At 63.4% G+C, this 57,671-nt stretch carries 47 protein-coding genes (2 of these 47 only partly in view); 34 read left to right on the top strand and 13 right to left on the bottom strand.

The genetic code is table 11. The features are described from left to right. On the bottom strand, window positions 1-10,383 hold the 5' portion of the coding sequence (locus ACK3BK_RS12015) for an amino acid adenylation domain-containing protein (protein ID WP_411384375.1). Its footprint begins 2,520 nt before the window's first position; only the first 10,383 of its 12,903 coding nucleotides appear in the window; it begins with the start codon at window positions 10,381-10,383; the stop codon falls past the left edge of the window. A gap of 351 nt (window positions 10,384-10,734) precedes the next feature. Between ACK3BK_RS12015 and msuE the strand changes: the two genes are divergently transcribed. The 13 genes from msuE to ACK3BK_RS11950 all read left to right on the top strand — a co-directional run bounded on the left by msuE (window position 10,735) and on the right by ACK3BK_RS11950 (window position 26,214). Beyond that, the gene (gene msuE, locus ACK3BK_RS12010; protein WP_054890659.1) at window positions 10,735-11,295 is read left to right on the top strand and encodes an FMN reductase; all 561 of its coding nucleotides are present in this window, start codon (window positions 10,735-10,737) and stop codon (window positions 11,293-11,295) included. 9 nt (window positions 11,296-11,304) lie between these two features. After that, the gene (locus ACK3BK_RS12005; protein WP_186708137.1) at window positions 11,305-12,492 is read left to right on the top strand and encodes an acyl-CoA dehydrogenase family protein; all 1,188 of its coding nucleotides are present in this window, start codon (window positions 11,305-11,307) and stop codon (window positions 12,490-12,492) included. Between the two features lie 10 nt (window positions 12,493-12,502). Next, complete coding sequence (locus tag ACK3BK_RS12000; RefSeq protein ID WP_186708139.1) at window positions 12,503-13,618, top strand: sigma-54 interaction domain-containing protein; 1,116 nt, start codon at window positions 12,503-12,505, stop codon at window positions 13,616-13,618. A 194-nt stretch (window positions 13,619-13,812) separates the two neighbouring features. Then, window positions 13,813-15,165: a pyoverdine-tailoring dipeptidase-like protein PvdM gene (gene pvdM / locus ACK3BK_RS11995; RefSeq protein WP_186708141.1), complete on the top strand. Its 1,353-nt coding sequence runs from the start codon at window positions 13,813-13,815 to the stop codon at window positions 15,163-15,165. Window positions 15,166-15,180: 15 nt separating this feature from the next. Further along, on the top strand, window positions 15,181-16,458 hold the full coding sequence (locus ACK3BK_RS11990) for an aminotransferase class V-fold PLP-dependent enzyme (protein WP_411384374.1): 1,278 nt from the start codon (window positions 15,181-15,183) through the stop codon (window positions 16,456-16,458). A 14-nt stretch (window positions 16,459-16,472) separates the two neighbouring features. Then, window positions 16,473-17,333 (top strand): formylglycine-generating enzyme family protein, encoded by an 861-nt coding sequence (locus ACK3BK_RS11985; protein ID WP_411384373.1) that lies wholly within the window; start codon window positions 16,473-16,475, stop codon window positions 17,331-17,333. Between the two features lie 115 nt (window positions 17,334-17,448). Next, window positions 17,449-18,783, top strand: coding sequence for a lysine N(6)-hydroxylase/L-ornithine N(5)-oxygenase family protein (locus ACK3BK_RS11980; RefSeq protein WP_186664914.1), 1,335 nt, complete (start codon window positions 17,449-17,451; stop codon window positions 18,781-18,783). 16 nt (window positions 18,784-18,799) lie between these two features. Beyond that, window positions 18,800-20,449 carry a cyclic peptide export ABC transporter gene (locus ACK3BK_RS11975; RefSeq protein ID WP_411384372.1) on the top strand — a complete coding sequence of 550 codons (1,650 nt, stop codon included), beginning with the start codon at window positions 18,800-18,802 and terminating at the stop codon, window positions 20,447-20,449. Window positions 20,450-20,615: 166 nt separating this feature from the next. Further along, window positions 20,616-22,973 carry a TonB-dependent siderophore receptor gene (locus ACK3BK_RS11970; protein WP_411384371.1) on the top strand — a complete coding sequence of 786 codons (2,358 nt, stop codon included), beginning with the start codon at window positions 20,616-20,618 and terminating at the stop codon, window positions 22,971-22,973. Window positions 22,974-23,208: 235 nt separating this feature from the next. Next, window positions 23,209-24,012 carry a 2,5-didehydrogluconate reductase DkgB gene (dkgB, locus tag ACK3BK_RS11965; RefSeq protein ID WP_186719280.1) on the top strand — a complete coding sequence of 268 codons (804 nt, stop codon included), beginning with the start codon at window positions 23,209-23,211 and terminating at the stop codon, window positions 24,010-24,012. 79 nt (window positions 24,013-24,091) lie between these two features. Then, complete coding sequence (locus tag ACK3BK_RS11960) at window positions 24,092-25,273, top strand: MFS transporter (RefSeq protein WP_186664917.1); 1,182 nt, start codon at window positions 24,092-24,094, stop codon at window positions 25,271-25,273. Window positions 25,274-25,386: 113 nt separating this feature from the next. Beyond that, complete coding sequence (locus ACK3BK_RS11955; RefSeq protein ID WP_411384370.1) at window positions 25,387-25,620, top strand: hypothetical protein; 234 nt, start codon at window positions 25,387-25,389, stop codon at window positions 25,618-25,620. Window positions 25,621-25,749: 129 nt separating this feature from the next. Next, window positions 25,750-26,214: a DUF1348 family protein gene (locus ACK3BK_RS11950; protein WP_063544979.1), complete on the top strand. Its 465-nt coding sequence runs from the start codon at window positions 25,750-25,752 to the stop codon at window positions 26,212-26,214. Window positions 26,215-26,276: 62 nt separating this feature from the next. Here the strand turns inward: ACK3BK_RS11950 and ACK3BK_RS11945 are convergent, their stop codons facing one another. Next, window positions 26,277-27,197: a LysR substrate-binding domain-containing protein gene (locus ACK3BK_RS11945; protein WP_186708153.1), complete on the bottom strand. Its 921-nt coding sequence runs from the start codon at window positions 27,195-27,197 to the stop codon at window positions 26,277-26,279. Between the two features lie 163 nt (window positions 27,198-27,360). Between ACK3BK_RS11945 and ACK3BK_RS11940 the strand changes: the two genes are divergently transcribed. The 10 genes from ACK3BK_RS11940 to ACK3BK_RS11895 all read left to right on the top strand — a co-directional run bounded on the left by ACK3BK_RS11940 (window position 27,361) and on the right by ACK3BK_RS11895 (window position 35,636). Beyond that, complete coding sequence (locus ACK3BK_RS11940; protein ID WP_411384369.1) at window positions 27,361-28,137, top strand: YqcI/YcgG family protein; 777 nt, start codon at window positions 27,361-27,363, stop codon at window positions 28,135-28,137. 2 nt (window positions 28,138-28,139) lie between these two features. Further along, window positions 28,140-28,778 carry a LysE family translocator gene (locus ACK3BK_RS11935; protein ID WP_411384368.1) on the top strand — a complete coding sequence of 213 codons (639 nt, stop codon included), beginning with the start codon at window positions 28,140-28,142 and terminating at the stop codon, window positions 28,776-28,778. Between the two features lie 25 nt (window positions 28,779-28,803). Then, the gene (locus tag ACK3BK_RS11930) at window positions 28,804-29,898 is read left to right on the top strand and encodes a hypothetical protein (protein WP_411384367.1); all 1,095 of its coding nucleotides are present in this window, start codon (window positions 28,804-28,806) and stop codon (window positions 29,896-29,898) included. 158 nt (window positions 29,899-30,056) lie between these two features. Beyond that, the gene (locus ACK3BK_RS11925) at window positions 30,057-30,752 is read left to right on the top strand and encodes a sel1 repeat family protein (protein ID WP_186664928.1); all 696 of its coding nucleotides are present in this window, start codon (window positions 30,057-30,059) and stop codon (window positions 30,750-30,752) included. A 159-nt stretch (window positions 30,753-30,911) separates the two neighbouring features. Next, window positions 30,912-31,748: a bifunctional allantoicase/(S)-ureidoglycine aminohydrolase gene (locus tag ACK3BK_RS11920; RefSeq protein ID WP_054890674.1), complete on the top strand. Its 837-nt coding sequence runs from the start codon at window positions 30,912-30,914 to the stop codon at window positions 31,746-31,748. A gap of 121 nt (window positions 31,749-31,869) precedes the next feature. After that, window positions 31,870-32,487 carry an START domain-containing protein gene (locus ACK3BK_RS11915; RefSeq protein ID WP_186664932.1) on the top strand — a complete coding sequence of 206 codons (618 nt, stop codon included), beginning with the start codon at window positions 31,870-31,872 and terminating at the stop codon, window positions 32,485-32,487. 114 nt (window positions 32,488-32,601) lie between these two features. Further along, window positions 32,602-33,612, top strand: coding sequence for an ABC transporter substrate-binding protein (locus ACK3BK_RS11910; RefSeq protein ID WP_411384366.1), 1,011 nt, complete (start codon window positions 32,602-32,604; stop codon window positions 33,610-33,612). Beyond that, window positions 33,609-34,394, top strand: a complete 786-nt coding sequence (locus tag ACK3BK_RS11905; protein WP_411384365.1) for an ABC transporter ATP-binding protein — start codon at window positions 33,609-33,611, stop codon at window positions 34,392-34,394. Before ACK3BK_RS11910 ends, ACK3BK_RS11905 begins: the two co-directional genes overlap by 4 nt. Before the next feature lies 1 nt (window position 34,395). Next, the gene (locus ACK3BK_RS11900; protein ID WP_186664937.1) at window positions 34,396-35,232 is read left to right on the top strand and encodes an ABC transporter permease; all 837 of its coding nucleotides are present in this window, start codon (window positions 34,396-34,398) and stop codon (window positions 35,230-35,232) included. 116 nt (window positions 35,233-35,348) lie between these two features. After that, complete coding sequence (locus ACK3BK_RS11895; protein ID WP_186664939.1) at window positions 35,349-35,636, top strand: hypothetical protein; 288 nt, start codon at window positions 35,349-35,351, stop codon at window positions 35,634-35,636. A 23-nt stretch (window positions 35,637-35,659) separates the two neighbouring features. On the opposite strand, the gene ACK3BK_RS11890 is transcribed toward ACK3BK_RS11895, so the two are convergent. After that, window positions 35,660-35,938 carry a DUF1652 domain-containing protein gene (locus tag ACK3BK_RS11890; RefSeq protein WP_186664940.1) on the bottom strand — a complete coding sequence of 93 codons (279 nt, stop codon included), beginning with the start codon at window positions 35,936-35,938 and terminating at the stop codon, window positions 35,660-35,662. Between the two features lie 236 nt (window positions 35,939-36,174). On the opposite strand from ACK3BK_RS11890, the gene ACK3BK_RS11885 reads away from it, so the two are divergent. After that, complete coding sequence (locus ACK3BK_RS11885) at window positions 36,175-36,402, top strand: DUF6555 family protein (protein WP_186665429.1); 228 nt, start codon at window positions 36,175-36,177, stop codon at window positions 36,400-36,402. 29 nt (window positions 36,403-36,431) lie between these two features. On the opposite strand, the gene ACK3BK_RS11880 is transcribed toward ACK3BK_RS11885, so the two are convergent. Then, entirely contained in the window at window positions 36,432-37,301 is an 870-nt protein-coding gene (locus ACK3BK_RS11880; RefSeq protein ID WP_411384364.1) for a pirin family protein, read from the bottom strand. 196 nt (window positions 37,302-37,497) lie between these two features. Here ACK3BK_RS11880 and ACK3BK_RS11875 point away from each other — a divergent pair, with 196 nt between their 5' ends. Both ACK3BK_RS11875 and ACK3BK_RS11870 read left to right on the top strand, forming a co-directional pair. Further along, window positions 37,498-38,553 carry a tetratricopeptide repeat protein gene (locus tag ACK3BK_RS11875; protein ID WP_186708165.1) on the top strand — a complete coding sequence of 352 codons (1,056 nt, stop codon included), beginning with the start codon at window positions 37,498-37,500 and terminating at the stop codon, window positions 38,551-38,553. Between the two features lie 100 nt (window positions 38,554-38,653). Then, window positions 38,654-40,246 (top strand): response regulator, encoded by a 1,593-nt coding sequence (locus ACK3BK_RS11870; RefSeq protein WP_411384363.1) that lies wholly within the window; start codon window positions 38,654-38,656, stop codon window positions 40,244-40,246. Between the two features lie 6 nt (window positions 40,247-40,252). Here ACK3BK_RS11870 and ACK3BK_RS11865 read toward each other — a convergent pair whose 3' ends face one another. Beyond that, complete coding sequence (locus ACK3BK_RS11865) at window positions 40,253-42,322, bottom strand: PAS domain-containing sensor histidine kinase (protein WP_186664944.1); 2,070 nt, start codon at window positions 42,320-42,322, stop codon at window positions 40,253-40,255. A 314-nt stretch (window positions 42,323-42,636) separates the two neighbouring features. Between ACK3BK_RS11865 and ACK3BK_RS11860 the strand changes: the two genes are divergently transcribed. Continuing rightward, complete coding sequence (locus tag ACK3BK_RS11860) at window positions 42,637-43,419, top strand: CSS-motif domain-containing protein (protein ID WP_186664945.1); 783 nt, start codon at window positions 42,637-42,639, stop codon at window positions 43,417-43,419. 42 nt (window positions 43,420-43,461) lie between these two features. On the opposite strand, the gene hppD is transcribed toward ACK3BK_RS11860, so the two are convergent. Continuing rightward, window positions 43,462-44,538 (bottom strand): 4-hydroxyphenylpyruvate dioxygenase, encoded by a 1,077-nt coding sequence (gene hppD, locus ACK3BK_RS11855; protein ID WP_186664947.1) that lies wholly within the window; start codon window positions 44,536-44,538, stop codon window positions 43,462-43,464. Between the two features lie 308 nt (window positions 44,539-44,846). Here hppD and ACK3BK_RS11850 point away from each other — a divergent pair, with 308 nt between their 5' ends. Together ACK3BK_RS11850 and rarD are read left to right on the top strand one after the other, a co-directional pair. After that, a complete protein-coding gene (locus tag ACK3BK_RS11850) occupies window positions 44,847-46,433 on the top strand; it encodes an EAL domain-containing protein (RefSeq protein ID WP_411384362.1) in 1,587 nt (528 codons plus the stop codon). Between the two features lie 33 nt (window positions 46,434-46,466). Continuing rightward, window positions 46,467-47,354, top strand: coding sequence for an EamA family transporter RarD (rarD, locus tag ACK3BK_RS11845; RefSeq protein ID WP_288376684.1), 888 nt, complete (start codon window positions 46,467-46,469; stop codon window positions 47,352-47,354). Here the strand turns inward: rarD and ACK3BK_RS11840 are convergent. After that, on the bottom strand, window positions 47,317-48,888 hold the full coding sequence (locus ACK3BK_RS11840) for a TerC family protein (RefSeq protein WP_186664950.1): 1,572 nt from the start codon (window positions 48,886-48,888) through the stop codon (window positions 47,317-47,319). The genes rarD and ACK3BK_RS11840 overlap by 38 nt on opposite strands. Before the next feature lie 261 nt (window positions 48,889-49,149). Here ACK3BK_RS11840 and ACK3BK_RS11835 point away from each other — a divergent pair, with 261 nt between their 5' ends. Then, window positions 49,150-49,734: a LysE family translocator gene (locus ACK3BK_RS11835; RefSeq protein ID WP_186664951.1), complete on the top strand. Its 585-nt coding sequence runs from the start codon at window positions 49,150-49,152 to the stop codon at window positions 49,732-49,734. Here ACK3BK_RS11835 and ACK3BK_RS11830 read toward each other — a convergent pair. After that, window positions 49,731-50,519 (bottom strand): AraC family transcriptional regulator, encoded by a 789-nt coding sequence (locus ACK3BK_RS11830; RefSeq protein ID WP_186719261.1) that lies wholly within the window; start codon window positions 50,517-50,519, stop codon window positions 49,731-49,733. The genes ACK3BK_RS11835 and ACK3BK_RS11830 overlap by 4 nt on opposite strands. 10 nt (window positions 50,520-50,529) lie before the next feature. Further along, window positions 50,530-51,072: a helix-turn-helix domain-containing protein gene (locus ACK3BK_RS11825; protein WP_288376686.1), complete on the bottom strand. Its 543-nt coding sequence runs from the start codon at window positions 51,070-51,072 to the stop codon at window positions 50,530-50,532. A gap of 150 nt (window positions 51,073-51,222) precedes the next feature. Between ACK3BK_RS11825 and ACK3BK_RS11820 the strand changes: the two genes are divergently transcribed. Then, a complete protein-coding gene (locus tag ACK3BK_RS11820; RefSeq protein ID WP_186664954.1) occupies window positions 51,223-52,005 on the top strand; it encodes an aldolase in 783 nt (260 codons plus the stop codon). Window positions 52,006-52,038: 33 nt separating this feature from the next. After that, entirely contained in the window at window positions 52,039-52,929 is an 891-nt protein-coding gene (locus tag ACK3BK_RS11815) for a dihydrodipicolinate synthase family protein (RefSeq protein ID WP_186708179.1), read from the top strand. Window positions 52,930-53,002: 73 nt separating this feature from the next. On the opposite strand, the gene ACK3BK_RS11810 is transcribed toward ACK3BK_RS11815, so the two are convergent. Genes ACK3BK_RS11810 through ACK3BK_RS11795 form a run of 4 tightly spaced genes read right to left on the bottom strand, consistent with a single transcriptional unit; the run spans window position 53,003 to window position 55,845 of the window. Then, window positions 53,003-53,737, bottom strand: a complete 735-nt coding sequence (locus tag ACK3BK_RS11810; protein ID WP_186664957.1) for an amino acid ABC transporter ATP-binding protein — start codon at window positions 53,735-53,737, stop codon at window positions 53,003-53,005. Then, window positions 53,724-54,371: an amino acid ABC transporter permease gene (locus tag ACK3BK_RS11805; RefSeq protein WP_411384361.1), complete on the bottom strand. Its 648-nt coding sequence runs from the start codon at window positions 54,369-54,371 to the stop codon at window positions 53,724-53,726. Before ACK3BK_RS11805 ends, ACK3BK_RS11810 begins: the two co-directional genes overlap by 14 nt. Then, entirely contained in the window at window positions 54,372-55,037 is a 666-nt protein-coding gene (locus ACK3BK_RS11800) for an amino acid ABC transporter permease (RefSeq protein ID WP_411384360.1), read from the bottom strand. It abuts the gene before it with no gap. Window positions 55,038-55,059: 22 nt separating this feature from the next. After that, entirely contained in the window at window positions 55,060-55,845 is a 786-nt protein-coding gene (locus ACK3BK_RS11795; protein WP_186664961.1) for a transporter substrate-binding domain-containing protein, read from the bottom strand. Window positions 55,846-56,123: 278 nt separating this feature from the next. Between ACK3BK_RS11795 and ACK3BK_RS11790 the strand changes: the two genes are divergently transcribed. Continuing rightward, entirely contained in the window at window positions 56,124-56,807 is a 684-nt protein-coding gene (locus tag ACK3BK_RS11790; RefSeq protein ID WP_186719256.1) for a FadR/GntR family transcriptional regulator, read from the top strand. A gap of 177 nt (window positions 56,808-56,984) precedes the next feature. Beyond that, window positions 56,985-57,671 carry the 5' portion of an MFS transporter gene (locus ACK3BK_RS11785; protein ID WP_186664965.1) on the top strand. The gene runs 636 nt beyond the window's last position, so the window shows 687 of its 1,323 coding nt (coding positions 1-687); the start codon lies at window positions 56,985-56,987; its stop codon lies beyond the right edge, outside the window.

The raw sequence follows: 57,671 nt of genomic DNA, 5'->3' as shown, positions 1-57,671 counted from the left end.
TTGTTCACGGAAGAACGCCTCGTGCTCGGCCTCGCTGACGCCGAGGCGCGCCTGGGCCACGTAGTTGCGGTACGGCACGGCCGGCTCGCTCGGCGCGGGCAGCCCGTGCAGGTAACCGAGCATCTCTGCGCGCACCACCTCAAGCGCCGTGTGGTCGAGCACCAGGTGATGGAACTGCAAAGTCGCCTCGATGCGCTCCCCTGCACGGCGATAGAGCAGGCGCACCAGCGGCGCCTGGTTCAGCGCCAGGGTGTCGAAACGCTGCGCAGACTCGCAGGCGGTGTCGATCATCGGCAGGTCGGCCTGGCGCCAGACCACCTGCAACGGCTGCGCCAGCCCTTCCCACAGCACGGCGGTGCGCAGGATATCGTGACGGGCAATGACGCTTTGCAGCGCGCCGGCAAACGCCTGCAGCCGCGCCGGGCTGTCGAATACCAGCTGCGATTGCAGCAGGTACGGGTCGGCACCGGCGGCGCTCAGATGATGATAGAGAATGCCTTCCTGCAGCGGTGCGAGTGGGTAGATGTCCTGCACATTGGCCGCACCGCCGGGCACGCTCGCCACCACACGGTCGATGGCGGCCTGGTCCAGTTCGATCAGGTTGAGCATGTCGGGTGTGATACGGGTACAGCCGGGTGCAATGCGGTTGGCCGGCACCTGTACCTGGCGGCCCTGGCCAAGCGCTGCGGTCAGCGTCGCCACGCTCGGCTGGCTGAACAGCAAGCGCACATCAGCCTCCAGGCCCAGCTGGCGCAGGCGCTCGATCAGGCTGACAGCGAGCAGCGAATGCCCACCCAGTTCAAAGAAGTTGTCATGCCGCCCTACCCGCTCCAGGCCCAGCAGCTCGGCCCAGACCTGCGCCATGACCTGCTCGGTCTCGCCCTGCGGGGCTACATAGGCCGCCACCGGCAGATCGGCCGGATCCGGATCTGGCAGCGCCCTGCGGTCGAGCTTGCCGTGGCTGGTCAACGGCAAGGCCTGCAGGCGGATGAACGCCAACGGCACCAGATGGCCCGGCAGACTGGCCTGCAAGGCCTGGCGCAAGCCCTCGACCGGTGCGTCCTCGGTGTACCAGGCCAGTAAGCGCTCGCCGCGTACCAGTACCACGGCGTCACGTACGCCAGGCTGGGCGGCCACGGCCGCTTCGATCTCGCCAAGCTCGACGCGCACACCACGGATCTTTACCTGGTCGTCGTTACGTCCGAGGTAGTCGAGCGTGCCGTCGGCGTTCCAGCGCACCAGGTCGCCACTGCGGTACATCCGCGCTCCAGCCCGCGAGCTGAACGGATCGGCGACGAAACGCTGCTCGGTCAGTTCGGGCCGGTTCAGGTAGCCGCGGGCAACCCCGTCGCCACCGATGTACAGCTCGCCCGCCGCGCCTACCGGCACCGGCTGGCGGCGCTCGTCGAGCACATAGACCTGGGTATTGGCGATGGCGGTGCCGATGTGCAACGCACCACCGACCTGCACCTGCCCCGAGGTGGCAACCACGGTGGTTTCGGTCGGGCCGTAGTTATTGATCACGGCAAAGCCCGGATCACGCTCGAACTGACGCAGGCGGTCACCACCGATCAGCAACGTACGCAGGCTGGCGTGCTGACGCTCGCGGCGCAGGGCCTGCTCGGCTACCGGGGTTGGCAGGAAGCTGACCTGCAGCGGCTGCTCCAGCCACCAGTCGAGCAAGGCATCGACCTGTTCGTTGGCAAGCGTAGCAGGCGGCAGGTGCACCACGGCGCCTGCGCACAGGGCCGGCCAGACTTCCCAGGCCATGGCGTCGAAACCGAAGCCGGCCACACTGGAGGTGTGGCTGCCGGCGCCTACGGCAAAGGCTTCACAGTGCCAGTGCACCAGGTTGGCCAGGGTGCGATGCTCGACCATCACGCCCTTGGGCTGGCCGGTGGAACCGGAGGTGTAGACCACATAGGCAAGCGCATCGGCCTCCAGGCCCGGCACCTGCGGATCATGCTCGGCAGCGGACTGCCAGTCGCCGCGGTCCAGGTCCAGGCGTGCGATGTGCTGCGCCAGGCTGTGCTGGCGTGTGTCGGCAAGCACCAGTGCCGGGGCGCTGTCCTCGAGCAGATAGGCAATACGCTCGGCCGGGTAACCGGGGTCGACCGGCACGTAGGCGGCGCCCGCCTTGAGCACCGCCAGCAATGCCACCAGGCGCTGCGGCGTGCGCGGCAGGCACAACGCAACCCGGGCCCCGGGCCGCACGCCCAGGCCGATCAGGTGGTGGGCCAGGCGGTTGGCGGCACGATTGAGCTCGCCATAGCTGAGCACTTCGTCACCCTGCACTACCGCTTGAGCTTCTGGTGAGCGGGCCGCGCAGGCTTCGACCAGCGCATGCACGGTCTGGCCCTGCGGATAGCCACGGGCACTGGTGTTGAAATCGACCAGCAGGCGGCGACGTTCATCGGCACCCAGCACCGACAGGTCATCCAGCCGCGTGCCCGGCGCTCGTTCCAGGGCCGCGACCAGTTGCGCGATGCTGTTGGTCATCCACTGCGCAACACGTTCAGCGCCGATGTCGGCGACGGCCAGCACGCTCAGCGTGAACCCCTCGCCCAGGTCGTCGACACTCAAGGTCAGCGGGTAGTTGCTGCGCTCTTCGCCGCCCAGAAGACGCACACCCTGCCAGATACCCTCGCCATCGCGTGGCGCATCGGCAGCGCTGTGGCGGTAGTTGAGCAAGGCGCTGAACAGCGGTTGCCCGGCAGGTACGCCACTGCAACGCTGGGCCATGGCCAACGACGCGTGCTCATGGCCGAGCAGTGCCGACAGCCGGGCATGGGTGGCACGCACTGCTTCGGCCACCGCCACCTGGGTGTCGACCCGCAGCGGCAAGGTGTTGATGAACACGCCCAGTGCCCGGTCGGCACCCTCACCACCTTGCAGGCGGCCCATCAGCACCGTGCCGAACACCACCTCGCTGCGGTTGGCCAGCACACCGAGCAGGCGCGCCCAGGCCAGATGCATCAGGCTCGCGGCGCTTACGCCCAGGGTACGCGCCTGTTCGCGCAGGCGTCGGGCCAGCGTGCCATCGAGGGCCTGGTGCGCCTCGGCGATGCCGTGGCCTTCGCCCTGAACATCCTGTTGGGCAAATGGCAGGGTCGGTTCGTCTATATCACCGAGCATGTCGCGGAAGAACGCCTCGGCGCCCGCCGCATCGCTGCCCAGACGCGCCTGGGCCACGTAGTTGCGGTACGGCACCGGCGCGCTCAGGTTGGCCACGTCGCCGAACAGCAGGGTGTGCATTTCGGCGCCGACCACGTCCATCGCGGTGTGGTCGAGGGCCAGGTGGTGGAACAACAGGATTGCCACGACCTGGCCGTTGCGCGGATCCTGGCTGTAGACCAGGCGCATCAGGGGTGCCTGGGACAGGTCGAGCCGGTGCTGGCGGGCGTCGAAGCGCGCTTGCAATTGGTCGATGACCTCGCCTTCGCCCTCCAGCTCGACCGGCATCACGGCCAGCTTCGCCTGGCGCCACACCACCTGCACCGGCTGCGCCAGGCCTTCCCACACCAGCGAGGTGCGCAGGATGTCGTGCCGATCGATGACCTGCTGCAGGGCATCAGCCCAGGTCTGCAGGCGTTCGAGGGTGTCGAAGGCCAGGCGCGACTGCAGCAGGTAGGGGTCACCCTGTCCGGCACTCAGGTGGTGGTACAGGATGCCCTCCTGCAGTGGGGCCAGGGGGTAGATCTCCTGCACATTGGCTGCCCCGCCGGGCACCGTGGCGACGATGCGCTCGATGGTGGCCTGGTCCAGTTCGACCAGGCTGAGCATGTCGGGGGAGATCTGCTGGGCGCCGGCGGGTACGCGATTGTCCGGCACCCGCACCTCGCGTCCGCTGCCCACCGCAGCGGCCAGCGCGGCCAGCGTCGGCTGGGCGAACAGCACGCGCACATCGGCGGCAAGGCCGGCCTTGCGCATGCGCTCGATCAGGCTGACCGCCAGCAGCGAATGGCCACCCAGCTCGAAGAAGTGATCGTGTCGGCCGACACGATCGACCTTGAGCACTTCGGCCCAGATCGCCGCCAGCGCGATCTCCACCTCGCCCTCAGGCGCGGCGAAGGCACGACTCACCACCGCGGCCTGGCCCGGTTGCGGCAACGCCTGGCGATCCAGCTTGCCGTTGGCGGTCAACGGCCACTGGCCGACATGGACATAGGCCGACGGCAGCATGTAGTCGGGTAACTGGCCTTGCAATTGCGCATGCAGCTCGGTGATCGGCGGGACGCGGTCTTCGGTGCTGAACCAGGCCACCAGGCGCTTGTCGCCCGGGCCCTCTTCGCGCACCAGCACCACGGCTTCCTGCACCCCGGCGCACGCCGCAAGGCGCGCTTGGATTTCACCCAGCTCGATACGGAAGCCGCGCAGCTTGACCTGTTGGTCGTTGCGGCCCAGGTAACGCAAGGTGCCGTCAGCCTGCCAACTGACAAGGTCGCCGCTACGGTACAGGCGTGCGCCCGGCGTCTGGCTGAACGGATCCTCGAAGAAGCGCTCGGCGGTCAAGGTCGGCTGATTCAGGTAGCCCAGGGCAACCCCGTCCCCGCCGATGTACAGCTCACCGACGGCGCCGATCGGCACCGGCTGGCGCCAGGCATCGAGCACATAGCAAAGGCTGTTGCCAATCGGCCGGCCAATCGGGATCGCCCCCTCGCCCACTGCGAGGATTTCATGGGTGGTACTGAAGGTCGTGGCTTCGGTCGGGCCATAGCCATTGAGCAGGTGCGCCGGAGCGCCTTCGCCCAGTACACGGGCAATCACCTGGGGGTCGAGCACATCGCCACCGACCATCAGGTAACGCAGCGAACGGAACACCGGCAGCAGGTGCGCGGCGTACTGGTGGAACAACCCGGCGGTCAGCCACAGCACCGTGACTTCATGCTCCAGCAATGCCTGGCCCAGGGCCTCGTGCGACAGCACCTGATGCTGATCGATCACCACCACGCGCCCGCCGTTGAGCAGCGGCGCCCAGACCTCCAGGGTGCTGGCGTCGAACGCGGGGTTGGAGGCAAAGGCCACGCGGTCCTCGCCTTGCAGGTCGGCGAAGCCGTTGTTGATGACCAGCCGCACGATCGAGCGATGGGCCACCAGAACCCCCTTGGGCAGGCCGGTCGAGCCGGAGGTGTACATGATGTAGGCCGCAGCCCGCGCATCCACGGGAATGTCCAGGCCGTGGGCGGGATAGGCCGCCAGATCCAAGGTATCCAGCTCTAGCCTGCGTGTTGCGCCGACCTGCGGCTGATCGGCCTGGGTCAGCAGCAGCGTGGCACGGCTGTCTTGGAGCATGAAGGCCTGACGCTCGACCGGTGCATTGGCATCCAGTGGCACATAGACCGCGCCGCACTTGATCACGGCCAACTGGCTGGCCAGCAGGTCGAAGGAGCGCGGCAGCAGCAGCGCCACACGGTGCCCCGGGCGCACGCCCAGTTCCAGCAGGTGACGAGCCAGCCGGTTGGCGTGCTGATCGAGCTCGCCGTAACGCCACTGGCGCTGACCGTGCACCACGGCAACCGCGTCCGGGGTCTGGGCGGCGTGCACCTCGAACAAGCTCTGCACCGCGTGTTCGCGCGGGTAGGCGCGGCCGGTGGCGTTGAATCCGTGCAGCACCTGCTCGCGCGCCTCGGGCGACAGGCAGGACACCGCATGCAGGGGTGTTTCCGGAACCGTCTCCAGGGCATCGGCCAGGTTCGCCAGGGCGCTGCCCAGCAAGGCGCACACCTGAACGCCATCGACCTGCGGCACAGCCTGCACGGTCAGTTCCAGGCCCCGCCCCAGATCATCGACGTTGACCACCAGCGGATAGTTGCTGCGTTCACGCGAAGCCAACAGTTCGATGCCCGACCAACCCAGGCTATCCCCTGCGCCTTTGGCGCTGCTGTGGCGGAAGTTGAGCAAACTGGTGAACAGCGCCTGGGACGCCGGCACACCGCTGCAACGCTGGGCCTGCGCCAGCGATGCCTGCTCGTGGCCGAGCAGGCGTGCCAGACGCTGATGGGTACGACGCACACCTTCGGCGGCGCCAACGGCATCGACACTGACCCGCAGCGGCAAGGTGTTGATGAACATGCCCAGCGCCCGATCCGCCCCGGCGCCACCCTGCAGGCGGCCCAGCAGCACAGTGCCGAACACCACCTCGCTGCGCCCGCTCAGTTGCGCCAATACCTGCCCCCAGGCCTGGTGCACCAGGCTGGCGACGCTCACCCCCAGCGCGCGGGCCTGCACCCGCAGGCGCCCGGCCAGCGTGCCGTCCAGCGCCTGGCGGCTGTCGATCACCTCCACGCCATTGCCCTGCACATCGCGCAGGCCGAACACCTCGGTCGGCTCGTCGATATCTGCGAGCATCTCGCGGAACATCGCTTCATCGGCCGCAGGATCGGCATCCAGCCGCGCACGCGCCACGTAGTTGCGGTACGGCACGCTGTCGATGTGCAGCGACTGGCCCCGCAGTGCGGCACCCACCTCGGCCACCAGCCGTTCGACGGCGGTATGGTCGAGCAGGATATGGTGCAGCAACAAGGTCGCCTCCAGCCGCTCACCCTGGGCATGACGCACCAGTTGCATCAACGGCGCGCACGTCAGGTCCAGGCGATGCAGGTCGGCCTGCTCGCTGATGCGCAGTTGCGCCTGGCGATGCACCACCTGCACCGCTTCCTGCAGTCCCTCCCAGTGCAGGCTGGTGCGCAGGATATCGTGACGGGCGATCACCAAATCCAGCGCCTTGACGAAGCCTTGCAGCTCCACTTCGCCGGCAAAGGCGAAGCGTGCCCGCAACACGTAGGGGTCGGCGCCGGAACTGGCCAGATGGTGGTAGAGAATGCCCTGCTGCAGCGGTGCCAGGCCGTAGATGTCCTGGACATTGGTCGTACCCCCCGGAATGCCGGCGGTCAATGTGTCGATCTCATCCTGGCTGAGGTCGGCCAGCGGCAGCATGTGCGGTTCGATGCGCAGGCAGTTCGCCGGAATGCGGTTGATCGGCACCTGCGTCGGTAGATCGGCGCTCACCGCAGCCGCCAGCGCCGACAACGTCGGTTGGCCGAACAGCACGCGCACGTCGGCCGCCAGTTCCTGCTGACGCATGCGCTCCACCAGCTTGACCGCCAACAGCGAGTGGCCGCCCAGCTCAAAGAAGTTGTCGTGCCGGCCCACCTGCTCCAGGCCCAGCAATTGCTGCCAGATCGCCGCGATGCGTTGTTCCACTTCCCCGTGCGGCGCTTCGAAGGCGCGACGGGCGAAGGCCTCGCCATCGGGCTCGGGCAAGGCCTTGCGGTCGAGCTTGCCATTGGCGGTCAGCGGGAAGCTTTCCAGGCGCACGAAGGCCGCCGGCACCATGTACTCGGCCAGGTGGCACAGCAGGCTGTCACGCAGCGCGGCAGCATCGGGCTCGGCGCCTGCGGCGGCCAGCCAGTAAGCGACCAGGCGCTGCTCGCCGGCGCTGTCGCGGCGCGCCATGACCACGGCCTCGCGTACCCCCGCACAAGCCGCCAGGCGTGCTTCGATCTCGCCCAGCTCGATGCGGAAGCCACGAATCTTCACCTGATCGTCGTTGCGGCCCAGGTAATCCAGGCTGCCATCGGCGGCCCAGCGCGCCAGGTCGCCAGTCTTGTACAGACGCCCGCCAGGGTTGAACGGGTCGGCGATGAAGCGCTCGGCACTGAGCGCTTCGCGGTTCAGGTAGCCGCGGGCGACACCGGCACCGCCCACGTACAGCTCACCGGTGACACCGGTCGGCACAGGCTGGCGGCGGGCGTCAAGTACATAGAGCTGCAGGTCGGGAATGCGCGAACCGATCGGGCTTACCCCAACCAGTTGCGCGTCGGCGGCCTGCAGCGGTCGGTAGGTGACGTGCACGGTGGTTTCGGTGATGCCGTACATGTTCACCAGACGCGTACCGGCATTGCCGATGCGCGCGTACCAGGGTTTGAGCATCCCGGGCTCCAACGCCTCACCGCCAAAGATCACCTGGCGCAGGGAGTGTTGCAGTTCGCTGCGCTCCTGCGCTGCGATCAGTTGGCGGAAGGCACTGGGCGTCTGGTTGAGAACGCTGACGCCCGTGCGGCAAAGCAAGGCATAGCACTCGTCCGGCGAGCGACTGATGCGTTGCGGCACGATCAGCAACTGGCCTCCGAAGGCCAGCGCGCCCCAGATTTCCCACACCGAGAAGTCGAAGGCGAAGGAGTGGAACAGCGCCCAGGTGTCCTGGCGGTTGAAGGCGAACCAGTCGTGGGTGGCCGAGAACAGGCGCGAGACATTGCCATGCTCGACCATCACGCCCTTGGGCAGCCCGGTGGAGCCGGAGGTGTAGATCACATAGGCCAGGTGCGAAGGCAGCAGCCCGGCGAGCTTCGGATTGCCGGTGGGCTGTAGCTGCAACGACGGGTCGTCCAGGTCGATCACCGGTGCCGTTACCTCGCCCAGCAGCGCCAGGCTGTCGGCCTGGGTGAGGATGGCCCGCGGGGCACTGTCGCTCAAGGTGAAGGCAATGCGCTCGGCAGGATAGGCAGGGTCGATAGGCACATAGCCCGCACCGGCCTTGAGCACGCCCAGTAGGCCGACCAGCATGCCCAGGCCGCGCTCGACGCAGATCGCCACGCGGTCATCCGGGCCGATGCCCAGTTCGATCAGGCGATGAGCGAGCTGGTTGGCCCGCTGGTTGAGTTCGCCGTAGCTCAGACTCTGCTGCTCGAAGATCAGCGCAGTGTCCTGCGGGCGCGCCTGGGCGTGGGCCTCGAAGCGCTGGTGCACCAGCGGCGTCAGGGCGAACTCGAGCAAGGGACGGTTCTGGCCATGGATCAGTTGCTCACGCTCGTCGGCAGGCAGGATATCGATCCTGTTCAGCGGAGCATCCGGGTCATTGTCCAGGGCCTCGACGATCTGCTCGAGTGCCCGCGCCAGGTAACCCGCGATCCGCTGCGCGCCCAGCCCGCCGCCGACCAGGGCGGTGATGCGCAGGTCTTCGCCGAGGTCATCGATGTTGATCGTCAGCGGGTAGTTGGTGCGTTCTTCGGCGCCCAGCACCTGGATGCCAGGGGCGATGTCAATGACTTCGGCGGCGTCGGCGGCATCGCTATGGCGGTAGTTGAGGACGGTGTTGAACAGCGGCGCAGGCGCCGCCACCGCACTGCAGCGCTGGGCCAGCGCCAGCGGCGCCTGTTCATGGCCGAGCACGCCGGTCAAGCGCGTGTGAGTCGCCTGCAGCCCCTGGCGCACGCTTTGCTCGCCGACGTCGATGCGCACCGGCAGGGTATTGATGAACATGCCCAGCGCCTGTTCGCCGCCCTCGCCGGCCTCCATGCGCCCGAGCAGCACGGTGCCGAACACCACCGCCTCGCGCCCCGACAACTGGCCCAGGACCCGGGCCAGGCCCAGGTGAGTGATGGCTGCAGGGCTCACGCCCAGACGGCGTGCCTGGGCGCGCAGGCGCAGGCTCAGCCCACGCTCGAGGGTCAGGCGGGCGTCTTCCACCGACGGGTCCTCGACCTCGGCCACGCCGAAGGCCAGGGTAGGCTCGTCGATATCGGCCAGCATCGCGGAGAAGAACGCTTCATGCGCCGGCACGTCCAGCGCCTGACGCGCCTGCGCCAGGAGGTTGCGAAACGGCACCGCCGGCCCGACCTGTTCGGCATTGCCGGCCAGCCAGGCGCCGATCTCGCGGCGCACGATGTCGAGGGCGGTGTGGTCCATCACCGTGTGGTGGAACAGCAACAGGGCGGCGACCTCCTTGCCCGTACCCTGGGCATGCACCAGGCGCAACAGCGGCGCCTGGCGCAGGTCGAGGCGATAGTGGCGGGAGTCATGCAACCTGCGTAATTGCGCCAGCGGCTCGTCCTGGCCAGGCAGTTGCAGCGCTTCGCGCCCCAGCGGTGCTTCGCGCCAGACCACCTGCACCGGCTCGTCCAGGCGCTCCCAGTACATCGAGGTGCGCAGGATGTCGTGGCGCTGGATCACCCAGTCCAGCGCATCGGCGAAGGCCTCCAGATGCGCCTGGTCGGCAAAGCGCAGCTGGGCCTGCAACAGGTAGGGGTCGCCAGCATCGGCCGACAGGTGGTGGTAGAGCATGCCCTCCTGCAGCGGGGCCAGGGGATAGATGTCCTGCACGTTGGCCGCGCCGCCGGGAATGCTGGCGACAATGCGGTCGATGGCCTGCTGGTCGAGGTCCACCAGCGGCAGCATCTGCGGGGTGATCTTGAACGCCGGGCTCAGCCAGTCGTCGTTCTGTTGGGCGAGCATCTCCAGCAACGCCGGCTTGTGTGCGGCCAATGCATCCCACAGGGCGTCCTCCAGGGCATCGTCGTCACCATGGACGACGAGGTCATGATCGTCACGCTGAAGTCGGATTGCACGGGTGGAGAGCACAGCCATCAGTTCGCTGAAGCGCATGGGTAAGCATCCTGCTTTTGCCAGTCGGAAATGGCGCCACGCTAAAGGATCAGGGGTGCAAGGGGTGACAGGGTAAGGGGGGACAAAGCGCGGACTATAAAAAAACGAATAAGAATATGAATTCTTATTCCTTTTATGCGATTAAAACTTCCTCTATAACGTTCCCAACTGTGCAGCAGCCAACACCGGCCAACTGTTTGCAGCGCAACACCCGATCAACACCCCCGCTGCTCTGGCAACACGGCGGTTGTCGCAGAAAACGCGGCAACGCGTTGATTCAAAAGGCATCGAAACTTCGGCACGACGATTGCTCAAGCAAAGTCCCCCGCTCACCCGAACAGGAGACTCGCCATGAGCACCCCCTTGAACGTCGTTGCCCTCTCCGGTGGTACTTCCCGCCCTTCGCGCACCCTGGCATTGACCGAAGCCATCCTCGCCGAGCTTGGCCAGCATCTGCACATCCGGCCGCACCTCATCGAGCTGGGCGATATTGCCCGCCCACTGGGTGCTGCACTGTGGCGTAGCGAACTGCCCGACACCGTCGAGCAGCAACTGCAGCACATCGAACAGGCCGACCTGCTGGTGGTGACCACGCCGGTCTACCGGGGCAGCTTCCCGGGGCACTTCAAGCACCTGTTCGACCTGATCGGCCAGGACGCCCTGGTCGACACCCCGGTATTGCTGGCCGCAACCGGCGGCAGCGAGCGCCACGCGCTGGTGCTGGATCATCAGTTGCGCCCCCTGTTCAGTTTCCTGCAGGCACTGACCCTGCCCATCGGCGTCTATGCCAGTCAGGCCGAGCTGCAGGACTATCGCGTTTCCAGTGATGCCCTGGCTGCGCGCATCGGCCTGGCCGCCGAACGTGCCGTACCGCTGTTCGCCCCCCACCATCAGCTGCGCAAGAGTGCCTGAGTGACCGCCATGAATGCACCCGTGACCCCCACCACGCGTCCGGCGCTTGCCATTGCCCGCGACCTGGCCGCCCAATTCGCCCTCACGGCTGTCGAACGCGACGAACGCGGCGGCACCCCCAAGGCCGAGCGTGATGCCCTGCGCGACAGCGGCCTGCTGTCACTGGCCATCCCCACGGCCTTCGGTGGCCAGGGCGCGAGTTGGCGCGAAACCTTCGATGTGGTGCGTGAGTTCGCCCGGGTCGACAGTTCCATTGCCCACGTGTTCGGTTTCCACCACCTGATGCTGGCCACCGTGCGCCTGTTCTCCCGCCCTGACCAATGGCAACCCTGGTTCGAGCAGACCGCGCGCAAGCATTGGTTCTGGGGCAATGCCCTCAACCCGCTGGATACGCGAACCCAGGCCAAGCATTTCGAGGGGTGGTGCGAATTCTCCGGCAAGAAGAGCTTCTGCTCCGGCGCCAGCGACTCGGAAATGCTCATCGCCTCGGCGGTGGACGAGCGCGCCGGCGGCAAGTTGCTGATCGCGGCAATCCCCAGTGGCCGTACCGGCATCAGCCTGCACGGTGACTGGGACAACATCGGCCAACGCCAGACCGACAGTGGCAGTGCCACCTTCGAACGGGTGCGGGTCGAGCACAACGAACTGCTGCTCGACCCCGGCCCGCTGAGCACGCCGTTCGCCGCCTTGCGTCCGCTGATCGCGCAACTGCACTTCGCCAACCTGTTCCTGGGTATCGCCGAAGGCGCCTTCGACGAAGCGCGCCAGTACACGCTGAAGGAGAGTCGCCCCTGGTTCCGTTCCAGCGCCAGTGAGAGCCGCGAAGACCCCTATGTGCTGCGCCACTATGGTGAGTTCTGGGTGGGTCTGGAAAGCGTGCGCCTGCTGATCCGCCGCGCCAGCGACCAGCTCGATGCGGCCTGGGCCCTCGAACACAACCTGAGCGCCGAGGCGCGTGGCGACCTGGCCCTGGCCATCGGCACCGCCAAGGTTGCCGCAACGCGCCATGGGCTGGACATCTGCAACCGTCTTTTCGAAGTCACCGGCGCCCGCGCCACCCATGCCTCGCTGCGCTTCGACCGGCACTGGCGCAACCTCAGGACCCAGACCCTGCACGACCCGGTGGACTATCGCATCCATGAACTGGGCGAGTGGGCGCTGAACGACAAACGCCCTGCCCCGTCCTTCTATTCCTAAAGGCACGTCCATGCAATTGCTGACCCTCCCCCCTTCACCGTCATTGGCTACCTCGATCAGGGCGACCGCACAGGTCTTCGAAGACCCCAGGTCGCAGGCGCTGCTCGCCCACCTGCAACAGGTCGCTCCCAGCGAGGCCAGCGTCCTGATCATTGGCGAGACCGGCACGGGCAAGGAGTTGGTCGCACGCCACATCCACAACCTCAGCGCTCGCCGCGACGGCCCGTTCGTTGCGGTCAACTGCGGCGCCTTTTCCGAGTCGCTGGTCGAGGCCGAGCTGTTCGGCCATGAGAAAGGCGCCTTCACCGGCGCCCTGGCGTCCAAGGCCGGCTGGTTCGAGGAGGCGAACGGCGGCACGTTGTTCCTCGATGAAATCGGCGACCTGCCGCTGCCCATCCAGGTCAAGCTGCTGCGCGTACTGCAGGAGCGCGAGGTGGTGCGCCTGGGGTCACGCAAGAGCATTCCGATCAATGTGCGGGTACTGGCCGCCACCAACGTGCAACTTGAAAAGGCGATCAACGCCGGGCACTTTCGCGAAGACCTGTACTACCGCCTGAACGTTGTCACCCTCTCGCTGCACCCGCTGCGTGAGCGGCCGGGCGATATCCTGCCGCTGTCGCGCCACTTCATTCGCAGCTACAGCGAGCGCCTGGGCTACGGCCCGGTGGAGCTGGCAGCCGACGCCCAGGCAAAGCTTGTGGCCTATAGCTGGCCGGGCAACATCCGCGAGCTGGAGAACGTGATTCACCACAGCCTGCTGACCTGCGGCGACGGGTTGATCCATGCCCGCGACTTGCGCCTGTCGAACCTGCGCCTGGAGCGTCAGGACGATCCGCCTTCGACGGCCTCTGCCAGCAGGGGCGGCGGCATCGATGAACTGCTGCAGCAGGCGTTCAGCCGGTTGTACGAGGAACAGCCGGGCGACCTGTACGAGAAGGTAGAGAATGCGTTGCTGCGCTCGGCCTATCACTTCTGCCATTACAACCAGGTGCATACCGCGCAGTTGCTGGGGCTGTCGCGCAACGTCACGCGTACGCGGCTGATCGCCATTGGCGAGCTGGTGGTGAACAAGCGCCGCGCACCGGAGCAGCCGCTGGACAACCGGATGGTGCGCCTGTCGATCTGATCGCGTCATTGCCTGCGCCCATGGCCTTGTGCTGGCGAGGCCTGCGTCACCCGCCGTGGTGCGCTTTTCGCGGGTAAACCCGCTGCTGCACGTAAATCTCTCCCCACGCCATTCGTCCACCTGATACCCGAACCCTGCCCGGCGCCGCCCCTTGCCCGCCAGGCGGTTGCGATCAGCCCTGCAACGAGATGGCAATGACCAAGACCCGCTCCCGCAAAGCCCTGTACATAGGCCTGCCTCTGGCCCTGGTGGCCGCCCTGGGCAGTGCCGCCGGCTACTTCTACTGGCAACGCCAGGATGCCGGCTACCCGCACAAGATCGTCGAACAGGCCAACGCCCTGCATGAACACATGCTCTCGTTCGACAGCCATATCACGGTGCCGCTGGACTTGGGCAGCGCCGGCAACGAGATCGACAAGGATGGCCCGGGGCAGTTCGACCTGGTCAAGGCCAATCGCGGTCGTCTTTCCGGTGCGGCCCTGACCATCTTCGGCTGGCCAGAGATCTGGAACGGCCCCAACGCCCCGCACCGCCCAACCCCGGGCTTCGTCGACGAGGCGCGCCAGCAGCAGGAAGTGCGCTACAAGATCATCAGCGGCATGGTCCGCGACTTCCCCAACCAGGTCGGTATCGCCTATACCCCCGACGACTTCCGGCGCCTGAACGGCGAAGGCAAGTTCGCCATCTTCATCAGCATGCTCAACGCCTACCCGCTGGGCCATGACCTGTCCCAGCTCGATCTGTGGGCTGCACGCGGCATGCGCATGTTCGGCTTCAGCTACACCGGCAACAACGACTGGGCCGACTCCTCGCGCCCACTGCCGTTCTTCAATGACACCGCCGACGCCCTGGGCGGCCTGTCGCCCTTGGGTGAGCAGGCGGTCAAGCGACTCAACGACCTGGGCGTGATCATCGATGTCTCGCAGATGTCGACCCTGGCCCTGGAAGACGTCGTGCGCCTGAGCCGCGCGCCAATCGTGGCCTCGCATTCCGCGCCACGGGCGCTGGTGGACATCCCGCGCAACCTCTCCGACAAGGAAATGCAACTGATCAAGGACAGCGGCGGCGTGATCCAGGTGGTCGGCTTCGGCCAGTACCTCAAGCCGCTGGAAAAGCCGGTGCTGGAAAAACTCGAGGCGCTGCGCGCGCGCTTCGACCTGCAGCCACTGCAGGGCCTGGCCAATGCCTTGATGCCGGGCGATGCGGTGATCGCCATCTGGCCTGAGTCACGTTTCGGCGAGTACGCCAGCAGCCTGTACGGGATTCTTGAAGAAGAACCCAAGGCGACCCTCAAGCAGTACGCGGACGCCATCGACTACACGGTGAAGAAGGTGGGTATCGACCACGTCGGCCTCAGCTCGGACTTCAACGACGGCGGCGGCCTCGATGGCTGGAAGGATGTCAGCGAGATCCGCAATGTCACCGCCGAGCTGCTCAGCCGCGGCTATAGCGAAACCGATATCGCCAAACTCTGGGCGGGCAACTTCCTGCGGGTCTGGGACCAGGTGCAAAAAGCCGGTCAACCTGTCGCCACCACCCAACACTGATCAAGGCCTGCCCGCATGAGCAACCGTCGTACCTTTCTCAAGCAGGCCGGCCTGGTCGCCGCAAGCCTGCCGCTGCTGCCTGGCGCCCTGGCTGCAACCTCGTCGCCAGCAGCGCTCACCGGCACGGACAAATGGCGCAACCTGCGCACGTTGTTCCCGCTGGACCCGGACATCGCCCACTTCGCCAACTTCCTGGTCACCGCCCACCCGCGTCCGGTGCAGGAAGCGATCGACCGCCACCGCGCCGACCTCGACCGCAACCCCGCCGCCCTGATGGACTGGGAAAGCCAGTACGAATGGCAGCGCGAGGACGAAGTGCGTGACTGGGCCGCACGCTACCTGGAAGTCGGCCCGCGGCAGATTGCCCTGACCGGCAGCACCACCGAAGGCCTGGCCATGATCTATGGCGGCCTGCAGGTCGGCGCCAGACAAGAGATCCTCACCACCGAACACGAGCATTACTCCACCCACAAGACCCTGGCTTTCCGTACCCAGCGCCAGGGTACGCAGGTGCGCAAGATCCGCCTGTTCGACAACCCCTGGGAGGTGTCCACCGACCTGGTGCTGACCACCCTGGAGCGCAACATCCGCCCCGAGACCCGCGTGCTGGGCATGACCTGGGTGCACTCGAGCAGCGGCGTCAAGCTGCCGGTCGGCGAGATCGGCGAACTGGTGCGCCGTCACAACCGCGACCGCAGCGAGGCCGAGCGCATCCTCTACGTGGTCGATGGCGTGCATGGCTTCGGCGTGGAAAACCAGCGCTTCGCCGACTTCAACTGCGACTATTTCATCGCCGGCACCCACAAGTGGATGTTCGGCCCGCGCGGCACCGGCATCATCTGCGCAGCCTCGACCAGCATGGATCACCTCACCCCCAGCGTCGCCACCTTCTCCCGCGATGAAGACTTCGCCACCATCATGACCCCCGGCGGCTACCACGCCTTCGAATACCGCTGGTCGCTGGGCGAGGCGTTCAAGCTGCACCTGCAACTGGGCAAGGCCGATGTGCAGGCGCGCATCCACCAGCTCAACGCCCGGCTCAAGGAGCGCCTGCTTGAAGATCGTCGCATCGAGCTGGTGACGCCGCGCAGCGCGCAGTTCTCGGCAGGTTTCACCTTCTTCCGTGTGCCCGGCAAAGACCCTGATGCCTTCGCCGCCAAGCTGATCGCCGGCAAGGTGATGTGCGATGCCGTCGAACGCGACGTTGGCCCTGTCATCCGCCTGGCGCCAGGCCTGCTCAACGACGAGCAGCAGATCGACCGGGTCATGAACCTGATTACCCAGCAACTTTGAACAAGGCATCTCCCATGAGCGCACCTCTGCACCGCCTCACCCTGGCCGCCGTGCTGGCCGCCTGCAGCCTGCCGACCCTGGCCGCGCCGCCGTCGGACCAGCCCGGCACAGTGTTCCGCGACTGCGACAAGACCTGCCCGGAAATGGTCGTGCTGCCTGCCGGCACCTTCACCATGGGCACCCCGCCCGACGAAATGGGCCGCCAGGACGACGAAGGTCCACAGCACCCGGTGACTTTCGCCAAGCCGTTCGCCATCAGTCGCTTCCAGATCACCGCCGGTGAATGGGCCGACTACCAGAAGGCCACTGGCATCGTCATTGCCGACGGCGACGATCGTCCTGGGCGGCGCTGCACCAACAGCAAGCCCAGCTACCCGCAAGGCCCTCGCCAGCCGGCGGTGTGCATGAGCTACGTCGACATCGAGCGCTATGTCGCCTGGCTGTCGAAGAAAACCGGCAAGCACTACGCCATGGTCAGCGAAGCCCAGCGCGAATACGCCGCACGCGGCGGCAGCACCGGCATGTTCCCGTTCGAGCCGGACGCCAACTTCGAGATCAGCAAGAACGCCAACGTCTACGGCCCCAAGGATGGCTACAGCTTCAGCTCGCCGGTCGGCAGCTTCCCGGCCAACGCCTTCGGCGTATACGACATGCACGGCAATGTCTACGAATGGGTCGCCGACTGTTACCACGACAGCTATTTCGGCGCCCCCGCCGACGGCAGCGCGCGCACCGAGGCGGGCTGCAAGCAGATCTCCATCCGTGGCAACGACTGGGGTGAAGCGCCGATCTTCTCGCGTTCAGGCAACCGCAACACCACGGTACGCGAAGACCGTGGCGACTGGCTTGGTTTCCGGGTAGCCCGCGAGCTCTGAGGCGCCACGCGACGGTAAATTCTCCCACCCCCGGCTCGTTCCTATCGGTGTACTTGCGCAGGACTCGGGGCGCCCCACGCGGCGCCCCCACTCGACCATCCAAGGAACCGCAACCATGAGCCAGACCTCTTCGCCCGACAAAATCCACGACCTCATCGGCGTCGGCTTCGGCCCTTCCAACCTGGCACTGGCCATTGCCCTGGAAGAACTCGCCGAAACCAACGGCCACGCCCTCGACGCGCTGTTCATCGACAAGCAGAGCGACTATCGCTGGCACGGCAATACCCTGGCTACCCAGAGCGAGCTGCAGATTTCCTTCCTCAAGGACCTGGTCTCGCTGCGCAATCCCACCAGCCCCTACAGCTTCGTCAATTACCTGCACCAGAAGCAGCGCCTGGCCGACTTCATCAACTTGGGCACCTTCTACCCTTGCCGCCTGGAGTACAACGACTACCTGCGCTGGGCCGCCGAGCATTTCGCCACCCAGGCGGTGTATGGCGAAGAAGTGCTGCGCATCGAGCCGGAACTGCGTGATGGCCGGGTCGATCACCTGCGCCTGGTCTCGCGTGACCAGCACGGCCAGGAGCACCAGCGCCGGGCCCGCTCGGTGGTGGTCGGCAGCGGCGGCACGCCCAAGGTTCCCGATGCCTTCCGCCCGTTCAAGAACGACCCGCGCGTGTTCCACCACTCCCAGTACCTGAGCGCCCTCCAGCAACTCCCGTGCAACAGCGGCAAGCCCATGCGCATCGCCGTGATCGGCTCGGGCCAGAGCGCCGCCGAGGCCTTCATCGACCTCAACGACAGCTACCCGTCGGTCAAGGTCGACATGATCCTGCGCGCCTCGGCACTCAAGCCTGCCGACGACAGCCCCTTCGTCAATGAAATCTTCGCCCCCGAGTACACCGACCTGGTGTTCAACCAGCCGCACGCCGAACGCGAGAAACTGATCGGCGAGTACCACAACACCAACTACTCGGTGGTCGACGTCGACCTGCTCGAGCGCATCTACGGCATCCTGTATCGCCAGAAAGTCGCCCATCAGTATCGCCATGCCGTGCTGTGCCGCCGCACCATCGAAGCAGTGGTAGACACCGCCGAAGGCATCGAGCTGACCCTGCGCGACCTGGCCACCGATGTCCGCCAGACCCACCGCTACGACGCGGTGATCCTCGCCACCGGCTACGAGCGTCGCTCCCACCGCGACCTGCTGGCTCCGCTGCAGCAGCACCTGAAAGACTTCGAGGTCGACCGCGACTACCGCGCCCTGGCGAGCCCCGAGTTCGGTGCCAGCGTCTACCTGCAAGGCTTCTGCGAAGCCTCGCACGGGCTCAGCGACACCCTGCTGTCGGTGCTGCCGGCACGTGCCGCAGAAATCGGTCAGTCGCTGTATCAGCACCTGGGCAAGCACGCCAGCAACGCCCCGGCCGCACTGCGCATGACCAGCGCCTGAAGACAGGAACCTTCCGATGAGCAAACAACCCCGTGGGGCCGTGCGCGAGCTGCTGACGCTGCTGCGGCCCTTCTGGCCGGTGGTCGCCCTGTCGATTGCCCTGGGCATGGTCGGTGGCTTGAGCGTCACCGCCCTGTTGGCCACCATCAACAACGGGCTGCACACCGAAGGCGGGCTGAGCCAGGGGCTGGTGCTGGGCTTCGTCGGGCTGTGCGCCCTGGCGTTGGTCAGCAGCATCCTCTCCGACATCGGCACCAACCAGGTGGGCCAGCGCATCATCGCCAAGCTGCGCAAGGAGCTGGGCGAGAAGGTGCTGGCGGCACCGATCGAACAGATCGAGCGCTTTCGCAGCCACCGCCTGATCCCGGTCCTGACCCACGATGTGGACACCATCAGCGACTTCGCTTTCGCCTTCGCGCCACTGGCGATTTCGCTAACCGTCACCCTGGGCTGCCTGGGCTACCTGGCGATGCTGTCCTGGCCGATGTTCCTGATGATGCTGGCCGCGCTGGCCATCGGCATCGCTATCCAGTCGGTGGCGCAGTCCCGTGGCATTCGCGGGTTCATGGCAGCGCGCGATGCCGAAGACCAGTTGCAGAAGCACTACAGTGCAATCGCCGCCGGTGCCAAGGAGCTGCGTATCCACCGTCCGCGCCGCCAGCGCATGTTCCAGCATGGCATCAGCGATACCGCCGAGCGGATCCGCGATCTGCAGACACGCTCGATCAACACCTTCGTGGTCGCCAAGAGCCTGGGCTCGATGCTGTTCTTCGTGGTCATCGGTCTGGCCCTGGTGCTGCAGTCGCTGTGGCCCAGTGCCGACGCCAGCGTCATGAGCGGTTTCGTGCTGGTGCTGCTGTACATGAAAGGGCCGCTGGAACACCTGATCAGCACCCTGCCGATCATCGGCCGGGCGCGCATCGCCTTCCAGCGCATTGCCGAGCTGTCGGAGCGTTTCGCGACCCCGGAGCCTCACCTGTTGCTGGCCGACTCAGGACAGGCCGCAGCGCAGGTGCACAGCCTGGAGTTGAGCAATGTCGGCTTTGCCTTCCCGCCGGTCGGCGATGCCCGCCCCTTTACCCTCGGGCCGGTCAACCTGAAGATCGCCCAGGGCGACATCGTGTTCATCGTCGGCGAAAACGGCTGCGGCAAGACCACCCTGATCAAGCTGCTGCTCGGGCTGTATGCCCCACAGCAGGGCCAGATCAAGGTCAATGGCAAGGCTGTGGATGCCAAATCGCGGGACGATTACCGCCAACTGTTCACCACGGTCTTCGCCGACTACTACCTGTTCGACGACCTGGTGCAGGGTGACCAGGCGATTCCCGAGGATGCCAACCAGTACCTGGAGCGTCTGGAAATCGCCCACAAGGTCAAGGTCAGCGACGGCCAGTTCAGCACCACCGACCTGTCCACCGGGCAACGCAAGCGTCTGGCGCTGGTCAATGCCTGGATCGAACAACGCCCGGTGCTGGTCTTCGACGAATGGGCCGCCGACCAGGATCCGACCTTCCGCCGCATCTTCTATACCGAGCTGCTCCCGGACCTCAAGCGCCTGGGCAAGACCATCATCGTGATCTCCCACGATGACCGCTACTTCGACATGGCCGACCAGCTCGTGAGGCTGGAGGCCGGCAAGGTCGTCGAGGAGCTAACACACGCCTGAAAAAAATAGAACCGGATTTTTCCGGTTCTGCTGTGTTTGTGCGTCTCACCACATGTAATGCAAATCATTATCCACAACATAATCACAGAGTCTGCCAATGCACGTCTTCCCTACCCTTCGCCCGTTGTCAAAGGCCATGCTTGTCCGACGCCTCATGGCGTCCGGCTTGCCCGCCACCGCTGTCGGCATGATGCTGGCAGCGCCGATGGTTGCCCAGGCCCAGCAAGTGGCCTTCAACATCCCCCAGCAGGCGCTTGGTAGCGCGTTGATTGCGTTTGGGCAGCAAAGCCAGTGGCAACTGCTGTACTCCCCCGACCAGATCAGCGGCCTGCGCAGCACCGCGGTCAAGGGTTCGCTGGAGCCCGATGCCGCCTTGCGCCAATTGCTCGGCGGCACGGGCCTTGGCTACAGCGTCAACGGCACCACAGTGACCATCAGCGGCCGTAGGGAAGGCGGCGCGGTGGAACTGGGGGCGACCAACGTCAACGCCGGCGTACTGGGCGAGACCACCGAAGGCACAGGCTCGTACACCACAGGCTCGATGAGCACGGCGACCAAGTTGCCGACGTCCCTGCGCCACACGCCGCAGTCGGTCACGGTACTGACCCGCCAGCGCATGAACGACCAGAACATGCAGACCCTCGAAGACGTCTCGCTGTATACCCCTGGCCTCACCCTGCGCAAGACCGGCGGTGAACGTCCGACCTTCTATTCGCGCGGCACCTCGGTCGACAACATCATGATCGACGGCTTGCCGGTGGCCTACGACACCGACACCCTCGGCACCTCGATGCTGTCGATGTTCGATCGCGTGGAAGTGGTGCGCGGCGCCTCCGGCCTGATGGTCGGCGCCGGCAACCCGTCGGGTACGCTGAACCTGATCCGCAAGCGGCCGACCGTCGAGCCGCAGATGTCGATCACTACCAGCGCAGGCTCGTGGAACAACTTTCGCACCGAGCTCGACGCCAGCAGCAAGCTGAACGACAGCGGCAGCATACGCGGTCGCGCTGTCGTCGCCCTGCAGGACAAGGACAGCTTCGTCGACGACTACAGCAACAAACGCCAGTTGATGTACGGCATCACCGAATTCGACCTGACCGACGACACCACCCTCACCCTGGGCGGCTACTACAACCGCGAGGACAACCCTGGCGCCGATTGGTCCGGCCTGCCGACCTTCGCCAACGGCAATTTCCTGCCGATCTCCCGCTCGCACCGCATGAGCCCGTCCTGGACCTACTGGGACAAGAAGAACAAAAGCGTCTTCGCCGAGATCGAGCACCGCTTCGACAACGACTGGAAGCTGCGCCTGAACACCACTTGGCTGCGTGGCGAGATGGACATGCTCGGCACCAGCTTCTATCGCCTCGACCAGGCCGCCGACACGCTGCAGCTCAACGTAGGCCGCTACACCTACGAGCACACCCAGAAGAGCGTCGATGGCTATGTCAGCGGCCCATTCAGCCTGTTCGGTCGCACCCATGAACTGGTGCTCGGTGGCAGCTACCGCCACGACCGCACCGACGACGGCCCTGGCGGCGGCCCGCTGGGCACCTTCGATTACCCGGTCGATCCGCTGTCGTTCGACTTCGGCTCGGTGCCCAAGCCCGAGATCGACTTCAACTGGTCGCGCAAGGGCAAGGTCGAGCAGTCCAGCACCTACGCCACCGTTCGCTTCAACATCCAGGACGACCTCAAGCTGACTCTTGGCTCGCGTCTGGACTGGTATGAATACGAACAGCAGACCCAATCCGGCGACTTCGCCTTTGGCGGCAGCTCCAAGGCCACCCGCGAGTTCACGCCCTATGCCGGCGTGGTCTACGACCTGAACGACACCTACTCGGTGTACGCCAGCTGGACGCGCATCTTCAAGCCACAGGAAGCCCGCTCGGCCACCGGCTCCATCCTCGATCCGGTCACCGGCAGCAACTACGAGACCGGCATCAAGGGCGAATACTTCGGCGGCGCGCTGAACGTGAGCCTGGCCTACTTCCAGTTGAACCAGGAAAACCTCGCCAAGGCCCTGCCACAGTCGTCCTGCCCGGACCTCTCCGACGGCTGCTACGAGGCGGCGGGCGAAGTCGAGACCAAGGGCGTCGAGCTGGAAGTGCAAGGCATGCTCGCCGAGGGCTGGCAGGCGTCGGTCGGCTACACCTATGCCGCCGCCAAGTACACCAAGGAAACCGGTACTCAACAGAAGGGCGACCGCTTCGACAGCGACACCCCTTACAACCTGTTCAAGGTCAACACCGTTTACCAGTTGCCGGGTGACCTGAACCAGTGGAGCATCGGTGGCGGCTTCCGTACCCAGAGCCGGGCCTACACCAGCTTCGGTGTGCAGCAGGGCGGCTACAGCGTGACCGACCTGATGACCGCCTACCGGATCAACAAGCACTTCACCGTGCAAGGCAACCTGAACAACGTGTTCGACAAACGTTACTACCAGAACATCAGCAACCCGGCCGGGGCCAACATCTTCGGCGATCCGCGCAACTTCACCGTCACCATGAGGTGGACGCTGTAACCCCTGCTACATCGGGCCTGCCAGCCAGGCCCGATGTGCTCTGAGGCCGTGGAAATGCCCGCTGCGCGAAGCAATCACCGGCTATTCATGATTCCAGGTCAAAAGACCTTGCCCCACGCCCCTCTTAATCAACCCCGCTGCAACCTTCAAACTGCTCCCCACTCGAATGGTCGATGTATCCAGGCGCCAATGCCTCTCGATCGACCCCGAATTCCCCCATAGCAGGAGCAGATCCATGAGCATTCCATCCTTCGGCCTCGGCACTTTCCGTCTCACCGGCCAAGCCGTCATCGACTCGGTCAAGTCCGCACTGGAGCTGGGCTACCGTGTCATCGACACCGCACAGATCTACAAGAACGAAGCCGACGTCGGCCAGGCCATCGCCGAAAGCGGTGTGCCTCGTGACGAGTTGTTCATCACCACCAAGATCTGGACCGACAGCTACGCTGCCGACAAGCTGGTCCCCAGCCTGCGCGAGAGCCTGGCCAAGCTGCGCACCGATTATGTCGACCTGACCCTGATCCATTGGCCAGCCCCAGGCAACGGTGTCGAGCTGCGCGAGTTCATGGGCGCCCTGGCCGAAGCCAAGAAACTTGGCCTGACCCGCCAGATCGGCATCTCGAACTTCAACATCGAGTTGACCCGCCAGGCCATCGAGGTGGTCGGCAAGGGCGAGATCGCCACCAACCAGATCGAGCTCAGCCCGTACCTGCAGAACCGCAAGCTCACGGCTTTCCTCAAGGAACAGGGCATCACCGTCACGTCCTACATGACTCTGGCCTATGGCAAGGTGCTCAAGGACCCGGTACTGGCCAGCATCGCTACCAAGCACAAGGCCACGGTGGCCCAGGTCGCCCTGGCGTGGGCCCTGCAGCTTGGCTATGCCGTCATCCCCTCCTCCACCAAGCGCGAGAACCTGGCCAGCAACCTGCTTGCCCGTGACCTGCGCCTGGACGAAGAAGACATGGCGCAGATCGCAGACCTGGAACGCAACGGCCGCGAGGTCAGCCCGGATGGCCTGGCGCCGGCCTGGGACTGATCCCTCACCGAACTTGGGCGTCGACTGCGGTCGACGCCACACCCGACATTCCTGAATTCGCCATAACCCGGAGTTTCCGATGAGCGCGCTTTCCTCTAAACGGGTCCTGTTTGCCCTGGCCATCGGCGCCTTCGGCATCGGCACCACCGAATTCGCCCCCATGGGCCTGCTGCCGGTCATTGCCGAAGGTGTCAACGCCAGCATCCCTACTGCGGGCATGCTGGTCACCGCCTACGCCATTGGCGTGATGGTCGGCGCACCGATCATGACCCTGCTGTTCAGCCGCTTCGGCAAGCGTGCTGCACTGATGATGCTGATGAGCATCTTCACCGTCGGCAACCTGCTGTCGGCACTGTCGCCGGACTACTACACCTTGCTGGCCTCGCGCCTGATCACCAGCCTCAACCACGGTGCTTTCTTCGGCCTGGGTGCGGTGGTCGCGGCCAGTGTGGTGCCCAAGGACAAGCAGGCCAGTGCCATTGCCACCATGTTCATGGGCCTGACCATCGCCAATATCGGCGGCGTCCCGGCCGCCACCTGGATCGGCCAGCAGATCGGCTGGCGCATGGCTTTCGCCGGCACCGCCGTACTCGGCCTGATCGCCATCAGTGCCTTGTGGTACGCCCTGCCCAAGGGCGAGCGCGGCAGCGTGCCCCACGTGCGCAAGGAACTGGCGGTGATCGCCCGCCCCAGCGTGCTGCTGGCGATGGCCACCACCGTGCTCGGCGCAGGCGCCATGTTCACGCTGTACACCTATGTTGCCCCGGTGCTCGCGGAACTGACCGGCGCCTCCAATGCGTTCGTCACACTCGGCCTGGTATTGATCGGTGTCGGTTTCACCATCGGCAACAACCTCGGCGGTCGTCTGGCCGACTGGTCACTGGACGGCGCGGCACGGATCTTCCTCGGCACCTTGGCGGTGATCATGCTGCTCATGCCGCTGGTGCTGGGTAGCCATGTCGGTGCTGCGCTGGCCCTGCTGGTCTGGGGGGTGTTCACCTTCGCCGTGGTACCGCCGCTGCAGATGCGAGTGATGATCGCGGCTGCCGAGGCCCCAGGCCTGGCTTCTTCGATCAACGTGGGCGCGTTCAACCTAGGCAATGCTGTCGGTGCCGCCCTGGGCGGCGCGGTGATCAGCCTCGACCTGGGCTACGCCGCGGTGCCGATGGCCGGCGGTTTGCTGGCGGCGACCGCGCTGCTGCTGGTGTGGCTGGGTGGACGCAACAAGGTGGCGAACGGCACCATCAGCGAAGCGCTGTAAGCGCCGTCCAGGGTTCTTCGGAGGGGGACTACAGGTAATGGGGAAACGCTGAACCGCGTCTTCTGCCAGTCTCCAATAGGCCCTCCCCAGGACCTTCGCCATGACACCGCCTGATGTTTGCCTGCACCGCCAGCGCTATGATGCCCCTCGAGCAGACAGTACCCGAGCATGCCCGTGAAGCGACACTCAGCGCCTATCAGCGCGCCCTGCAGGTGAGCCAGCAGGGCGTGCTGACCACTGACGACGGCGAGTTGGTCAGGGTCAGCGCGGGTACGCAGTTGCAATATCGCACCGAGGAGATCCCGGACTGGTTCTTCGAAGCGTATGTGGACGAGGTCGAGCCCTGAAACGGGTCGGATTATTCCACTTGCCGCAATTATGAACTGCCACCAGCATCGATTCCCTCCGAACACGCTTGAGCCTACGCTTCATCCATCAGGCCACTTCTTCCGGACCTGCACATGAGGAGTACCGCGATGTCCCGCCCACCATTACCGCCGTTTACCCGCGAAACCGCCATCGAGAAAGTCCGCCTGGCCGAGGATGGCTGGAACAGCCGCGATGCGGCCAAGGTTGCCCTCGCCTACACCCTGGACACCCGCTGGCGTAACCGGGTCGACTTCGCCACCAACCGCGACGAGGCACAGGCCTTCCTGACCCGCAAGTGGAATCGTGAGCACGAATACCGCCTGATCAAGGAGCTCTGGGCCTTCACCGAAAACCGCATCGCCGTGCGCTATGCCTATGAGTACCGCGATGACAGCGGCCAGTGGTACCGCGCCTATGGCAACGAGAACTGGGAGTTTGCCGCCGATGGGCTGATGCAGAACCGCCACGCCAGCATCAATGAAATGCCGATCACCGAAGAGGAACGCCAGTTCCGTTGGCCGCTGGGGCGTCGTCCGGATGACCATCCGGGGCTGAGCAGCTTCGGTTTCTGACCTTGCGAACGCATTCGCCCAGGCCTGTCGTGACAGGCCTGGGCGAAGTGCTTTAACGGTATTCAGCCGTACAGATAGTTGATGTCCTTGAGCGCCAGCGCTGGTACCTGGCCAAGCAGGTAATCACGAAGCTTGCTCATCTGCCGGGCCTTGGGGCTGGCCTTGAGCCAGGTCATGTAGTAACCATCGCCCGTCGCCACGGCCTGCTTGAAGGGTGTGATCAGGCGCCCGGCGGCAAGGTCGGCACTGGCCAGCACCAGATCGACCACCGAAATGCCCAAGCCCTGCTGCGCCGCGGAAATTCCCTGGTCAAGGGTGTCGAACACCTGCCCTTGATCGATGCTGATGTCCAGTGCATCGACCCGCGCCAGCCAACGCCGCCAGTCTCGGCGATCGGACGAGGGATGGAGGAATTCGCAGTTGCGCAGCACCGACAGGTCTGGCTCAGGCTCCTGGAGGTAGTCGGGGTGACAGACCGGGATCAGCCACTCATCGAACAGCTTCAGGCTTTCGACATCGGCAGGGAACTTGCCGCTGCCCAGCAGGATGGCGCAATCGTAGGGCTCGGAATAGAAATCCACCGTGTCGATGTCCATCCAGACGCTCGACAACTGCACGCTACAGCTGTCGTCGATCTTCTTGAAACCATCCAAAGCCTTGAGCAGCCAGCGCACGGTAAGCGTAGAGGCGGCTTTCAGACGCAGGCCGTAACGGTCCTGGCGCAACAAGGCGCACGCATTCTCGATGATCTTGAAACCGACCTTGAGCTCCTGGGCCAGCAACCGACCGTGCTCGGTCAGGCGCAGCTTGGGGCCGCGGCGCTCGAACAGGTCGCAACCGAACATGGCTTCGAGGGTCTTGATGTGATGGCTTACCGCCCCTTGGGTCAAGGCCAGTTCTTCCGCTGCGCGGGTGAAAGAGCCGTAACGAGAAGCCACTTCGAAGGCACGCAAGGCATGCAGGGCTTGAATCCGTTCTGACATCGTCGCCTTCCAAAGCATGAGTGAAACTAATAGTAGGTCATAGTTCCAGGCATTTTACAACCTAGGGAGGTTCTTCGAAAATGCCGGTAAATAACAATTACAGCTAACCAACACGCCGCGATAAGGCAGAAAAACCACTTTGTAGAAATTTCCTGGGGAAACCATGTTTACGGGTTATGGAAACTGCTATCGCCTGGATGCGCTAGAGCTGGCCGATGAACATGTTCGGAACAAGCAGCATTGGACGTACAAGACCATAGAGCACTTCAAGGAAATCCTCGGCAACCCTGGCTTTCCCTGCCTCTTCGGACGCAAGGCGGTCGCCGCCGCCACCTGCCACATTCTTTTCGCACGCGCCGATGATCCTGCCAATGACATCGCCCGCGGTCTCGCCGACTATGTCCGCAGCATCGCGCCGATCCCGCTCAAGCAGCGCATCGGCAACCCGCTGCTGGTGTTTCTTGAAACCACCGTCGACGGCACATTGGCCGAACAGCAAGCGCTAGCCTGGAAGATCCTCCAGCAGGTCCACGCCCGCGATCCCCAGCCTTGGCCGCAGGATGTGCCCCGTGACCCGCATGACACCCAATGGTCATTTTGCTTTGCCGGCATGCCACTGTTCATCAACATGAGTTTTCCCGCCCATCGCCAGATGAAAAGCCGCAACCTGGGCAACAGCATCGCTTTCGTCATCAATCCACGGGAAAGCTTCGACGAAGTGGCCAGTGCCAGCACCGAAAGTGGCCAGCGCATCCGCGCGCGGATCCGTGAACGGGTTGCGCAGTACAACGACGGGGTAATACCCGACAGCCTGGGTTTCTTCGGCCAGGACGACAACTTCGAATGGAAGCAATATCAACTCCAGGAGATGGGCTCGCTCAACCCCTCGCGCTGCCCCTTCCATGCCACCGCAACGCCTGAAAACCAGATCGAGAACTGAACGTGAATACCGCACTGACTGCTACCTACGCCCTCACCGTCCTGCTGCTGATCGCCACGCCAGGCCCGGTAGTGGCGCTGATCGTCAATACCGCTGCCGCCTCCGGTTCGCGCAAAGCCCTGTTCACCGCCGTCGGCACCAACTGGGCGTCACTGGTGCTGATTGGTGCTGCAGCCTGGATCATCATGACCAGCGCCGCCATCGACAAAGCCTGGCTCAGCGGCATGAGCCTGCTGGGCTGCCTGTTCATTGGCTACATTGCCGTGGGCACGCTGCGCGAAGCCCTGCAGCAGCAACCCCGGGAGCACGCTGCCGAAACGGTCGAAGCACCGCGCAGCACTGGCCGAGGCGGCCTGCTGCAAGGTTTCATGGTGGGCATTTCCAATCCCAAGGACATCATCTTCTTCATTGCCTTCTTCCCGCAGTTCATTCAGGTCACTGAATCCTTCGAGAAGAGCATGGTAGTGCTGTCGCTGCTGTGGATCGCCATCGACTTCGCGGTTTTGAGCCTCTACATCTTCGCCATCGGCAAGATCGCCTCGCAGCGCAGCAACCGCCTGATCAGCCTGGCGTCTGGCGTCGCCCTGCTGCTGATCGCCGCGGGGGGGCTGCTCTACAACCTCAAGGAGCTGGCCGCCTGAGCCCGCCCGATACCCAGGAGCGCCCATGACACCGATCGACATCACCCCGGACGTGGGCAGCGCCATTCCCCTGCGAGAAGACTACCAGCGCTTCCTGCTGCTGGGCGGACGTCGCGCGCCGCATACCCTTTACGTGCATGAGCGTGGCTACCGCTCCGACACCATCAACACCGACGCCCTGGGCCTGCGCTACAGCCACTGTGCCGGCAAGCGCTTTTCACTGGCCGAGCGCGGCGGCGCGGCGCGTATCAACCTGCTGGTGGGCGGCTCTACCGCCCTGGGTATCGGCGCCAGTTCCGATGAACACACCGTGGCGTCCTACCTGTCGATGCTCACCGGCGAGATCTGGTTGAACCTGGCCGGCTGCGGTCTGAACGCCACCCAGGAGCTGCTGATGTTCCTCAGTCATCAGCATCGCCTCGGCCAGATCGGCCATGTCGTGGTCCTCAGTGGCCTCAACACCCTGGCCCAGGAAGGGCTTGGCGAAATCCTCGCAGCCGACCAGGAACCTGAAGGAGCACGGCCGTACCAGCGTTTTCTCAACAGTTTCAACGAAGGCGTGCAAATACCGGCCAAACCCGGGCGGGCCTCGTTTTGGCAGCGCCTGGGGCAAAGTCTCGCGCCCCGTCGTTCGCCACCGTCATCCTGCGCCTGGCCGCTGTCAGCGCCGGAAAAACGCCTGCTTCGTGCCGCCGATTGCATCGGCCGCACCCTGTGCCAATGGGAGCGACTACTGGCCGACAGCCATACCACCCTGACGTTCATCCTTCAGCCACTGCTGCCCTGGTGCCGCGAGCAGTTGCCCGCCAGCGAACATGCCATGCTGTCGGCGCTGGACCGTCAGCCGGGCAACTTCGACCGCTTGCTGGAGGGTGTCTACGACAGTCAATTGCATTCAACCTTCTTCCGGCGCATCAAGAGTCAGGCGCAGACCGTACCCTGCTATGACATGAACGGCATGCTCAGCAGCTCACCGGTATTCAATGAGCATCTGTTCATCGATCGTCTGCATTTCAATGATCTGGGCAACAACGCCTTGGCCAAGGTCATCACCGCAAAGCTGGGGTTGGCCCAGGAAAAGTACGCTAACCGCAAGGTCACGCCTTTCAAGCTCGTCTGACAGCAAACAAAGACTCTTTCGACAGCACCTCGGGATGGCTAGAATGATCCATCACCGCTCCCGGTCGCCCGAGGCAAACGCGTACACGTCATGAACACTCTTGCTGCCCAAACGCTTCTGGTTCGTCTCACCTGGGCGCCAGCCTGCGAGGCCCATTCGTGAGTCGAGCCGTCTTCCTTTCGGGCTTGTTCGCGGCGCTGACGCCGTTTGCCGCCCAGGCGCTCGACGTTCGCATCGATCCCCATGCCGACCTGCTCTACCGCCAGGCGTTGCCATTGCTCGAGCAGGCCGACACCGAGGATGACAGCGCCAGCCCACTGCGCACAGCCGATACCAACGATCCGGAGCTCAGCCGCCAGGGCCAGGCGATGGCCCGCACATTGCCAACGGCGGTAGCCTTGCTGGAAAAGTCGGTTGCCTTGGGCCATCCCGTGGCGCAGTACCGTCTGGCGCTGTACTACATGACCTACCTGCCCGCCGGGAAGATTGCCGACGCGGCCTGTCCACTGCTCGAAGCCAGCCTGCGCCAGGGTTTCGCCCCACCAGCGACGGCGATCGCCAACTGGTGTCCGTCCTACAACACCACCCCCGCCTACCGCGAGGCGCTGGAAGCCATTCCGAGCATGGCGACCCTTTACGCCGCCTACTATCCGCAGCCCGCCACTCGCCTGGCTTGCAACCGCAGTCGTCCGCAAGGCCTGGAGCTCCAGTGGGGGCGTCAGCGTGACTACCAGGCGGAGGTCTATCGCCTGCTAGGTGAACTCGACCCACAACGGCGTCAGGCGCTGCTGCAGAAGGCGGTGGAGATCAACGGTTGCGTGGCGGCCCAGCAGCGGCTGACCAGCAATCGCTGACAGCACGGCCGCTCAGCATTCAGCAAGCAAATACCGGGTATTCCAACATTTAATTTGTGGATGCCAGGGCCTCGCCCCTATGCTGTCCGTGCATCCCCTGCGCCGCACCGGCCGGTGCGGTTCACGGCACGGGGAGAGAACAACAAGTCGAGACTGTCCATGTCGAATCACTCCTACTTCGCCCCCCACGGTGGGCACCCGGCTCAAACCGAGCTGCTGACTGACCGTGCCATGTTCACCGAGGCCTATGCCGTCATTCCCAAGGGCGTAATGCGTGACATCGTCACCAGCCACTTGCCGTTCTGGGACAAGATGCGCATGTGGGTCATCGCTCGCCCGCTGACCGGCTTTGCCGAAACCTTCTCGCAGTACATCGTCGAAGTCGCCCCTGAGGGCGGCAGCGAACGCCCTGAGCTGGACCCTAATGCCGAAGCCGTGGTGTTCGTCGTCGAAGGCGAGATCGACATCACTGTCGAAGGCAAGCACCACACCCTGGTGCCTGGCGGCTATGCCTTCCTCGCGCCAGGGGCCGAGTGGAGCCTGCGCAACAACAGCAAGGCCAACGTCACGTTCCATTGGCTGCGCAAGCACTACCAGAAGGTCGAAGGCCTGGCGGTTCCAGAATCGTTCGTCACCCACCGCGATAACGCCACGGTCATCGAGATGCCGGGCACCGAAGGACGCTGGGTCACCACCCGCTTCGTCGATATGGCCGACATGCGTCACGACATGCACGTCAACATCGTGACCTTCCAGCCAGGCGGCGTGATTCCGTTTGCCGAAACCCACGTCATGGAACACGGCCTGTATGTGCTCGAAGGCAAGGCGGTATATCGCCTCAACCAGGACTGGGTTGAAGTCGAAGCCGGTGACTTCATGTGGCTGCGTGCGTTCTGCCCGCAAGCCTGCTACTCGGGTGGTCCAGGTCCGTTCAGCTACCTGCTGTACAAGGACGTGAACCGCCACGTGCACCTGACGCTCAATCCGCAGCGCTGAGGCGCCCGCCTGCATCAACCGATCGGGGTCGGCCACGGCCCTGATCGGCGCAACACCATCTTCATGATCGTTCTGCCTGTTCCCGCGCATACTACGGTGATCCCCAGTGTGGAGCCCGAACATGCCGCAGCTCCTGTCCCGACTTCACCTCGCCCTGCTCTGCGCACTCCTGCTGCCGACGCTTGCGTTGTCTGCCGACAACTGGCGCCTCGCCCATCAGGAAAGCGGCATCGACATTTATCTTGGCGACGTCCAGGGCTCCCCCTACCAGCAATTTCGCGGCGTTGTCCGGATCAAGGCCAGTGTTCGCACCCTGAGCGACCTTCAGGAAAACCTGCGTGTCGCCTGCAAGTGGTTGTATGCCTGCGCACAGATGCGCCTGCTGGAGGTCGATGGCGACAGTACCTGGGTCTACCTCACCACCGAGCTGCCTTGGCCCGCGCAACCGCGGGACATGGTCCTGCGCGTACGCACCGAGCGGCTGGACGACGGCTCGCTGGTTCGCAGGCTCAGCGCTGACCCGGAAAAGGTGCCCGAGGCCCCTGGCTTCATTCGCGTGCGCCAATTGCAAGGTGAGTGGATCATGCACCCACTGGCCGAACGCGATACCCAGGTCACCTATCGCCTGCAAGCCGATCCCGCTGGCGATGTACCGGGCTGGCTGGCCAATCGCTTTGTGGTCGACGCGCCAATGGTCACGCTCAGAACGCTGAGAGCGGTAGCCGAACGTCAACCCTGACGCTCAGTAGCCAAAGGGGTTTTAGGAGCACTCCTACACGCAATTCGGAGCGTCTCACCCTCTCACCCAAGCCTTGATGCCCTACCCTGTGAACCTCCACAACAAGGAGGTGCCATGCGCGCATTTGTTTTCAGTTGCTTGATGCTGCTGGTTGCAGCATCCGCCACGGCCAAGAAGCAACCACAGGCTCTGACCCCTGTCCACCTGGGCGTCGGTGGCCAGGCGGTCATTTATAACCTGCCGCTGACAGTCGCACTGGAGCAGGGTTATTTCCGCGATGAAGGCCTCGATGTGAAAGTCATCGACTTCACCGGTGGCGGCAAGGCTGCGCAAGCGCTGGTGGCCGATGCCGTACAGGTGGTCAGCGGTGCCTACGAGCACACCTTGCGTCTGCAGGCTCGCGGCCAGGCACTTCAGGCGTTCGTGCTGGCAAGCGAGACCCCCCAGCTCGCCATGGGCATCTCCTCCAAAAATCTGTCGAATTATCGGTCGATCGCAGACCTGCGAGGCAAGACCATCGGCATCAGTGCGCCCGGCTCCTCAACCCAGATGCTCGCCAACCGCGTGCTGGCACAGGGAGGGCTCAGCCCCGAGGACGTTGCATTTGCCACCGTTGGCACCGGCGCGACAGCCGTGCAGGCGATGCTGAGCGGCAAGATCGACGCACTGGCCAACGCCGAACCCTTGATCAGCCTGCTGGAACAACAACAGGCAATACGCCTGATCGCAGATGCGCGCACGCCAGCCGGCACCGCAGCCCTGTTCGGCGGCCCCATGCCGGCGAACACCCTCTATGCCAAAAGCACCTATATCCAGAACAACCCACAGACCATCCAAGCCCTGACCAATGCCATGCTCAAGGCACTGACCTGGCTACACGACGCCACGGATGCCGAAGTCGCCGAACTGGTGCCAACACCCTACCTGATGGGCGACGCGGCGCTTTATCGCCAGGCGTTTCGAAACATCCAGTCATCCCTCAGCGTAAACGGCCGCTTCCCTGAAGAGGGGGCGCGCAACGCCTTGCAGGCACTGCAGAGTTTCGACCCGATCATGGCCGAACGCCAGATCGACCTCCAGGCAACCTGGACCAATCAATTCGTTGATCAAGCCTTGCAACCATGACATCCACCCTCGCTCTGGAAATGCTCGACGTGGAAGCCCGCCACGATCGCTTGCTGGCATTGGCACGGGTCGATCTCACTGTACGTGAAGGTGAGTTCGTCTGCGTGCTTGGCCCTACCGGTTGCGGCAAATCGACCCTGCTCGACCTCGCCGCAGGGCTCAAACCGGCCCACGGCGGGCAGATCCGCTGCCATGGAAAACCCTTGCTCGGGTTGAACCGCCACGCCTCCTACATGTTTCAACACGATGCGCTGTTGCCGTGGCGCACGGCGCTCGACAATGTGAGCCTCCCCCTGCAACTGCGCGGCTTGGACAAGCGACACGCCAACCAGCAAGCCGCTCAATGGTTGAGGCGGGTCGGGCTGACCGACGTTCCCGATCACTACCCTCATCAATTGTCCGGCGGCATGCGCAAACGTGTTGCCCTAGCCCAGGCGCTGATCCACAACGCTTCGCTGCTGCTCATGGATGAGCCTTTCGCTGCGCTGGATGCGCAAACGCGCCAAGCCATGCAGCAATTGTTGCTCGAATTGTGGGGCGAACGACGCAAATCGGTGCTATTCGTCACCCATGATCTCGACGAAGCCATCACCCTCGCTGACCGCGTCCTGGCATTCAACGCCGGCCCCGCATCCCGGTGCATCGAAGACATTCGAATTCCCCTGCCACGCCCACGCGACACGTTGTCACTACGCAAGGATCCCGAGTCCGCAGCCCTGTACCAGCGTCTCTGGCACGCGCTGGGGCACCTGCCTCCCACCCCCACAAACGACCGAGGCTGACATGTCGTGGACCACCCTCTGGCTACTGCGCGCCGCCCTGCTGCTCGCAATGCTTTCACTCTGGTCGTGGTTGGCTGCCGACGACGATCTGGCGTTCTTTGTCGGTCACCCCCACGCAGTTCTGCAGCAACTCTGGCGCTGGTTGAGCACTGGCAACGGCTCGTTGGAGCTGTACTGGCGGGACCACCTGCTGACTACACTGAATTTTCCCGGCACGCTCTACCCTCACCTGCTGATCACACTGACCGAAACGATACTGGCTTTTTTGCTCGGACTCGCCTCAGGCTTGGCAGTCGGCCTCTGGTTAGGGCTGACCCCCACGCTGGCACGGGTATTGTCACCGTTCATCAAGGCCGCCAATGCGGTCCCCAGGGTGGTGCTGGCGCCCTTGCTGGTGATGTGGTTGGGGCTGGGCATCGCCTCGAAAGTCGCGCTGGGTATCACGCTGGTATTCTTTGCGGTGTTCTTCAATGTCTACCAGGGTGTGCGCGAGGTAAGCCCTGCATTGTTGGCTAACGTGAGACTGCTTGGCGCCAACCGTTGGCAACTGGTTCGTATCGTCTATCTGCCTGCCGCCCTAGGTTGGGTGTTTTCCAGCCTGAACACCGTCATCGGCCTGGCGTTCGTCGGGGTCGTGGTGGGTGAATACCTGGGATCGACTCGCGGAATCGGCTACCTCATCCTGCAAGCCGAGGCCACCTTCGATGTCAACACCGTGTTGGCGGGCATCATCGTTCTCACATGCTGTGCCCTGCTCTTCGATGTCTTGCTCGCCGGCCTGGAACGGCGTCTGTCAGCCTGGCGCCAGCAGTCGGACGATGAACCTGGACGGCGGTAGAAAATACCAATGGAACACCGCCCGGCCGCCGCCCTCAACATGCTTAGGTCCTTCGGAGAATTCCCCATGCAATCACCCTTTGGTGCGTATGATCACCGGACGCGCAGGCAACAGCTATGAAGATGCCCGGCCGCGCGCCCAGCAGTTGCCTGCAGCTCGACTATGTTCGCGACACGCTGTTCGGCCCGGTGGCACAGAGTGTCGAATGTCACGCCCAGCTCGCCGCTCTTGATCTACAAGGGCGTCCCGCGCTGCGCTTGCACATACACCCGCCACTTCCCGACAAGGTTGAACGTGCCCATAGCGTTACCTTCGCGTGGGAGGGACGCCGATATCGGGGGATAGTGCGGGACCGGGGCAAATGCGGCGATGGTGGTTTGAATCTGCTGCTTGAGCTGCAGTGATTCGGTCAACGGCCGGTAGCGCGCTAGAACGCTACCTTCTGCGTAGTCAGTTTGACGTCAGGGCCATGCCCTGCTCGTTGCCCCTCACGCAACTGCCAGACCAAGGCTACCAGGTCACGACAACTGTTCAGGCTGGCCAGCGGTATTCCAGTCAGCGTGTAACCCTCTTCAAGGCTCTCACCACGCCCCACGCGGATGGTCAGGTTGACGCCATCCGGGCTGCTGACCTCGCAACGATCGGGCAGACAGGCCTGCTCGATCATCTGACGCATCTCCAGCATCGAAACGCCGATCAACGACATGTCATGACCCTCTCTTCAATATTGGCCTGCGATGTAAAAGCCCTATCCACTCTAGCGAGTGAAACCGTTGCACGATGGCCCGTTCAATCGGTTACCTGGGCGATGCGACAAACGGCGGTAAAACTACCGTTCGTCGTGTTCGACGAAGATGGCGCAAACTTTATCGGCCGTCTCGATTTCACAACATCAAGCCATGGACCGTCGTGTTGCGCGTTGCGCTGAGGAATCGGGTAGCGATGATTGATGCAAAACTTTTCGTGATCGACTATGCGCTGCATGGCCAGCACAAGTCATTCATCATTCGCGCCGAGCGCATGGATAATGCCGAAGCGTGGCACTGGGCGAGCTGCGATGCCGGTGTTGGCAAGATCGGGCGCTATGGCCGAGAGAAGATCAAGAAAGTCAGCAGACCCATGGCCGAGCGCTATGGCATCAGCGAGGTAAGCTGGCGCGCTTCTGGCTGAAGGCTCCGGCTACCCCGCGTGGTGTGCTGTCAGTACGGCACCATCTGCCCAAAACGCCCTGCATGGAAGTCGTCGAATGCTTCGGCAATTTCAGCCTGGGTGTTCATTACGAAGGGGCCATAACCCACGATCGGCTCATCGATCGGCTCGCCACTGAGCAGCAACAGCGTGGCGTCCTCCAATGCAGTGACCCTGGCATGCTCACCCTCGCGCTCCAGCAACACCAGGCTGGCTGGACTGACGTCCTGCTGGTCGTTTACCTGTATCGACCCGTGCAGTACGACCAGTGCGGCATTGCGCCCCTCGGCAATCGGTAATTGCAGCGTTGCCCCAGCGTTCATACGCACATCCCACACATCCATGGGCGTGAACGTCCGGGCAGGCCCCCGATGCCCCTGGTAATCACCTGCGATCACCCGCAGGCTGCCGACACCCTCGTCGAGCGCTACCTGTGGAATCTCGGCATCCAGCAGCGTCTGGTACCCCGCCGGGCTGAGTTTGTCACGTGCAGGCAGGTTGACCCACAGTTGCACCATCTCAAGGACGCCACCGCTGCGAGCAAAGGCCGGCGAATGAAATTCCTCATGAATGATGCCATTGGCTGCGGTCATCCACTGCACGTCGCCAGGACCGATCAAGCCACCGGCGCCAGTGGAGTCGCGGTGTTCGAGTTCACCCTGATAGACGATGGTCACGGTCTCGAAGCCGCGATGTGGATGCTGGCCAACCCCGCGACGGGCGTCGGTCGGTGTGAATGGATGAGGGCCGGCGTAGTCCAGCATCAGGAACGGGCTGATATGGCGTGCGAGCTGGTCGTAGGTGAAGAGGCTGCGCACGGGGAAACCATCCCCTACCCAATGGGCATGGGGGCTACGGTAAATACCCAGGATCTTTTTCATGAGATATCTCCTCTCTTGGCTGGCGAACATTCTACCGATGAAAACAATCGTGAATTAGGCGGGCAAAATAGCCTTATTCGTCTCATATGCAGGACAGTCTCCCTATAAACCCCACGACACTAAGGCTTGCCTGGCCCCGTTGCATTTAACCGCCAGCTGCCCCAAGCTCACTCCCTCCTGACCCCCGGTACCGCTAATGCCCAAACGTCGCCGCTATCTGATCGCACTGCTGCTCGTCCTGGCGATCCCGGGGGTGATCGGTTACTTGTGGCGCGACCAGAAACCAGAGCCCTCCAGCCAGCCGCCACAGAGCTATGCCAAGGCGCTGCGCCAGGCCCACGAAGGTCTTCCGGGTGCGGCACGGGTGCTGTACCAACAGTTGCAACGCGATGACCTGCCACCTATCAGGCGTGCTGCGCTCTACGCCGAACTGCCTCACTACCCCTCCCCACAGGCGCTGAAATTGGCCCAGCAGGATCTCGACCATGGTGCCCCCCTGGTACGTCGTGCGGCGATCACCAGCATCCGGCGCCTGCTGCCACCCGCCCAACGCAGCCTGGTCCTCGGCCCTTTGCTGGAGGATGACGACCAGAGCGTACGGTTCGCCGTGGTGGATGCACTACTGGGCCTCGACCCCGATGCCATCGGCCTGTACTTCCGACCGCTGCAGGCAGCCCTTGAGCAATATCAGCAAGCACTCGAACAACAGCCCGACGATGCCGAGGCACAAGTCCACCTGGCGCGCCTGTACCTTCATGAACAGGACTATCCGCAGGCCGAAGCAGCCCTTCAGCGCAGCCTGGCTCTGGCGCCGCAGGATCTGGAGGCGCTGGCAACGCAGGTACGATTGCTGGAACGGCAAGGCCAGCACGACGCCTCCCGCGAGGTGTTGGGCAAAGCCTTGGCCCTGCGCCCTGACTCCGCGTTTCTGCAATATGAGCTGGGTCTCTGGCTCAGCCGCCACGATCAACGGGAATATGCCTTGCTGGCTTTTTCCCGTGCCGTGGAGTTGGAACCGGACAACGCCGACTATCGCTACACGCTGGCCGTCACCCTGCATGACCTTGAGCAAGTCGAAGCAGCGCAGAAGCAACTGGAAACCCTGCTCGATCGCCAGCCCGCCAATCGCCGTGCACGGGTGTTGCTGATTCGCTACTGGAAGGAAACTGGCCAATTGCAGAACGTACAAGTCTTGCTGGCCGAACTTGAGCGACAGAATCCAGACGACCCCTATTTGCAACAAGGTTTGTAGAACTCGCTTGAACCCTGACAGAACCCTGGTGGTCCAGTGGGTAGTAGCTCGCTGAATGCTCGGCTATTTCCGGCCGGGCGACTGCCATGGGAGATTCGTCTTGTCCGGTTCGTTGTCGTTGGACGAACGCACCCTCATCCTCGCACCCGAGCAGGTTGCAGCGACCGCTGCCAAACTGTTGTCTGGAAGCGGTATCGCGTGCCTGTGCACAGGCGACAAGGACCGTTTCGGCCTATGGCTGGCCGAGGGTGTCGCCGTGGTAATCGTCGACCTGCAGACCTTGACCGATGACCCGCAGTCGCCCCTGCACCGGTTCATCGATGAGCAACCGGAGTGGTCAGATCTGCCGGTATTGCTGCTGAACACCCACGCGACGACCGACAATGGTTCGATGCCTCAACGGTTGGGCAACCTGTCGCGCCTGAGCTACCCCTTCGATGAACAACAACTGCTGGATGCGGCGAACCAGGCCCTGCGCGCTCGACGTCGTCAGTACATGGCGCGCAATGCGCTGAGCGCGCTGCGCGAGCGCCTGGACAGTCAACAGGCTGACGGCCAGGCCCGGCACCAGACACGCAAGATGGAAGCCATCGGTCAGTTGGCAGGCGGCGTTGCCCATGACTTCAATAACCTGCTGACCAGCATTGGTGGCAGCTTTGAATTGATCGACAGGCGTCTGCAGCAAGGGCGTACCGAAGGGCTCGACAAATTCCTGCGCATGGGCCAGGACGCCGTAGCCCGCGCAGCAATGCTGACCCACAGGCTACTGGCTTTTTCTTCCCGTCAATCGCTGCAGAGCCAAGCAGTGGACCTGCATGCCTTGCTGCAGCCCGCGCGGCTGCAGGCGACACTGGGCAACTCGGTGAAACTATCCTTGCGCATGGCGGACGCACTCTGGCCAGTCCAGGCAGACGACAAGCAGTTGCGCGAATCGTTGGACAACCTGCTGGTCAACGCCCGTGAAGCCATGCCCAGTGGTGGGCATTTGTCCATCGAAGCCCGCAATCAGCATATCGACGCGGAACAGTTTGAGGGCGCAGGCCTGAGCAGTGGTGACTACCTGCAACTGACCTTCAGCGACACTGGCCAGGGCATGTCACACGCCACCCTGGAACATGCCTTCGAACCCTTTTTCAGTACCAAGCCTGTGGGCCAGGGCATAGGCCTGGGCTTGTCGATGGTCTACGGATTCAGCAAGCAGTCCCACGGCCATGTCACGATGGAAAGCCAGATTGGCCAGGGCACGCGGGTCGATCTCTACCTGCCACGCTGCCTGAGCACCCCACCGCAGGCCTTGGAAGTTGCAAGCACGCCCATCGCAGGAAGCTGCCGCGAGGTGCTGATCGTGGAGGACGACCGCGAAGTGCGCGAGCTGCTCTGCCAAGCGCTGCGCGATGACGGTTTTCCATGCCAGAGCGCCTGCGACGCTACGCAGGCGCTGAATCTTTTGCGCTCTTCACAGCCCATTGCGCTGCTTATCAGCGATGTCGGGCTGCCAGGCATGAATGGCCGACAGCTGGCCGAGATTGCCCGCGCACTACGCCCGAGCCTGCCGGTCCTGTTCATTACCGGCTACGCGGAAACGGCCATGTCCCGCGAGGGCTTCCTCGACCCAGGCATGCAATTGATCTGCAAACCCTTCGAGTTGCACCAACTGAGCCAGCGCGTAGCGCAGATGCTCGGCGAGGCATGATCGCCGTCACGGTTCAAGCATCCGCTGAACCTGGACCGCGAGGCTCTCGAGCGAGAATGGCTTGAGCATCAGTGCTGTTCCCGGCTGGTCGAGAAGGCTGCGCTCGATGGGCTGCGCGGTATAGCCGGTAATGAACAGGATTTTCTGCAGGGGTTTGGCCTGGCGAATCGTCTTGCCCACCTGGCGTCCGCTCATACCACCCGGCAACCCGATATCCGTTATCACCAGATCGAAGAGACCACCCTCACGATAGCGCTCCAATGCCATACCGGCATCGCCGGCTTCGGTGACGTCAAAGCCATGTTCTACCAGCACCTCCTTCATCAAGGCCCGCAAATTGACCTCGTCATCGACCAACAGTATTCGCTCACTCCTGCCACGCTTCAACACAGGCACCTCCACCCCTTCACTGACCACCGGCAACTCGCCTGGGTGGCGCGGGAACAGAAGGGTAACCTGGGTGCCTTTCCCTGGCATCGACTGGATCCACACATAGCCCCCAGACTGGCGGGCAAACCCATAGATCATCGGCAGCCCGAGCCCGGCGCCACGACCTTTGGGCTTAGTAGTGAAGAACGGCTCGAACGCACGGCTTACGACGTCTGCGGGCATACCCTGCCCCTCGTCTTCGACATGAATGGCGACATAATCCCCAGCTGGGATGCTTTCACCGTGCTTATCCCCACTCACAAATCGTTCGTTGGCCGTCCGGATGGTCAGGCGACCCCGTTCAACGACCGCATCCTGGGCATTGCTGCACAGATTGAGAATCGCGACTTCCAACTGCCCAGGATCCACCTGCACTGGCCAGGGCGCGAGATCCAGTTGCCAGTTCAGTACGAACTCGGGCCCGAGTGCCTGATGAATCAATGGCTCAAGGCCGCGCAACAGGCTATTCACATCGAGTAGACGCGGCTGCAGTGGCTGGCTGCTGGAAAATGCCAATAGCCGATGGGTCAACGCCATCGCACGCTGTACCGAATCCCGCGCCACATGCACGTACTCGTCGATGCGCTCCAGGCGCCCCTGGCCCAAGCGGCGCTGGAGCAACTCCAGGCTACCGCCAATGCCCGCCAACAAGTTATTCATCTCGTGCGCCATGCCGCCTGCCAATTGACCAACGGTTTCCATTCGTTGACTATCGCGCAGCAGGTTCTCGGCCTCGCGCAAGATCGTCGTGCGCTCTTCGGTAATATCCCGCCCTACCGCAATCAGTACATCACCCTCGGGCCGCGCACTCCAACTCATCCAGCGGTAGTACCCATCCTTGTGCCTGAGCCGCGATTCCACCTGTTCGACGACCTGGCCAAGCAGCAGCTCATTGATCGCCAGCCGGACCTCCGCACGATCAGCGGGATGGACAAAATCGACGACCGTGATCGCGCTCAATGACTGCTGGTCCCATCCCAACACGCGACGCCACGCGTCGTTCGCGGCCAGCAGTTCAAGATCGCGGCTGACGATGATCATCGCATCCCGTGAAAAGCGCCAGAGATAGTCGCTATTGGGCAGATGACATCCGATTTGTTGCTGGAAGCCCTGCGCCAGTTCACGCCACTGGCGGATTTGCTCCACGCTGGCGGTGGTATTGATCGCTGTGTGCAAAATCCCGGCGACCACGCCTTGCTCATCATGCAGGGGGGCGTAGCCGAACGCGAACCAGGCATAGTCACCGTTCTCCCGATAACGCACCTGGAGGGGGGATTCGTCGACAAAGCTGGCGCGCCCGTCCAGTGCCTGGAACACCCGTGGGCCAATGCGTTCCCATTCGACCTGCCACAGCTGATCGAAGCGCACGCCCACCTGGGACTGGTCGTCCGCCAGCAATGCCAGGTAGTTCTGGCTGGGAATCAGAGTCAGTTCCTTACCCCAGGCCAGCGCACAGGGAAACGGCGACAACAGCATGATATCCACCGCGATGCGCAGCGAGGGAGGCCATTGCGATAGTGCCCCCAACGGTGTGCTGCCCCAGTCGAAGCGGAGAATATGCTCAGCGCGCACCTCGACCGAAGACGACGGAGGAACCAGATGAATGACTTGTGTGGCGCTCCTTTGCGCCTGTTCGTCAGCAGCCAAGAACAATGCTCCTGGCAGACAGGGTTTCCGAATCCATGGCAACTCCTGAAGATCATGAAGTATCTGAAGGCTAGCACATCGCTATATAGGCCGCCCCGAACACGATTCTGCTGATCAGTCTGCGCTTGTACCTGTCATCAGGTCTGTTTCACAAGCGCTGGTCACTGACCAAGTGGTCTAGCGACTACATCAGGCGTAATCAATCGCACAGATAAGAGATGGTTTGTGCCTATCCGTTCACGACATGACTTACAGCGCCACCAAGGGGCCCAGAGCAAGCTTCTCCCTACATCAAAGCGATAGGGAGAAGTTCGATGAGCATATCCAGGCATCTGAGCCACCGCATGACAAATCTCATGGTCTCCATGCTGATCGGCACAGCCCCTGTGATCTCGGGTTTGGTGGTCATGGACTACCAATTGAACAAACAGCTCGAGGAAAACGCGAAGGTATCCATCGAAGAAGCCGTGTTCGCTATCGATCGTGTCTTCGATAGCCTGCATCGCGCGGCACTGCACGCGCAGCCGCTGGGCACCCGGCCATGCAAGGAGGTTCAACAGGAACTGGAAAGCCAGGCCAGGCGCAACCCGCGGGTTCACTCGCTGGTGCTGACTCGCAACGATGCCGGGTTTTGCAGCAGCCTGGGCACAAAACCCTTGCACACGCCTCGCTTCGCGAAGGGCGAATACCTGCGACTCAACATGAATTCACCGACCATCCCCAATGGTGTACTCGTGGAGTACCGCTTGGTCGCCGACACCCATGCGGTAATCGCCAGCACCTACGGGCTTGAACTGCGTAACGAACTGCGCGGCTTCAAGGACGGGCTTGTATTGCTGCTGGAGTTTGGCGGCCTCTACCTCTGGGCCGAGGGTGACAGCCGTGACGCAGGACGCCCCTCGCTGTCGGAGTTCCCCCAGAACGGGGTCTCGGAAAAGTACGGTTACATGATCAGAGCAGGTTACCCCGCCGGTTTTACCGCTCGTGAGGCACGACAGGTCAAGACAAATATCATGCCGTCCCTTGTGCTCATCGGCCTGTTCACCTCGGTGCTCGTACTCTGGAGCCTCTTGCGTAACCGGAACCCAGTCAAATAAGGCGTTGCCGGTCATTGACCGGTAACGCCCTGTTCTCAAGGCTTATTCGACGTTCAGCACACCGCGCCGGACCTGGTCGCGCTCGATGGACTCGAATAGAGCCTTGAAATTACCTTCGCCAAAGCCATCGTCACCTTTGCGCTGGATGAATTCGAAGAACACCGGCCCCAGCAGGGTCTCCGAGAAGATCTGCAACAACAGGCGCTTGTCGCCTGGCGCGGACGCACCATCGAGCAGAATACCCCGAGCCTGCAACTGGTCGACCGGCTCGCCGTGCCCCGGCAGGCGCTCTTCGAGCATCTCGTAGTAAGTTTGTGGCGGCGGGGTCATGAAGCGTGTGCCGATGGCCTTCAGGGCATCCCAGGTCTTGAGCAGGTCGTCGGTGAGGAAGGCTACGTGCTGAATGCCTTCGCCGTTGAACTGCATCAGGAACTCTTCGATCTGGCCCGATCCCTTCGACGATTCCTCGTTCAGCGGAATACGGATCATGCCGTCCGGCGCAGTCATGGCACGTGAGGTCAACCCGGTGTACTCGCCCTTGATGTCGAAGTAGCGGATCTCGCGGAAGTTGAACAGCTTCTCGTAGAAGCCAGCCCAATAGCTCATTCGCCCGCGGTAGACGTTGTGCGTGAGGTGATCGATAATCTTCAGCCCCGCGCCTGCCGGATTGCGGTCGATGCCTTCGATAAAGTTGAAGTCGATGTCATAGATCGAGCTGCCTTCCTCGAAGCGGTCGATCAGGTACAGCGGCGCACCGCCGATACCCTTGATCGCTGGCAGCCGCAGCTCCATCGGGCCGGTTTCGATTTCCACCGGCTGGGCCCCCAGCTCCAGTGCACGGGCATAGGCTTCATGCGCATTGCGCACTCGGAATGCCATGCCGCAGACGGACGGGCCATGCTCGGCAGCAAAGTACGAAGCGATGCTCTTGGGTTCGTTGTTCAGGATCAGGTTGATGCCACCCTGGCGATAAAGGTGGACATCCTTGGAGCGGTGAGTCGCCACCTTGGTGAAGCCCAGTGCCTGGAATACCGGCTCCAGCACGCCAGGCGTGGGCGAAGCGAACTCGATGAACTCAAAGCCCATCAGGCCCATCGGGTTGTCGAAGATATCAGCCATGTTCGTGTCCTCATCTACAGCAGAAAAAACGGTGTCAAACGCTTGGGATGTCGGACAGACAAGGTGGTGAGCAGGGAATACCCCTCACGCTGCGGGAGAGAAAATCGCCAAAGAGCAGCTTGAACCCGTGATATGCCATATGAACCTGGTCTCGGCTGGGTCGGCCTCCCAGGAGGGGAAGACCTTATTCTTGTATTCGTAAACTGATTCTACAGGGCGTAATTTCCTTTGTCGCGCTTTAGTTCGGCAATGTGCCGAAGGTCCGAGCTATCCTTGTGCTACCACCAGCCATTCAAGTCTAGACCCGCATGCCTCTTACGGTTAAACGCTCTGCCCGCTGGAGCTGGCGCAGCCTGCTGCCCTGGGCCGTCGGCGCACTGCCAATGCTGTGCGGCCTGGCGATCATGCACTGGCAGATCGAACGCGACCTGCGAGAGAACAGCCAGGCTACCGTGCAGCAGGTCGTCAGCCACATGGAGCGTATCCTGGGCGGGCTCTCCACGGCAGCACAAGCACTGTTGCCTCTGGCTGGACGCCCTTGTAGCGAAGTCACACTGGCCCTGCGCGAGCAAGTGACACGCAATGCGTTCGTGCGCTCAACCAACCTGTTCGACCACGACACCCTGTATTGCTCCTCGCTGTTTGGCGATTACGACGAACCGGTCAACACCCTCGACTACACTGAGGGCCAGCTATGGCTGATGGATGGCAACTCGGTCACGCCGGGCCATCCGCTGTTGGTGTATCGCACCGGTCAAGAGGGCCGCGGCGCCATCGTAACGCTCGACGGCGACCACCTGCTGACGGCCCTGCGCCTGATCGCCGATGACGAAACCCTGCAGATTCAGATCGGCAAGCATTGGTTGAGCGCCGATGGCCTGGTCCATACCGGCGTCCCCCCAACAGCCCCCAGCGCACCAGTCTCTCAATATTCGGTGCGCTACCCGTTCAGCGTCCATGGAGGCTACGGCCCGGACAAACCGATGGAAGTGCTGCGCAGCCAGTACCCGGCGCTGCTCAGTCTTCTATTGGTCATCGGTGTACTTATCGGTCTGGCCTGTCGCTGGCAACTGCGACGTGCCTCGTCGTCAAGGGCCGAGTTGAACCGGGCGCTGGAGGCGAACGAGTTCATCCCATACTTTCAGCCGGTGGTGCGCAAGGGTGACTACCGCTGGGCCGGTGCCGAAGTGTTGATGCGCTGGCAACATCCGCACGAAGGATTGGTACGCCCCGATCTGTTCATCCCCTACGCCGAGCACAGTGGGCAGATCGTGCCCATGACCCGTGCCCTGATGCTGCTTACCGCCCAAGGCCTGGCGCCCTATTCGGCGCTGATGGAGGACGGCTTCCACATTGGCATCAACATCACCGCCGACCACTGTCGCGACCTGCGACTGCTTGACGATTGCCGCACCTTTCTCCAGCATTTTCCACCTGGCCGGGTGGTCCTGACCCTGGAGCTGACCGAGCGCAAATTGATCGAAGCGACGCCGATCACCTTGGAGCTGTTCGAAAAGCTCCACCAGATGGGCGTGATGATTGCCCTGGACGACTTCGGCACCGGCCAGTCCAGCCTCAACTACCTGCGCCAGTTCAAGATCGACTACCTGAAGATCGACCAGAGTTTCGTCGCCATGATCGGCAGCGATGCGCTGTCGCAGCACATCCTCGACACCATCATCGAACTGTCGACCAAGCTGGGGCTCGGCATGGTCGCCGAGGGCGTGGAAACCGACGTTCAGCGTGATTACCTGGCGCGCCACCAGGTGGACTTCCAACAGGGCTACCTGTATGCCCGGCCAATGCCGCTGGAAGAATTCCTGAAGGCGCTCGCTGCACAGCCCGCCAGCTTGCGGTTGCCCCAAGGCGTGCCCCCTGAGATCATGCCCGGCTGATTCGTCCGCTCACCTTCTGCAACCGAGGCTTTCGTGTCAAAAGGCATCATCTCGTCTGTCATGGCATCCTGTCTGTTCGCCGTGATGTACTTCTATACCTCCATGCTCGCGCCGCTCGACGGCGAGGAGATCTTCGGCTGGCGCACCCTGCTGACCCTGCCATGCCTTACCCTGTTCATGCTGCTCAGCAAGGACTGGAGGCATGTCGGCGAACTGTTGGCACGTGTTCGCCAGACCCCTCGTCTGTTCCTGGGCATGGTCGGCACGTCATGGCTGCTGGGAGTCCAGTTGTGGCTGTTCCTCTGGGCGCCGCTGCACGGGCGTAGCCTGGAGGTGTCGATGGGGTATTTCCTGCTGCCGCTGGCCATGGTCCTGACCGGCAGGGTGGCTTATGGCGAGCGCCTGTCACGCCTGCAGAAGCTGGCAGTAGGCTGCGCGGCACTTGGCGTCGGTCACGAGCTCTACCAGCATGGCAGTTTCGCCTGGGAGACCTTGGTGGTGGTGATCGGCTACCCGATCTATTTCGTGCTGCGCCGACGCTGCCGCACCGACCACCTGGGTGGCTTGTGGTGCGACATGTGCCTGCTGCTGCCATGGGCCTTGTACTTCGTGATCCAGGGCCCGCTGTCGAGCGCCGACCTGGCTGCACATCCAGGGCTGTATGGCCTGATCCCACTGCTGGGCGCGATCAGCGCTTCGGCGCTGATCGTCTACGTGCTCGCCAGTCGCCTGCTGCCATTCGGCCTGTTCGGCTTGCTCAGCTACGTCGAACCGGTGCTGCTGGTCGGCGTAGCCTTGCTCCTGGGCGAGAGCATCGCGCCTGACCAGTGGCTGACCTACCTGCCGATCTGGGCTGCGGTGCTGGTACTGGTGCTCGAAGGCATCAAGCACCTGCTGCGTCAGCGACGTCGCTCGGTGTAAGACGCACCTGGCGTACCCGGCGCTCCTCCACTGCCACTACCGTCATGGTCCAACCGTTCCAGGCCAGCCGATCGCCCACCACCGGCAGACGATCGAGCAGGCTCATCACCAGGCCGGCCAGGGTCTGGTAATCCTCGGTGGCGCGGGCGACAAAGCCGGTGCGCGCCTGGACCTGGCTCAGGTTCAGAGCACCACTGACCACGAAACCGCCCGCCTCCTCGACGATCCCCGGCCCTTCCACCTCACTGGCGTCCGGCAATTCGCCAGCGATGGACTCGAGGATATCGGTCATGGTCAGCACGCCGGTGAAGTCACCAAATTCGTTGACCACGAAGGCGATGTGAGTGGACTGACCACGCATCTGCTCCAACGCGTTGAGAATACTGAAACTCTCCAGCAGGTTCAGCGGCGTACGCACCATGCTTTCAAGGTCTGGCTGGTTGCCCGAGAGCAACTCCTTGAGCAACTCCTTCTTGTGCACGAAGCCCAGCGGCTCATCGATACGACCGTCACGAATCAGGGGCAGTCGCGAGTAGGGCGAGTTGACCAAGGCCTGGGTAATGACCTCATCCGGCAGAGCCAGATCAATCGCATCCACCTCGGCACGCACGGTCATCACGGTGCGGATCGGTCGCTCGGCCAGGTTCAGCACACCGCTGATCATCACCCGCTCGCGGCGGTCGAACAGCACCTGTTCGTCCCCCCCTTCGACCAGGTCGGCGATTTCCTCGCCCACCTCGTCAGCCTCCATCCGTCGACCACCCAGCAAACGCAGCACCGCATGGGCCGTGCGCTCACGCAGCGGCTTGTGCTGTTGCAGGCTGCGTTTGCGGCGGGCCCTTGCCACCTGGTTGAACAGCTCGATCAGGATCGAGAAACCGATCGCCGCATACAGATAGCCTTTGGGGATATGGAAGCCCAGGCCTTCGGCAGTCAGGCTGAAACCGATCATCATCAGGAAGCCCAGGCACAGCATGATCACCGTCGGGTGGGCGTTGACGAAACGGGTCAGCGGCTTGCTGGCAACGATCATGATGCCGATGGAGAAGATCACTGCGATCATCATCACCGAGAGCTGCTCGACCATGCCCACAGCCGTGATTACCGCATCCAGCGAGAACACCGCATCGAGCACGACGATCTGCGCGACGATCGGCCAGAAGGCAGCGTGACGCACAACACCGGTACTCTGGGCCACATGCCCTTCCAGACGCTCGTGCAACTCCATGGTGGCCTTGAACAACAGGAACACACCACCGAACAGCATGATCAGGTCACGGCCAGAGAAGCTCTTGCCCCAGACCTCGAACAGCGGCGCGGTCAACGTCACCATCCACGAGATGGAGGCAAGCAGGCCCAGGCGCATCAGCAAGGCCAACGTCAGACCGATCACCCGGGCACGGTCGCGCTGATGCGGCGGCAACTTGTCGGCGAGGATGGCGATGAACACCAGATTGTCGATACCCAGCACCAGCTCAAGGACGATAAGCGTCAGCAGGCCTAGCCAGGCTGTAGGGTCAGCTAGCCATTCCATTAGCGGGTACTCTCGGGAGAGACGTCACGAAGACGCGGAAAGGATGGCCAGGACGGCCGAGGACTGGGGGGCTCCGCGAAGGTGCTCATAGATACCTTGATAGAAATTTGGGAAGGTGATCCTACAATCGAAGCAGGTTTTTCTGACAGTGTGAAACTATTACAAAAGCTGTAACAGCGTCGATTGAGCACTTTCGTTCAATACCAGAACCTCAAGGGTGACACAGGATGCTGACCTCATTCGACACCAAGGAAGCCCTTCATGAGCCTGTCCCTGTCCATGGCCGCCTTCGCCCTCGCGGCCTCGATTTCTCCTGGCCCTGTGAATATCGTCGCCCTCGGCAGCGGTGCACGTCACGGGCTGCGCGCCAGCCTGGGCCATGCCGCAGGCGCCAGCGTGGGATTCTGCCTGCTGCTGGTACTGATCGGCCTGGGGCTACATGAAGTGTTGCTGCGCTGGCCAGTGCTAAGTCGCCTGCTGCACTGGGGTGGGGTGCTGTTCCTGTTGTACATGGCCTGGAAACTGTCCAGCGACAACGGCCAGCTGAACGCCGGTCATCAGGCGCAGGCGCCGTCGTTCTGGCACGGCGCTGTGATGCAGTGGCTCAATCCCAAGGCCTGGCTGGCTTCAGTGGCCGGGATCGGCGCCTACACTGGCGGCGATCACCAACTGCTGTGGCTGTTCACCTGGCTGTATGCGCCCATCTGCTTCGTCTCGGTGGCCAGTTGGGCCTGGGCTGGCAGCGTGATCAGTCAGTACCTGGGCAACCCGCGCCACATGCGTCTGTTCAATCGCGGATTGGCGGTATTGCTGGTCGCCAGTGCGCTGTACCTGGTGCTGGGTTAACGCGCACAACCGCCGCTACGGTAATGCCCCGGCGTGGCCGCCAGATGCTGCTTGAAGGCACGCTGCAGGTGCGCCTGATCGGCAAAACCCGCCTCCAGCGCCACCTCGGCGATCCCGCGTCCGCGGCGCAACTGCGCCCGGGCGTGCTGAACCCGCTGATCGACCAGATACCCATGGGGCGTCAAGCCGAAGCGTCGGCGGAACGCGCGAATCAGATAAGCCCGCGACAACCCCGCGGCGGCGCAAATATCGTCGAGGCTCAAAGGGTCGAGGCGATGGGCACGAATGAAGGCCGCTGCCGTCTCCAGGCGCGGATGTGCCTGGGAATGCGCGTCTGGCGCCGCTTCGAGGTATCCCGGCAGCGCCTTGAAGAACGCCGTCAGCATCACCTCGCTGACGTCCGTGTCGCCATCGAACAGTCCAGCAAAGAGTTGCAACAGTCGCGCATAGAGCGCTGGCGACTCGCTGTAGGTGGCCTGAGGCAGGACGAAGCCCTGCGCCTCCAGCCAGGGCAGGTCTACGTACAACATCAGATACGACCAGACCCCTCCCTCAATCGGATTGCACGCATGTACCACGCCAGGGTTCATCAGCACCGTGGCCCCGGCCGCAAGCTCGCGCCAGGTATCACCGGACAGGTAGCTGCTGCGCCCGCCCGTGACCACGCCAATGGAAAAACCTTCATGCGAATGCGGGCCATAACAGACCTGGCGCCCATCACCCACCCGCCGCGCCTCGACGAAGGGCAGCGCTGGATCGCGCCAGAACCGCGACACTTCGATCATCGTCCGCGCCTCACGCCTCACCGCCTTGTACCACGACCAGCAACTGCGCCTGGCACTCGCCGACCGAACGCAGGCGGTGCGGTGTCTGCGCGTTGAAATGCAGGGCATCACCCTGCTCCAGCAACACCCGTTCAGACATGAAGTCAACCTCGACCCGGCCCGCATGGACGAACAGGAATTCCTCGCCCTGGTGCTCCTTGAACGTGGGATCACTGAAGTCTCGGGGTGGCTGAACAAGAAAGGGTAACAGGCTGCGCTGACCGATCTGCGAAGTCAGCACCGCATAACCCGGGCCCGCACCCTCTCCCACCAGCGCCTGGCGCTCACTGCAGCGCACCAGGCTGTAGCGCGCCTGGACGTTGTGATCTTCGGCAAACAGCTCTTCGACATTGACGTTCAGTGCCCTGGCCAGCTTCAACGCCGCCGCGATAGAAGGCGTGTTCAACCCACGCTCGACCTTCGACAGGTAGCTCTTGGTCATGCCGGATTTCTCAGCCAGCACTTCCAGGGTAATGCCCAGTTTTTTTCTCAGCAGTTTCAAGCGGATAGACATGCGACGCGGTTTTCCCGAGTGAACGGCTTGCCAATGACACTTTGTGTCATGTAGATTTATTTGTGTCATGCAATTGACCGCCCCTCTCCCGATCAAAGCAGCGGGGCGGGCAAGCACTGGCATCAACAGCACGCCACAGAGGATATCCCCATGGCCAACACCCTGACACTCGGCAAAGAGCAACTGGTGCACAAAGCGCTGGCACAGATGCAAGGCTCACTCGCCGATAATACGTGGACTGTACGCGAAAAGCTGGCCCTGACCTGTCGAATTCTCTTCGACCATGGCCATGACTCAGGCCTGGCCGGGCAGATCAGCGCCCGCGGCCCGGAGCCTGGCACTTTCTACACCCAGCAACTGGGCCTGGGCTTCGACGAGATCAGTGCCAGCAACCTGCTGCTGGTCAACGAAGACCTGGAGGTGCTCGAAGGCCAAGGCATGCCCAACCCCGCCAACCGCTTTCACAGCTGGGTGTACCGCGCCCGGCCAGACGTGAACTGCATCATCCACACCCATCCCACCCATGTTGCCGCCCTGTCGATGCTGGAGGTGCCGCTGCAGGTCTCGCACATGGACCTCTGCCCGCTGTACGACGATTGCGCGTTCCTCGGTGCCTGGCCCGGCGTGCCAGTGGGCAACGAAGAAGGCGAGATCATCAGTCAGGCCCTGGGCGACAAGCGCGCAATCCTGCTTTCGCACCACGGCCAATTGTCCACCGGCACCAGTATCGAGCAGGCGTGCGTCTATGCCCAACTGATCGAACGTGCCGCGCGCCTGCAGCTGCTGGCGATGTCGGCCGGCAGCATCAAACCCATCGACCCCAAGCTTGGCCGTGAAGCCCACGACTGGATCGACCGCCCCAAGCGCCACGGCGCCTCGTTCAACTATTTCGCCCGGCAGAGCCTGCGCAAACACGCCAACTGCCTTGACTGACCCCTGAATGCCTTGCTTGCGGAGCCACACCTCATGACCACAGAATTCCACGGCATCATCGGCTACACCATCACCCCGTTCAGCCAGAGTGGCGAACAGCTCGACCTGCCTGCCCTGGGCCAGTCCATCGATCGCCTCATCGACAGTGGCGTCCAGGCCATCGCCCCGCTGGGCAGCACGGGTGAAGGCGCCTACCTGAGCGACAGCGAATGGCATCAGGTCGCCCAGTACAGCCTCGAACGCATCGCTCGGCGTGTGCCCAGCATCGTCAGCGTCTCCGATCTGACCACCGCCGGTGCGATCCGTCGCGCCCGCTTCGCCCAACAGCATGGCGCCGATGCGGTGATGGTGCTGCCTTCGGCGTACTGGAAACTCAGCCCCAACGAGATCCTCGCGCATTACCGCAGCATCGGCGCGGCCATAGACCTGCCGATCATGCTCTACAACAACCCCGCCACCAGCGGCACTGATATGCCAGTGGAACTGATCCTGCGCATCGTGCGCGAGGTGGACAACGTCACCATGGTCAAGGAGAGCACTGGCGACATCCAGCGCATGCACAGGCTGCAACTGCTCGGTGAGGGCCAGGTGCCGTTCTACAACGGCTGCAACCCGCTGGCACTGGAAGCCTTCGTGGCCGGGGCAAAAGGTTGGTGCACTGCTGCGGCCAACCTCATTCCCCAATTGAACCTGCAGCTGTACCAGGCGGTACGCGACGCCGACCTCAAGCAGGCCCAGGCGCTGTTCTACCACCAGTTGCCGTTGCTGGACTTCATTCTTAAGGGTGGTTTGCCGGCGACCATCAAGGCCGGACTGGCCATGACCGGGCTGCCGGTGGGCGAACCGCGTCGGCCGGTGTTCGGGCTGGATGAACAAGCTCGCGCCACGCTGGAGCGCCTGCTGAGCGATCTGCGCGAACACTGAAAGCCTGGAGGTCACTGCACGCCACGCGATGGCTGGGCGAGAACTGGTTGACCCTCACCTGTCACGGTCTTGCTCACACCATCGCCGTCATCCCGATGAAGTTCGCCAGCTCCGCCGTACGCGGGGCGGCGAACAGTGCGTTCGGGTCCCCCACTTCATGCACCTTGCCCTGGTGCATGAACACCAGCTTGTCGCCCACCTCACGGGCAAAGCGCATCTCGTGGGTGACCATGATCAGGGTCATGCCTTCGCTGGCCAGTTGTCGCACCACGCCCAGCACCTCATTGACCAGCTCCGGATCCAGCGCCGAGGTGATCTCGTCGCACAGCAAGACCTTGGGCGACATTGCCAGTGCGCGGGCAATCGCCACACGCTGCTGCTGCCCGCCCGAGAGGCGATCCGGGTAGGCGTCGAATTTCTCCGCCAGCCCCACCCTGGCCAGCATGCGCTCAGCCATCTCGCGCGCCTGGGCCTTGTCGGCCTTTTTCACCACCTGCGGTGCCAGCATCACGTTCTCGCCCACGGTCAGGTGCGGGAACAGATTGAACTGCTGGAACACCATCCCGACCTTCTGACGCAATGCGCGCAGGTCGGCGCGACTGGCGTCGAGGTATTCACCGTCCACCTCGATCACCCCGTCGCTGATCGACTCAAGGCCGTTGAGGGTGCGCAGGAAGGTGCTCTTGCCCGAGCCGCTGCGGCCGATGATGGCGACCACTTCGCCTTCTTCGATGCTCAGGTCGACGCCCTTGAGCACGTGGTTGTCGCCGTAGTATTTGTGCAGCGCGGACACTCTAAGCAGGGGCATGCAGCCTCCTTTCCAGATAACGGGCGCTCAGCGAGAGCGGATAACAGAGAATGAAATAGCCCAGTGCGACCAGGCCATAGACCATGAAGGGTTCGAAGGTGGCGTTGGCGATCATGCCGCCGGTCTTGGTCAGCTCGGTGAAGCCAATGATCGAGGTCACCGCCGTGCCCTTGACCACCTGCACCGAGAAGCCCACGGTCGGCGCGATGGCGATGCGCAGTGCCTGGGGCAGGATGACGTGGCGCAACTGCTCCATACGGCTGAGCGCCAGACTGCCGGAGGCCTCCCACTGGCCACGTGGAATCGACTCCACACACCCCCGCCAGATCTCGGCGAGAAACGCGCTGGTGAACAGCGTCAGGGAAATGGCCGCCGCCATCCACGCAGAAACGTCGATACCGAACAGCGCAATGCCAAAGAACACCATGAACAACTGCATCAATAGCGGTGTGCCCTGAAACAGCTCGATGTAGCCTCGCGCCAGGCGCCGTGGCAGCGCCCGCTCGGAAATGCGCCCGATCAGCACCAGCAACCCGGCCAGGCCGCCACAGGCGAATGCCACCAGCGACAACACCAGTGTCCACTGAAGCCCCGTCAGCAGGTTGCGCAGGATGTCCCAGAAGGTGAAGTCCATTCAGCGTTTCCCCATCAGCAGGCGCTGCCCGACCCAGTTCAGCAGTTGGCGCACGAGGATGGCCATCAGCAGGTACAGGACGGTGGTCAGCAGGTAGGTCTCGAAGGCGCGGAAGTTGCGCGACTGGATGAAGTTGGCGGCGAACGACAGTTCCTCGGTGGCAATCTGCGAACACACCGCCGAGCCGAGCATGACGATCACGATCTGGCTGGACAGCGCCGGCCAGACCTTGGCCAGCGCAGGACGCAGGACCACGTGACGGAACGCCTCGAAACGACTCATGGCCAGGGCCGCTGCGGCCTCCAGTTGCCCCCTGGGAATGGCCTGGATGCCGGCGCGAATGATCTCGGTGGAATAGGCGCCCAGGTTGATCACCATCGCCAGCACGGCCGCCTCCCATTCGCTCAGGCGAACGCCCAATGCGGGCAGACCGAAGAAGATGAAGAATAGCTGCACGATGAACGGCGTGTTGCGGATCAGTTCCACGTACAGGCCGAACAGCAGGTCGAACGGACGCAGGCGCCAGGCCCGCACACCGGCGCCGATTACGCCGATGGCAAGGCCGAGCACGGTGCCGATGGCGGTCAGCTGCAGGGTGAACAAGGCCCCCTTGAGCAGCAGGTCACTCTGGGCAAGGACGGGGGCGAAGTCGAATTGATAAGCCATGGCTAGAGGTGTCCGCAGCCGCTCAAAGATCGGCTGGGAGAGGTTGCTTGAGCCATTTCTCGGCATTGCGGTTCAGGCTACCGTCGGCCTTGGCCGCAGCCAGGGTGCTGTTGACCTTATCCAGCAGCGCCGCCTCATTTTTGGCCACCCCCACGTAGACCGGCGAGTCCTTCAGCTTGACCTTCACCACCGGCACCTTGGCCGGATTCTTCTCGGCGATGGCCGACATCACCACGCTGCCGCTGGCGATCAACTGGACCTGCCCGGAAAGGTAGGCGGCGATGGTCGAGTTGTTGTCTTCGAAGCGCTTGATCACCGCATCCTTGGGCGCCACAGCAGTCAGGGCCATGTCCTCGATCGAGCCGCGGGTGACGCTGATGGTCTTGCCGGCGACTGCACCAATGTCATCGATCTTCGCTTCGGCCGGGCCGAAAACGGCCAGGTAGAACGGCGCGTAGGGGCGCGAGAAGTCGATCACCGCCTCACGCTCAGGGTTCTTGCCCAGGCTCGAGATCACCAGATCGACCTTGCCGGTGGTCAGGAACGGGATGCGGTTGGTGCTGTTGACCGGGGTCAGGGCCAGCTTGACGCCAAGCTTGTCGGCCAGCAGTTGCGCGGTATCGATATCCAGACCACGCGGTTTCATGTCCGGGCCGACCGAACCGAACGGCGGGAAGTCCTGGGGCACGGCGACCTTGAGCACGCCACGGGCACTGATATCGGCCAAGGCGTCGGCCTGGGCCAAGGGCAGCGCAAGGGTGGTGCCACAGAACAGAGTCGCCAGGAACAGGGAGCGGAACGTCGTCATGAAAAGGCCTCGCTGGAATTCGGGTGATGGGACTGACCTGGCCATTGCAGGGGGCATGCCAGTCTGCGCCCACGCCCTTTGCGAAAGGCCGCCAGGCCCGTGGCTGCAAGGTCTTACTGGTCTGAACAGTTGTACCGCATGGTCGTCCTCTGACCTGGAGCGCGCCCTGCTTTCGTGCAAGGCCTTTCGGGGCTGCGCCAGGTTGGCGCAACGCTTGCCAGCACGGTCGGTTCACCGTAAAACGTCAGCGTCATTGCCCTCTGACTGGTCTGAACAGCATGCTCGACACCCTCCCCCGCGCCGTCCCGGAACTGGCCCTGCAGGCCATCCGCAAGCTCATCGATGAAGGCGGTTACCAGCCGGGCGATGCCCTGCCTTCGCAACGTGACCTGGCAGAGCGACTCGGGGTCAGCCGCGCCTCACTGCGTGAAGCGCTGTCGTCGCTCAGCGCCTTGGGCTTGGTGAGCGTGCAGCCCGGCAAGGGCGTATTCGTACAGAGTCCGGCACCCAGTGGGTTTTCCTGGCCCTATGCCGAGCAGGTATCGGCCGCCGATACGTTCCAACTGCGCTATGCACTGGAGGGTTTTGCCGCCGGGCAAGCGGCGCTGGCATTGACCGCCGACCATATCGACCGGCTCCAGGCCAATGTCGAAGCCATGCGCCAGGAGCTGCGCGAGGGGCGCTTCGAGAACGCGGCGCGGCTCGATTTCGAGTTCCATCAATTGCTGCTGCAGGCCTGCGGCAACCAGGCGATGCTGCAGGTCATCACCGCGAGCCAGGAAATTTTCCTGGAGAGCCAGAAGCTGCCGTTCATTCGCCCTGAGCGGGCCATGGAGACCTGGCAGGAACATCGCAAGATCCTCAAGGCCCTCGAACGCCGGTCGCAAGCCGGGGCTCAGCGAGCGATGCAGGAGCATATCCGCAACGCCGCCTCGCGTACCGGGGTGGTGTTCGCTGTCTGAGCGGCGACTGTCGTGCCCTGTTCGCGATAGATCCGCGGTCGAAACAGATATCCCGGTGTCGCCCTCAAGGATGCACCGCCCCCCGCCCTCCGCTCTACTGGCCCTGACAACCAGACGACACGGCTCGACCGTGTCCACCCCCTGCCAGGCTGCCTATGACAACCGGAGAGCATTCGCATGTCTGTATCCCATGAGGTATCGCCCGCCACCCTGCGTCGGGTGATTGCCGCATCGGCCATCGGTAACTTCGTCGAGTGGTTCGATTTCGCGGTGTACGGTTTTCTCGCCACGCTGATCGCCAGCCAGTTTTTCGCCAGCCAGGACGCCAGCGTCGCCCTGCTCAAGACCTTCGCCGTCTTCGCCGTGGCCTTCGCCCTGCGTCCGCTGGGCGGCATCGTGTTCGGTGCACTGGGCGATCGCCTGGGGCGTAAGCGCATCCTGTCGCTGACCATCCTGCTCATGGCCGGTTCCACAACACTCATCGGGCTGCTGCCGACCTACGCCAGCATCGGCATCGCCGCGCCCGCACTGCTGACCCTGGCGCGCTGCCTGCAAGGTTTTTCCGCAGGTGGCGAATACGCCGGGGCCTGCGCCTACCTGATGGAGCATGCCCCTCGGGAAAAACGTGCGTTCTACGGCAGCTTCGTGCCGGTCTCGACCTTCTCGGCATTCGCCTGCGCGGCGGTCATTGCCTATGCCCTCGAAGCCAGCCTGACGCCAGACGCCATGAACACCTGGGGCTGGCGCGTGCCCTTCCTGATCGCCGCACCGCTGGGCCTGGTCGGACTTTACCTGCGCTGGCGCATGGAAGAAACACCCGCCTTCCGCGAGGCCATCGCCGAGGGCCGCGAGCATGAACATTCG

This window comes from Pseudomonas sp. L7 (genome assembly GCF_046605565.1).
GTDB classification, from domain to species: Bacteria; Pseudomonadota; Gammaproteobacteria; order Pseudomonadales; family Pseudomonadaceae; genus Aquipseudomonas; species Aquipseudomonas wayambapalatensis.
Note: the sequence above shows the minus strand (reverse complement) of the source record. Positions and strands in the feature narration are given on the sequence as shown.

What these genes read in the sequence shown, in the direction of transcription:
- ACK3BK_RS11955 (WP_411384370.1), top strand. Translation starts at nt 25,387, where the DNA reads ATGTTTGCCTGCACCGCCAGCGCTATGATGCCCCTCGAGCAGACAGTA.
- ACK3BK_RS11960 (WP_186664917.1), top strand. Translation starts at nt 24,092, where the DNA reads ATGAGCGCGCTTTCCTCTAAACGGGTCCTGTTTGCCCTGGCCATCGGC.
- ACK3BK_RS11800 (WP_411384360.1), bottom strand. Translation starts at nt 55,037, where the DNA reads ATGGCTTATCAATTCGACTTCGCCCCCGTCCTTGCCCAGAGTGACCTG.
- ACK3BK_RS12005 (WP_186708137.1), top strand. Translation starts at nt 11,305, where the DNA reads ATGAATGCACCCGTGACCCCCACCACGCGTCCGGCGCTTGCCATTGCC.
- ACK3BK_RS11850 (WP_411384362.1), top strand. Translation starts at nt 44,847, where the DNA reads ATGCCTCTTACGGTTAAACGCTCTGCCCGCTGGAGCTGGCGCAGCCTG.
- ACK3BK_RS11840 (WP_186664950.1), bottom strand. Translation starts at nt 48,888, where the DNA reads ATGGAATGGCTAGCTGACCCTACAGCCTGGCTAGGCCTGCTGACGCTT.
- ACK3BK_RS11860 (WP_186664945.1), top strand. Translation starts at nt 42,637, where the DNA reads ATGAGCATATCCAGGCATCTGAGCCACCGCATGACAAATCTCATGGTC.
- ACK3BK_RS11920 (WP_054890674.1), top strand. Translation starts at nt 30,912, where the DNA reads ATGTCGAATCACTCCTACTTCGCCCCCCACGGTGGGCACCCGGCTCAA.
- ACK3BK_RS11895 (WP_186664939.1), top strand. Translation starts at nt 35,349, where the DNA reads ATGAAGATGCCCGGCCGCGCGCCCAGCAGTTGCCTGCAGCTCGACTAT.
- ACK3BK_RS11825 (WP_288376686.1), bottom strand. Translation starts at nt 51,072, where the DNA reads ATGTCTATCCGCTTGAAACTGCTGAGAAAAAAACTGGGCATTACCCTG.
- ACK3BK_RS11835 (WP_186664951.1), top strand. Translation starts at nt 49,150, where the DNA reads ATGAGCCTGTCCCTGTCCATGGCCGCCTTCGCCCTCGCGGCCTCGATT.
- ACK3BK_RS11905 (WP_411384365.1), top strand. Translation starts at nt 33,609, where the DNA reads ATGACATCCACCCTCGCTCTGGAAATGCTCGACGTGGAAGCCCGCCAC.
- ACK3BK_RS11875 (WP_186708165.1), top strand. Translation starts at nt 37,498, where the DNA reads ATGCCCAAACGTCGCCGCTATCTGATCGCACTGCTGCTCGTCCTGGCG.
- ACK3BK_RS11940 (WP_411384369.1), top strand. Translation starts at nt 27,361, where the DNA reads ATGTTTACGGGTTATGGAAACTGCTATCGCCTGGATGCGCTAGAGCTG.
- hppD (WP_186664947.1), bottom strand. Translation starts at nt 44,538, where the DNA reads ATGGCTGATATCTTCGACAACCCGATGGGCCTGATGGGCTTTGAGTTC.
- ACK3BK_RS11790 (WP_186719256.1), top strand. Translation starts at nt 56,124, where the DNA reads ATGCTCGACACCCTCCCCCGCGCCGTCCCGGAACTGGCCCTGCAGGCC.
- ACK3BK_RS12000 (WP_186708139.1), top strand. Translation starts at nt 12,503, where the DNA reads ATGCAATTGCTGACCCTCCCCCCTTCACCGTCATTGGCTACCTCGATC.
- ACK3BK_RS11810 (WP_186664957.1), bottom strand. Translation starts at nt 53,737, where the DNA reads ATGCCCCTGCTTAGAGTGTCCGCGCTGCACAAATACTACGGCGACAAC.
- ACK3BK_RS11945 (WP_186708153.1), bottom strand. Translation starts at nt 27,197, where the DNA reads ATGTCAGAACGGATTCAAGCCCTGCATGCCTTGCGTGCCTTCGAAGTG.
- ACK3BK_RS11815 (WP_186708179.1), top strand. Translation starts at nt 52,039, where the DNA reads ATGACCACAGAATTCCACGGCATCATCGGCTACACCATCACCCCGTTC.
- ACK3BK_RS11830 (WP_186719261.1), bottom strand. Translation starts at nt 50,519, where the DNA reads ATGATCGAAGTGTCGCGGTTCTGGCGCGATCCAGCGCTGCCCTTCGTC.
- ACK3BK_RS11880 (WP_411384364.1), bottom strand. Translation starts at nt 37,301, where the DNA reads ATGAAAAAGATCCTGGGTATTTACCGTAGCCCCCATGCCCATTGGGTA.
- ACK3BK_RS11980 (WP_186664914.1), top strand. Translation starts at nt 17,449, where the DNA reads ATGAGCCAGACCTCTTCGCCCGACAAAATCCACGACCTCATCGGCGTC.
- ACK3BK_RS11910 (WP_411384366.1), top strand. Translation starts at nt 32,602, where the DNA reads ATGCGCGCATTTGTTTTCAGTTGCTTGATGCTGCTGGTTGCAGCATCC.
- ACK3BK_RS11915 (WP_186664932.1), top strand. Translation starts at nt 31,870, where the DNA reads ATGCCGCAGCTCCTGTCCCGACTTCACCTCGCCCTGCTCTGCGCACTC.
- ACK3BK_RS11975 (WP_411384372.1), top strand. Translation starts at nt 18,800, where the DNA reads ATGAGCAAACAACCCCGTGGGGCCGTGCGCGAGCTGCTGACGCTGCTG.
- ACK3BK_RS11885 (WP_186665429.1), top strand. Translation starts at nt 36,175, where the DNA reads ATGATTGATGCAAAACTTTTCGTGATCGACTATGCGCTGCATGGCCAG.
- ACK3BK_RS11820 (WP_186664954.1), top strand. Translation starts at nt 51,223, where the DNA reads ATGGCCAACACCCTGACACTCGGCAAAGAGCAACTGGTGCACAAAGCG.
- ACK3BK_RS11900 (WP_186664937.1), top strand. Translation starts at nt 34,396, where the DNA reads ATGTCGTGGACCACCCTCTGGCTACTGCGCGCCGCCCTGCTGCTCGCA.
- msuE (WP_054890659.1), top strand. Translation starts at nt 10,735, where the DNA reads ATGAGCACCCCCTTGAACGTCGTTGCCCTCTCCGGTGGTACTTCCCGC.
- pvdM (WP_186708141.1), top strand. Translation starts at nt 13,813, where the DNA reads ATGACCAAGACCCGCTCCCGCAAAGCCCTGTACATAGGCCTGCCTCTG.
- dkgB (WP_186719280.1), top strand. Translation starts at nt 23,209, where the DNA reads ATGAGCATTCCATCCTTCGGCCTCGGCACTTTCCGTCTCACCGGCCAA.
- ACK3BK_RS11990 (WP_411384374.1), top strand. Translation starts at nt 15,181, where the DNA reads ATGAGCAACCGTCGTACCTTTCTCAAGCAGGCCGGCCTGGTCGCCGCA.
- ACK3BK_RS11930 (WP_411384367.1), top strand. Translation starts at nt 28,804, where the DNA reads ATGACACCGATCGACATCACCCCGGACGTGGGCAGCGCCATTCCCCTG.
- ACK3BK_RS11985 (WP_411384373.1), top strand. Translation starts at nt 16,473, where the DNA reads ATGAGCGCACCTCTGCACCGCCTCACCCTGGCCGCCGTGCTGGCCGCC.
- ACK3BK_RS11890 (WP_186664940.1), bottom strand. Translation starts at nt 35,938, where the DNA reads ATGTCGTTGATCGGCGTTTCGATGCTGGAGATGCGTCAGATGATCGAG.
- ACK3BK_RS11795 (WP_186664961.1), bottom strand. Translation starts at nt 55,845, where the DNA reads ATGACGACGTTCCGCTCCCTGTTCCTGGCGACTCTGTTCTGTGGCACC.
- ACK3BK_RS11950 (WP_063544979.1), top strand. Translation starts at nt 25,750, where the DNA reads ATGTCCCGCCCACCATTACCGCCGTTTACCCGCGAAACCGCCATCGAG.
- ACK3BK_RS11805 (WP_411384361.1), bottom strand. Translation starts at nt 54,371, where the DNA reads ATGGACTTCACCTTCTGGGACATCCTGCGCAACCTGCTGACGGGGCTT.